The sequence below is a fragment of the Hydrogenophaga luteola genome (genome assembly GCF_042648585.1).
Taxonomy (GTDB): domain Bacteria; phylum Pseudomonadota; class Gammaproteobacteria; order Burkholderiales; family Burkholderiaceae_C; genus Hydrogenophaga; species Hydrogenophaga luteola.
Genome location: NZ_JBHRXX010000005.1, coordinates 276,459 through 330,102, shown reverse-complemented (window position 1 = coordinate 330,102; position 53,644 = coordinate 276,459). Strand labels below are relative to the sequence as shown.

58 protein-coding genes and 2 tRNA genes (2 of these 60 only partly in view) are annotated in these 53,644 nt (G+C 67.4%); 38 read left to right on the top strand and 22 right to left on the bottom strand.

Features of this window, described 5'->3' with window-relative positions; translation table 11 throughout:
- The 6 genes in view from ruvX to ACFOPI_RS11675 are tightly spaced (at most 1 nt apart) and all read left to right on the top strand, a layout consistent with a single transcriptional unit that may run on beyond the window.
- Nucleotides 1-206, top strand: partial view of a Holliday junction resolvase RuvX gene (gene ruvX, locus ACFOPI_RS11700; RefSeq protein WP_382174019.1) — the final stretch only. It extends 214 nt beyond the left edge of the window; only the last 206 of its 420 coding nucleotides appear in the window; its start codon lies off the left edge, out of view; its stop codon occupies nt 204-206.
- Entirely contained in the window at nt 203-718 is a 516-nt protein-coding gene (gene pyrR, locus ACFOPI_RS11695) for a bifunctional pyr operon transcriptional regulator/uracil phosphoribosyltransferase PyrR (RefSeq protein WP_382174017.1), read from the top strand. The genes ruvX and pyrR overlap by 4 nt, the downstream gene beginning before the upstream one ends.
- A 1-nt stretch (nt 719) precedes the next feature.
- Entirely contained in the window at nt 720-1,676 is a 957-nt protein-coding gene (locus tag ACFOPI_RS11690; protein ID WP_382174015.1) for an aspartate carbamoyltransferase catalytic subunit, read from the top strand.
- Nucleotides 1,673-2,803: a histidinol-phosphate transaminase gene (gene hisC / locus ACFOPI_RS11685; RefSeq protein ID WP_382174014.1), complete on the top strand. Its 1,131-nt coding sequence runs from the start codon at nt 1,673-1,675 to the stop codon at nt 2,801-2,803. The genes ACFOPI_RS11690 and hisC overlap by 4 nt, the downstream gene beginning before the upstream one ends.
- On the top strand, nt 2,800-4,137 hold the full coding sequence (locus ACFOPI_RS11680) for a dihydroorotase (RefSeq protein WP_382174012.1): 1,338 nt from the start codon (nt 2,800-2,802) through the stop codon (nt 4,135-4,137). Before hisC ends, ACFOPI_RS11680 begins: the two co-directional genes overlap by 4 nt.
- A complete protein-coding gene (locus ACFOPI_RS11675) occupies nt 4,134-4,886 on the top strand; it encodes a lysophospholipid acyltransferase family protein (protein ID WP_382174010.1) in 753 nt (250 codons plus the stop codon). Before ACFOPI_RS11680 ends, ACFOPI_RS11675 begins: the two co-directional genes overlap by 4 nt.
- A 6-nt stretch (nt 4,887-4,892) precedes the next feature.
- Here the strand turns inward: ACFOPI_RS11675 and ACFOPI_RS11670 are convergent, their stop codons facing one another.
- Nucleotides 4,893-5,540 (bottom strand): glutathione S-transferase family protein, encoded by a 648-nt coding sequence (locus tag ACFOPI_RS11670; protein WP_382174008.1) that lies wholly within the window; start codon nt 5,538-5,540, stop codon nt 4,893-4,895.
- 96 nt (nt 5,541-5,636) lie between these two features.
- Between ACFOPI_RS11670 and ACFOPI_RS11665 the strand changes: the two genes are divergently transcribed.
- The 6 genes from ACFOPI_RS11665 to ACFOPI_RS11640 all read left to right on the top strand — a co-directional run bounded on the left by ACFOPI_RS11665 (nt 5,637) and on the right by ACFOPI_RS11640 (nt 9,827).
- The gene (locus ACFOPI_RS11665; protein WP_382174006.1) at nt 5,637-6,032 is read left to right on the top strand and encodes a DUF2946 domain-containing protein; all 396 of its coding nucleotides are present in this window, start codon (nt 5,637-5,639) and stop codon (nt 6,030-6,032) included.
- A 63-nt stretch (nt 6,033-6,095) separates the two neighbouring features.
- Nucleotides 6,096-6,752 carry an SCO family protein gene (locus tag ACFOPI_RS11660; RefSeq protein WP_382174004.1) on the top strand — a complete coding sequence of 219 codons (657 nt, stop codon included), beginning with the start codon at nt 6,096-6,098 and terminating at the stop codon, nt 6,750-6,752.
- A gap of 42 nt (nt 6,753-6,794) precedes the next feature.
- On the top strand, nt 6,795-7,274 hold the full coding sequence (locus ACFOPI_RS11655) for a copper chaperone PCu(A)C (RefSeq protein WP_382174002.1): 480 nt from the start codon (nt 6,795-6,797) through the stop codon (nt 7,272-7,274).
- Between the two features lie 20 nt (nt 7,275-7,294).
- On the top strand, nt 7,295-7,705 hold the full coding sequence (locus ACFOPI_RS11650; RefSeq protein ID WP_382174000.1) for a DUF2946 family protein: 411 nt from the start codon (nt 7,295-7,297) through the stop codon (nt 7,703-7,705).
- Nucleotides 7,706-7,788: 83 nt separating this feature from the next.
- Nucleotides 7,789-8,424 carry a cyclic nucleotide-binding domain-containing protein gene (locus ACFOPI_RS11645; RefSeq protein WP_382173999.1) on the top strand — a complete coding sequence of 212 codons (636 nt, stop codon included), beginning with the start codon at nt 7,789-7,791 and terminating at the stop codon, nt 8,422-8,424.
- Nucleotides 8,421-9,827: a PepSY-associated TM helix domain-containing protein gene (locus ACFOPI_RS11640; RefSeq protein WP_382173997.1), complete on the top strand. Its 1,407-nt coding sequence runs from the start codon at nt 8,421-8,423 to the stop codon at nt 9,825-9,827. Before ACFOPI_RS11645 ends, ACFOPI_RS11640 begins: the two co-directional genes overlap by 4 nt.
- A gap of 16 nt (nt 9,828-9,843) precedes the next feature.
- On the opposite strand, the gene pcp is transcribed toward ACFOPI_RS11640, so the two are convergent.
- Both pcp and ACFOPI_RS11630 read right to left on the bottom strand, forming a co-directional pair.
- Nucleotides 9,844-10,512 carry a pyroglutamyl-peptidase I gene (pcp, locus tag ACFOPI_RS11635; protein ID WP_382173995.1) on the bottom strand — a complete coding sequence of 223 codons (669 nt, stop codon included), beginning with the start codon at nt 10,510-10,512 and terminating at the stop codon, nt 9,844-9,846.
- A gap of 7 nt (nt 10,513-10,519) precedes the next feature.
- Nucleotides 10,520-11,626, bottom strand: coding sequence for an ABC transporter ATP-binding protein (locus ACFOPI_RS11630; protein ID WP_382173993.1), 1,107 nt, complete (start codon nt 11,624-11,626; stop codon nt 10,520-10,522).
- A 34-nt stretch (nt 11,627-11,660) separates the two neighbouring features.
- Here ACFOPI_RS11630 and ACFOPI_RS11625 point away from each other — a divergent pair, with 34 nt between their 5' ends.
- Entirely contained in the window at nt 11,661-13,271 is a 1,611-nt protein-coding gene (locus ACFOPI_RS11625; RefSeq protein ID WP_382173991.1) for an ABC transporter permease, read from the top strand.
- 229 nt (nt 13,272-13,500) lie between these two features.
- Here ACFOPI_RS11625 and ACFOPI_RS11620 read toward each other — a convergent pair whose 3' ends face one another.
- The 6 genes from ACFOPI_RS11620 to ACFOPI_RS11595 form a co-directional block, all read right to left on the bottom strand.
- A complete protein-coding gene (locus ACFOPI_RS11620) occupies nt 13,501-14,100 on the bottom strand; it encodes a hypothetical protein (protein ID WP_382173989.1) in 600 nt (199 codons plus the stop codon).
- A gap of 207 nt (nt 14,101-14,307) precedes the next feature.
- Nucleotides 14,308-14,382, bottom strand: a tRNA-Arg gene (locus tag ACFOPI_RS11615).
- A gap of 40 nt (nt 14,383-14,422) precedes the next feature.
- Nucleotides 14,423-18,304 (bottom strand): translocation/assembly module TamB domain-containing protein, encoded by a 3,882-nt coding sequence (locus tag ACFOPI_RS11610; protein ID WP_382173987.1) that lies wholly within the window; start codon nt 18,302-18,304, stop codon nt 14,423-14,425.
- Entirely contained in the window at nt 18,304-20,226 is a 1,923-nt protein-coding gene (locus ACFOPI_RS11605) for an autotransporter assembly complex protein TamA (RefSeq protein ID WP_382173984.1), read from the bottom strand. The genes ACFOPI_RS11610 and ACFOPI_RS11605 overlap by 1 nt, the downstream gene beginning before the upstream one ends.
- A 6-nt stretch (nt 20,227-20,232) precedes the next feature.
- Nucleotides 20,233-21,420, bottom strand: a complete 1,188-nt coding sequence (locus ACFOPI_RS11600; protein ID WP_382173982.1) for a vWA domain-containing protein — start codon at nt 21,418-21,420, stop codon at nt 20,233-20,235.
- A gap of 28 nt (nt 21,421-21,448) precedes the next feature.
- The gene (locus ACFOPI_RS11595; protein WP_382173980.1) at nt 21,449-22,303 is read right to left on the bottom strand and encodes an AAA family ATPase; all 855 of its coding nucleotides are present in this window, start codon (nt 22,301-22,303) and stop codon (nt 21,449-21,451) included.
- Between the two features lie 127 nt (nt 22,304-22,430).
- On the opposite strand from ACFOPI_RS11595, the gene ACFOPI_RS11590 reads away from it, so the two are divergent.
- Nucleotides 22,431-23,099 carry a c-type cytochrome gene (locus ACFOPI_RS11590; RefSeq protein ID WP_382173978.1) on the top strand — a complete coding sequence of 223 codons (669 nt, stop codon included), beginning with the start codon at nt 22,431-22,433 and terminating at the stop codon, nt 23,097-23,099.
- Between the two features lie 48 nt (nt 23,100-23,147).
- Here the strand turns inward: ACFOPI_RS11590 and ACFOPI_RS11585 are convergent, their stop codons facing one another.
- Complete coding sequence (locus tag ACFOPI_RS11585; RefSeq protein WP_382173976.1) at nt 23,148-23,585, bottom strand: DUF1841 family protein; 438 nt, start codon at nt 23,583-23,585, stop codon at nt 23,148-23,150.
- Nucleotides 23,586-23,623: 38 nt separating this feature from the next.
- On the opposite strand from ACFOPI_RS11585, the gene pcaF reads away from it, so the two are divergent.
- The 4 genes from pcaF (at nt 23,624) to ACFOPI_RS11565 (ending at nt 26,756) form a co-directional block, all read left to right on the top strand.
- Nucleotides 23,624-24,826, top strand: coding sequence for a 3-oxoadipyl-CoA thiolase (gene pcaF, locus ACFOPI_RS11580; RefSeq protein ID WP_382173974.1), 1,203 nt, complete (start codon nt 23,624-23,626; stop codon nt 24,824-24,826).
- Nucleotides 24,823-25,587 (top strand): sulfite exporter TauE/SafE family protein, encoded by a 765-nt coding sequence (locus tag ACFOPI_RS11575; protein ID WP_382173972.1) that lies wholly within the window; start codon nt 24,823-24,825, stop codon nt 25,585-25,587. Before pcaF ends, ACFOPI_RS11575 begins: the two co-directional genes overlap by 4 nt.
- Before the next feature lie 30 nt (nt 25,588-25,617).
- Complete coding sequence (locus ACFOPI_RS11570) at nt 25,618-26,235, top strand: ParA family protein (protein WP_382173970.1); 618 nt, start codon at nt 25,618-25,620, stop codon at nt 26,233-26,235.
- A 65-nt stretch (nt 26,236-26,300) separates the two neighbouring features.
- A complete protein-coding gene (locus ACFOPI_RS11565; protein WP_382173968.1) occupies nt 26,301-26,756 on the top strand; it encodes a MaoC family dehydratase in 456 nt (151 codons plus the stop codon).
- Between the two features lie 7 nt (nt 26,757-26,763).
- Here ACFOPI_RS11565 and ACFOPI_RS11560 read toward each other — a convergent pair whose 3' ends face one another.
- The 3 genes from ACFOPI_RS11560 to ACFOPI_RS11550 all read right to left on the bottom strand — a co-directional run bounded on the left by ACFOPI_RS11560 (nt 26,764) and on the right by ACFOPI_RS11550 (nt 28,325).
- Complete coding sequence (locus ACFOPI_RS11560) at nt 26,764-27,087, bottom strand: hypothetical protein (RefSeq protein ID WP_382173966.1); 324 nt, start codon at nt 27,085-27,087, stop codon at nt 26,764-26,766.
- 154 nt (nt 27,088-27,241) lie between these two features.
- The gene (gene trmL / locus ACFOPI_RS11555; protein WP_382174933.1) at nt 27,242-27,715 is read right to left on the bottom strand and encodes a tRNA (uridine(34)/cytosine(34)/5-carboxymethylaminomethyluridine(34)-2'-O)-methyltransferase TrmL; all 474 of its coding nucleotides are present in this window, start codon (nt 27,713-27,715) and stop codon (nt 27,242-27,244) included.
- A 94-nt stretch (nt 27,716-27,809) separates the two neighbouring features.
- Nucleotides 27,810-28,325: a ComF family protein gene (locus ACFOPI_RS11550; RefSeq protein WP_382174931.1), complete on the bottom strand. Its 516-nt coding sequence runs from the start codon at nt 28,323-28,325 to the stop codon at nt 27,810-27,812.
- A 287-nt stretch (nt 28,326-28,612) separates the two neighbouring features.
- Here ACFOPI_RS11550 and ACFOPI_RS11545 point away from each other — a divergent pair, with 287 nt between their 5' ends.
- From ACFOPI_RS11545 to ACFOPI_RS11510, 8 genes are all read left to right on the top strand, one after another.
- Entirely contained in the window at nt 28,613-29,518 is a 906-nt protein-coding gene (locus tag ACFOPI_RS11545; RefSeq protein ID WP_382173964.1) for a biotin synthase, read from the top strand.
- Between the two features lie 157 nt (nt 29,519-29,675).
- Entirely contained in the window at nt 29,676-30,140 is a 465-nt protein-coding gene (locus ACFOPI_RS11540) for a DUF2244 domain-containing protein (protein ID WP_382173962.1), read from the top strand.
- Between the two features lie 110 nt (nt 30,141-30,250).
- Complete coding sequence (gene coxB / locus ACFOPI_RS11535; RefSeq protein WP_382173960.1) at nt 30,251-31,438, top strand: cytochrome c oxidase subunit II; 1,188 nt, start codon at nt 30,251-30,253, stop codon at nt 31,436-31,438.
- 40 nt (nt 31,439-31,478) lie between these two features.
- The gene (ctaD, locus tag ACFOPI_RS11530; protein ID WP_382173958.1) at nt 31,479-33,098 is read left to right on the top strand and encodes a cytochrome c oxidase subunit I; all 1,620 of its coding nucleotides are present in this window, start codon (nt 31,479-31,481) and stop codon (nt 33,096-33,098) included.
- An 8-nt stretch (nt 33,099-33,106) separates the two neighbouring features.
- Nucleotides 33,107-33,220, top strand: a complete 114-nt coding sequence (locus ACFOPI_RS11525; protein WP_218008599.1) for a cytochrome oxidase small assembly protein — start codon at nt 33,107-33,109, stop codon at nt 33,218-33,220.
- 21 nt (nt 33,221-33,241) lie between these two features.
- The gene (locus ACFOPI_RS11520) at nt 33,242-33,853 is read left to right on the top strand and encodes a cytochrome c oxidase assembly protein (protein WP_382173956.1); all 612 of its coding nucleotides are present in this window, start codon (nt 33,242-33,244) and stop codon (nt 33,851-33,853) included.
- 35 nt (nt 33,854-33,888) lie between these two features.
- Nucleotides 33,889-34,059: a DUF2970 domain-containing protein gene (locus ACFOPI_RS11515; protein ID WP_382173954.1), complete on the top strand. Its 171-nt coding sequence runs from the start codon at nt 33,889-33,891 to the stop codon at nt 34,057-34,059.
- Nucleotides 34,060-34,120: 61 nt separating this feature from the next.
- A complete protein-coding gene (locus tag ACFOPI_RS11510) occupies nt 34,121-35,002 on the top strand; it encodes a cytochrome c oxidase subunit 3 (RefSeq protein WP_382173952.1) in 882 nt (293 codons plus the stop codon).
- 77 nt (nt 35,003-35,079) lie between these two features.
- Here the strand turns inward: ACFOPI_RS11510 and ACFOPI_RS11505 are convergent, their stop codons facing one another.
- Entirely contained in the window at nt 35,080-35,316 is a 237-nt protein-coding gene (locus tag ACFOPI_RS11505; RefSeq protein WP_382173950.1) for a twin transmembrane helix small protein, read from the bottom strand.
- A gap of 39 nt (nt 35,317-35,355) precedes the next feature.
- Here ACFOPI_RS11505 and ACFOPI_RS11500 point away from each other — a divergent pair, with 39 nt between their 5' ends.
- The 5 genes from ACFOPI_RS11500 to ACFOPI_RS11480 all read left to right on the top strand — a co-directional run bounded on the left by ACFOPI_RS11500 (nt 35,356) and on the right by ACFOPI_RS11480 (nt 39,496).
- Nucleotides 35,356-36,096, top strand: a complete 741-nt coding sequence (locus ACFOPI_RS11500; protein WP_382173948.1) for an SURF1 family protein — start codon at nt 35,356-35,358, stop codon at nt 36,094-36,096.
- Nucleotides 36,077-36,742: an SCO family protein gene (locus ACFOPI_RS11495; RefSeq protein ID WP_382173946.1), complete on the top strand. Its 666-nt coding sequence runs from the start codon at nt 36,077-36,079 to the stop codon at nt 36,740-36,742. The genes ACFOPI_RS11500 and ACFOPI_RS11495 overlap by 20 nt, the downstream gene beginning before the upstream one ends.
- Before the next feature lies 1 nt (nt 36,743).
- The gene (locus tag ACFOPI_RS11490; RefSeq protein ID WP_382173944.1) at nt 36,744-37,889 is read left to right on the top strand and encodes a COX15/CtaA family protein; all 1,146 of its coding nucleotides are present in this window, start codon (nt 36,744-36,746) and stop codon (nt 37,887-37,889) included.
- Entirely contained in the window at nt 37,886-38,788 is a 903-nt protein-coding gene (gene cyoE, locus ACFOPI_RS11485) for a heme o synthase (RefSeq protein ID WP_382173942.1), read from the top strand. The genes ACFOPI_RS11490 and cyoE overlap by 4 nt, the downstream gene beginning before the upstream one ends.
- Before the next feature lie 99 nt (nt 38,789-38,887).
- Nucleotides 38,888-39,496 (top strand): SCO family protein, encoded by a 609-nt coding sequence (locus ACFOPI_RS11480; protein ID WP_382173940.1) that lies wholly within the window; start codon nt 38,888-38,890, stop codon nt 39,494-39,496.
- Here ACFOPI_RS11480 and ACFOPI_RS11475 read toward each other — a convergent pair whose 3' ends face one another.
- Both ACFOPI_RS11475 and ACFOPI_RS11470 read right to left on the bottom strand, forming a co-directional pair.
- On the bottom strand, nt 39,497-40,450 hold the full coding sequence (locus tag ACFOPI_RS11475) for a Bug family tripartite tricarboxylate transporter substrate binding protein (RefSeq protein WP_382174929.1): 954 nt from the start codon (nt 40,448-40,450) through the stop codon (nt 39,497-39,499).
- Between the two features lie 17 nt (nt 40,451-40,467).
- Nucleotides 40,468-41,496 (bottom strand): CDP-6-deoxy-delta-3,4-glucoseen reductase, encoded by a 1,029-nt coding sequence (locus tag ACFOPI_RS11470; protein WP_382173938.1) that lies wholly within the window; start codon nt 41,494-41,496, stop codon nt 40,468-40,470.
- Between the two features lie 88 nt (nt 41,497-41,584).
- On the opposite strand from ACFOPI_RS11470, the gene ACFOPI_RS11465 reads away from it, so the two are divergent.
- Nucleotides 41,585-42,508 carry an SDR family oxidoreductase gene (locus ACFOPI_RS11465; protein ID WP_382173936.1) on the top strand — a complete coding sequence of 308 codons (924 nt, stop codon included), beginning with the start codon at nt 41,585-41,587 and terminating at the stop codon, nt 42,506-42,508.
- Here ACFOPI_RS11465 and ACFOPI_RS11460 read toward each other — a convergent pair whose 3' ends face one another.
- Complete coding sequence (locus ACFOPI_RS11460; RefSeq protein WP_382173934.1) at nt 42,509-43,480, bottom strand: calcium/sodium antiporter; 972 nt, start codon at nt 43,478-43,480, stop codon at nt 42,509-42,511. It lies immediately after the preceding gene.
- Nucleotides 43,481-43,504: 24 nt separating this feature from the next.
- Here ACFOPI_RS11460 and ACFOPI_RS11455 point away from each other — a divergent pair, with 24 nt between their 5' ends.
- Complete coding sequence (locus ACFOPI_RS11455; protein WP_382173932.1) at nt 43,505-44,263, top strand: glycoside hydrolase family 24 protein; 759 nt, start codon at nt 43,505-43,507, stop codon at nt 44,261-44,263.
- A 41-nt stretch (nt 44,264-44,304) separates the two neighbouring features.
- Here the strand turns inward: ACFOPI_RS11455 and ACFOPI_RS11450 are convergent.
- Nucleotides 44,305-44,391 (bottom strand) — tRNA-Leu (locus tag ACFOPI_RS11450).
- 41 nt (nt 44,392-44,432) lie between these two features.
- Here ACFOPI_RS11450 and cysM point away from each other — a divergent pair.
- The 4 genes from cysM (at nt 44,433) to ACFOPI_RS11430 (ending at nt 47,285) form a co-directional block, all read left to right on the top strand.
- Nucleotides 44,433-45,335 carry a cysteine synthase CysM gene (gene cysM / locus ACFOPI_RS11445; RefSeq protein WP_382173930.1) on the top strand — a complete coding sequence of 301 codons (903 nt, stop codon included), beginning with the start codon at nt 44,433-44,435 and terminating at the stop codon, nt 45,333-45,335.
- A 13-nt stretch (nt 45,336-45,348) separates the two neighbouring features.
- Nucleotides 45,349-45,876 (top strand): NUDIX domain-containing protein, encoded by a 528-nt coding sequence (locus tag ACFOPI_RS11440; protein ID WP_382173928.1) that lies wholly within the window; start codon nt 45,349-45,351, stop codon nt 45,874-45,876.
- A gap of 79 nt (nt 45,877-45,955) precedes the next feature.
- Nucleotides 45,956-46,183, top strand: coding sequence for a sulfurtransferase TusA family protein (locus ACFOPI_RS11435; RefSeq protein ID WP_066255748.1), 228 nt, complete (start codon nt 45,956-45,958; stop codon nt 46,181-46,183).
- A gap of 49 nt (nt 46,184-46,232) precedes the next feature.
- Entirely contained in the window at nt 46,233-47,285 is a 1,053-nt protein-coding gene (locus ACFOPI_RS11430; protein ID WP_382173926.1) for an NAD(P)-dependent oxidoreductase, read from the top strand.
- Between the two features lie 18 nt (nt 47,286-47,303).
- Here the strand turns inward: ACFOPI_RS11430 and ACFOPI_RS11425 are convergent, their stop codons facing one another.
- From ACFOPI_RS11425 to ACFOPI_RS11410, 4 genes are all read right to left on the bottom strand, one after another.
- Nucleotides 47,304-50,216, bottom strand: coding sequence for a valine--tRNA ligase (locus ACFOPI_RS11425; RefSeq protein ID WP_382173924.1), 2,913 nt, complete (start codon nt 50,214-50,216; stop codon nt 47,304-47,306).
- 72 nt (nt 50,217-50,288) lie between these two features.
- On the bottom strand, nt 50,289-50,477 hold the full coding sequence (locus tag ACFOPI_RS11420; protein WP_382173922.1) for a DUF2783 domain-containing protein: 189 nt from the start codon (nt 50,475-50,477) through the stop codon (nt 50,289-50,291).
- Nucleotides 50,478-50,495: 18 nt separating this feature from the next.
- Nucleotides 50,496-52,214, bottom strand: a complete 1,719-nt coding sequence (locus ACFOPI_RS11415; protein ID WP_382173920.1) for an FAD-dependent oxidoreductase — start codon at nt 52,212-52,214, stop codon at nt 50,496-50,498.
- Nucleotides 52,215-52,381: 167 nt separating this feature from the next.
- Nucleotides 52,382-52,987: a VOC family protein gene (locus ACFOPI_RS11410; RefSeq protein ID WP_382173918.1), complete on the bottom strand. Its 606-nt coding sequence runs from the start codon at nt 52,985-52,987 to the stop codon at nt 52,382-52,384.
- 290 nt (nt 52,988-53,277) lie between these two features.
- On the opposite strand from ACFOPI_RS11410, the gene ACFOPI_RS11405 reads away from it, so the two are divergent.
- Nucleotides 53,278-53,644, top strand: the 5' portion of a protein-coding gene (locus ACFOPI_RS11405) for a rubrerythrin family protein (RefSeq protein WP_066158576.1). 56 nt of this gene lie beyond the right edge of the window; the window shows 367 of its 423 coding nt (coding positions 1-367); it begins with the start codon at nt 53,278-53,280; its stop codon lies off the right edge, out of view.

Genomic DNA, 53,644 nt, shown 5'->3' with positions numbered 1-53,644 from the left:
TGCCCTTCCACCCCGACGGGGCGCCCCACGAGAACACCTTGCGCGCACAGAAGTTCGCGCGCCGCCTGCGCGGCCGCCACGGCCTCCCGGTGTACGAGGTCGACGAGCGCTACTCGACCACCGAGGCCCACGCACTGGGGGCCAAGGACGCCGATGCGGCCAGCGCCTGCATCATCCTGGAACAGTTTCTGAGGAGCCTGCCGTGACCCAAAACATCCAGCTCGACGCCGAGCTGCTCTATGCCGAGCTGCGCGAAGGCGTCCGGGCGCTGATCGCTGCCACCCCGCAACCTGCGGTGCTGGCCGGCATCACCTCGGGCGGTGCCTGGCTGGCCGAGCGCCTGCAGCGCGACCTGCAACTGCCTGGCGACGCCGGCGTGATCTCCTCGTCCATGCACCGAGACGACTTCGCGCAGCGCGGCCTGTCGATATCGGCCCAGACCGTACTGCCCTATGAGGTGGACGGTGCGAACGTGGTGCTGATCGACGACGTGCTCTACACCGGTCGCACCCTGCGTGCGGTGATCAACGAGCTGTTCGACTATGGCCGCCCCGCAAGTGTGCAGCTGGCGGTGCTGGTCGATCGCGGCGGCCGCGAGCTGCCCATCCAGGCCAATGTCTGTGCCGCCACCATGACCCTGCCCGCCAACCAGTTGCTGGAACTGGCGCGCGACGACGAGGGGCGCTTCCGATTCGTGCTGGAAACCAAGGAAAACTGACGTGCCACGCAACCCCCAGCTGAACAAGAACGGCGAGCTGATCCACCTGCTCTCGACCGAAGGCCTTTCGCGCGACATCCTCACGCACATCCTCGACACCGCGTCCAGCTTCGTGAGCGTGAGCGACCGCGAGGTCAAGAAGGTGCCGCTGCTGCGCGGCAAGAGCGTGTTCAACCTGTTCTTTGAGAACAGCACGCGCACCCGCACCACCTTCGACATCGCGGCCACGCGCCTGTCGGCCGACGTGTACACGCTGGACATCGCGCGCAGCTCCACCGCCAAGGGCGAATCGCTGCTGGACACGATTGCCAACCTGTCCGCCATGGCAGCCGACATCTTCGTGGTGCGGCACAGCGAATCGGGTGCGCCCTACCTGATCTCGCAGCACGTGGCGCCGCATGTCCACGTGGTCAACGCCGGGGACGGCCGCCACGCGCACCCCACGCAGGGTCTGCTGGATATGTACACCATCCGGCACTACAAGAAGGACTTCACCAACCTGTCGGTGGCCATCGTCGGCGACGTGCTGCACTCGCGCGTGGCACGTTCCGACATCCACGCCCTGACCACGCTGGGCTGCCCCGACGTGCGCGTGGTCGGCCCGCGCACCCTGGTGCCCAGCGACCTGTCGCAACTGGGCGTGCGCGTCTGCCACACGCTCGAAGAAGGCATCAAGGACTGCGACGTGGTCATCACCCTGCGCCTGCAGAACGAGCGCATGAGCGGCGCGCTGCTGCCGTCGAGCCAGGAGTATTTCAAAAGCTTCGGCCTGACCACCGAGCGCCTGCGCTGGGCCAAGCCCGACGCCATCGTCATGCACCCGGGACCGATCAACCGCGGCGTCGAGATCGAGTCCGCCGTGGTCGACGGGCCGCAGAGCGTGATCCTGCCGCAGGTCACCTTCGGCATCGCCGTGCGCATGGCCGTGCTGGGCATCGTGGCCGGGAACGAGGCATGAGCTCCAGGAAAGAGGCCGCTGCGCGTGCGCTCTGGAGCCCCGCGGTGCGCGGGCTGCGCGCCTATGTGCCCGGCGAACAGCCCCAGGGCACGGGCTGGATCAAGCTCAACACCAACGAGTGCCCGTACCCGCCTTCGCCGCGCGTGCTCGACGCGGTGCGCGAGGCGGCCGACGAACGGCTGCGCCTCTACCCGGACCCCACTGCGCTGGCCTTGCGCCAGACCATTGCCAAGCGCTTCGGACTCACGCCCGAGCAGGTGTTCGTCGGCAATGGTTCCGACGAAGTGCTGGCCCACGCGTTCTGCGCCCTGCTGCGCCACGGCCGGCCGGTGCTGTTCCCGGACGTCAGCTACTCGTTCTACCCGGTGTACTGCGCGCTCTACGGCATCGAGCCGCAGCCGGTGCCGCTGGACGAGTCGTTTCGCGTGCGCGTGGCCGACTACCGGCGCGGCAACGGCGGCATCGTGCTGCCCAACCCCAATGCGCCGACGGGCATCGCGTTGTCCCTGGCCGAACTGACCCAGCTGCTCGAAGGCAACCCGGGCTCGGTGGTGGTGATCGACGAAGCCTACGTGGATTTCGGCGCGGAGAGCGCTGTGGCACTGATCGGGCGTTTCCCACAGCTGCTGGTGGTGCGCACGCTGTCCAAGTCGGCCGCGCTGGCCGGGCTGCGGGTCGGTTTCGCCATGGGGCACGCCTCGCTGATCGAAGCGCTGCATGTGGTCAAAGACAGCTTCAACTCCTACCCGCTGGACCGCCTCGCCTTGGCCGGCGCGCAGGCGGCCATCGAGGACGACGAGCACCTGCAGGCGCTGTCGGCGCGCATCGCCACCAGCCGCCAGTGGCTGGTGCAGCAGCTTGACGGCATGGGTTTTCATTGCCTGCCGTCGAGCGCCAACTTCCTGTTCGTGCGCCACGCCAGCGCGCGCGCGGCCGAACTGTTCAGCGCCCTGCGCGAGCGGCGCATCCTCGTGCGCCACTTCAAACAGCCCCGCATCGACAACCACCTGCGCATCACCATCGGCACCCAGGCCGAGTGCGAAGCCCTGGTCGATGCGCTGCGGCACATCCTGTCCACGTCCTCTTCCGCCGGGGCACCGATCTCCGCACCGATAGGCACACCATGAAGATCCTGATCCAGAACGGCCGCGTCATGGACCCGGCCACCGGCCGCGACGAGCTGGCCGACATCGCGATTGCGGCGGGCCGCATCATCGCCATCGGCAAGGTCGCGCCCGACTTCCACCCCAACCGCAGCATCGACGCCTCGGGGCTGGTGGTCGCCCCGGGCCTGGTCGATTTGTCGGTGCGCCTGCGCGAACCGGGCCAGGAACATGCGGCCATGCTGGAGAGCGAAATGGCTGCGGCCGTGGCTGGCGGCGTCACGTCGCTGGTCTGCCCGCCCGACACCGAACCGGTGCTGGACGAGCCGGGCCTGGTGGACATGCTCAAGTTCCGCGCCGAGAAGCTGCACCAGTCGCGCGTGTTCCCGCTGGGCGCGCTCACGCGCGGCCTCAAGGGCGAGGTGCTGACCGAGATGGCCGAGCTCACCGAGTCTGGCTGCATCGGCTTCGGCCAGGCCGAGGTGCCCATCGTCAACTCGCAGGTGCTGCAGCGCGCGCTGCAGTACGCCGCCACCTTCGGCTACACCGTGTGGCTGCGCCCGCAGGATTTCTGGCTCGGCAAGGGTGTGGCCGCCAGTGGGCCGCTCGCCACCCGCATGGGCCTGGCCGGGGTGCCGGCCGCGGCCGAAACCATTGCGCTGCACACCCTGTTCGAGCTGCTGCGCGGCGTGCACGGCGCGGCCAAGGCGGCGGGCGAGAAGGGCGTGCACGTGCACCTGTGCCGTATCAGCAGCGCCGCGGGCCTGGATCTGGTGCGTCAGGCCAAGGCCGAGGGCCTGCCGGTGAGCTGCGACGTGAGCGTGCACAACCTGCACCTGACCGACGTGGACATCGGCTTCTACGACAGCCGCATGCGCCTGCAGCCGCCGCTGCGCCAACAGCGAGACCGCGAGGCCCTGCGCGCGGGGCTGGCCGACGGCACCATCGACGCCCTGGTGTCCGACCACAACCCGGTGGACGCCGACGCCAAGGTGCTGCCCTTCGCCGAAGCCGAGCCCGGTGCCACTGCGGTAGAGCTGCTGCTGGGCCTGGCCGCCAAATGGGCGCAGCAGGACGGTCTGGGCCTGATGCAGGCGCTGACCGTGCTCACCAGCGGCCCGCAGGCCGTGCTGGGCGGCGCACTGGGCACGCTGCAGCACAGCGTGGGCCAGATCAGCGTCGGTGGTTCGGCCGACCTCTGCCTGTTCGACCCCAACGCCAGCTGGGCGGTGGACCCGGCGGCCCTGCGCAGCCAGGGCAAGCACACGCCGTTCGAAGGCCACGAGATGCCGGTGCGCGTGCGCGCCACCCTGGTGGCCGGCCAGGTCGCCTACGAGACGGCGCGGGCCGCGGCGTGAGCGGCCGGCGACGTTCGGCCCTGGCCGCGGGGTGGCGCATCGTGCGCGCCCTGGGCCATGTGCTGCACGGCCTGTGGATCATCCGCAGCGAGTTCGGCAAGCTCACGCCCGACGCCACCGACCTGCTGGTGCGCGAGTGGACCCGCCAGATGCTGGGCATCCTGGGCGTCACGCTGCAGGTGCGCGGCACGCCGCCGGCGCACGGCCCGCTGCTGGTGGTGGCCAACCACATCTCCTGGCTCGACATCCTGGTCATGAACGCGGCGCGACCATCGCACTTCGTGTCCAAGGCCGACGTCAAGGCCTGGCCCGTGATCGGTGCGCTGGTCACCGGCGTGGGCACGCTCTACATCGAACGCGAGAGCCGGCGCGATGCCATGCGCGTGGTGCACAAGATGGCAGAGCATCTGCGCGGGGGCGACATCCTCGCGGTGTTTCCCGAAGGCACCACCGGTGATGGCCAGACCCTGCTGCCCTTCCACGCCAACCTGATCCAGGCCGCGATCGCGGCCGAAGCGCCGGTGCTGCCGGTGGGGCTGAGCTATGTCGATCCGGTGCACGGGCAGCGCCACGACGCACCGCTGTTCATCGGCGACACCACACTGCTGCAATCGCTGTGGAACACCCTGCGCGCCACCGATGTGGTGGCGGTGGTGCACTACGGCGAGCCGCAGCGCGCCCAGGGCCGCGACCGCCGCACCTGGGCGCAAGACCTTCGCGAAGCAGTGGTGACGCTGCGCGAAGGTTGACGCAGCTCACTTCGCTTTGGCGCGCGCCAGCATCAGCTCGGTGTTGGTCTTGCGGTCGGCGTTGACCCTCTGCACCGCCGGGCGCTCGCCAATGCGCTTGAGGTAGTCGCGCACCGGCAGGTCCGCCAGCACGTCCTTGCCGTAGATGATCTTGCTGGCGCCGCTGACCAGGGGCAGGTGCACCGCGGCGCCCACGTCGGCCAGCGTGAACTCGGCGCCGCCGATGAAGGACGGGAAGCTCGCCAGCTTGGCGAACGCGGCCACGTTCTTTTCCAGCTGCTGGGCCGTCTTCTCCTTGGCTGCGTCGCTGATCTTGCCGCCGAAGAAGGCCTCGGGGTAGAGGTTGCGCGCCACCAGCTCCAGGTGCAGCTCGATGAAGCGCAGCAGCTCGCGCGCCTTGGCGGCCGCAAACGGGTCGGCCGGCAGCAGCGGGTGCTGCGGGTACTTCGCTTCCAGGTACTCGAGGATCACGGTCGACTCGCACAGCGGACCTTCGTCGGTCTTCAGGTAGGGCACCTTGCCCAGCGGGCTGGCGGACAGATCGGTCTGGCCGACCCAGACCAGTTCCTCCTGGAACGGGACGCCTTTTTCGAGCAAGGCGAGCTTGACCTTGTTGTAGTAGTTGCTGGCCGAAAAGCCGCAGAGGGTGAGCATGGGGTGTCTCCTTCGACGTTGTACGAACACCGGCATCGTAGGGGCCGTGGGTCCGGGGACGCGTCACCCACCGGACCGCGCTGTTAACATCGCGCGATGTCTTTCCTGCGCCTGCGTCGCCGTTTTGCCGCCTGGCTGGCCATTGTGGCCATGCTGCTGGGCGCGCTCGCGCCGACCGTCGCGCAGGCCCGGATGGGGAGCGGTGACCGCGCCGACTGGCTGGAAATCTGCACCACGACCGGCATGGTCTGGGTCCAGGCCGACACCGGCGAGCTGGCGCAGAAGATCGATGGCCAGCCCGCTGGCGCCGATGTCAGCCCGCACTGCCCCTGGTGCACCCTGCACGGCGGTGTCAGCGGCCTGCCACCGGTGGAGGCCATCGCCGTGTTGCCGGCTCCGCTGGCCGAACAGCCTCCGGCGTTCTACCGCGCGCCCCTGACCGACACGGTCTGGGTGACCGCCCGTTCCCGGGCGCCTCCCCTGAGCCTCTGAAAAACCGCGCCGTGGCGTGTTCCCGCTGGAATGCGCCTGTGTTGTCCGTTTTCAGGGGGCTCCATGCCTCACGCACCTTCTTCATCGCGTTCCCTTGTGCCCCTGCCGGGGCGTCGCCAGAGCCTGTTGTGGCTCGCGGCCAGTGCCGCCGGGCTGCTGTCGGGCTGTGACCGACTGTCTCCCTTCGGTCAGCCGGCGGCGCCTGCCTTCAAGGGCATCGACATCACTGGGGCCGACTACGCCCATGGCTTCTCGCTGACCGACTTCAACGGGCAGGCGCGAACCCTGGCCGACTTCAAGGGCCGGGTGGTGATGCTGTACTTTGGCTTCGTGCAGTGTCCCGACGTCTGCCCGACGGCGCTGACGCGCGCCGCCACGGTGATGGAGCGGCTGGGCCCCCGGGCCGGCGATCTGCAGGTGATTTTCGTGACCGTGGACCCGGAGCGCGACACGCCCGAGCTGCTGCGCGACTACATGGCCGCCTTTCACCCCAGTTTCCTGGCACTGACCGGCAGCGCGGAGCAGATCGCACAGACCGCGCAGGACTTCCGCGTCTTCTACAAGAAGGTGCCCACCGGCAGCAGCTACACCATGGACCACACGGCGCTGAGCTACCTGATCGACCGCCAGGGCCGCATTCGCGTGGCGCTGCGGCACGAACAGACCGCCGACGACTACACCGCCGACGTGCGCGCGCTGCTCGATGCGCCCGCGTCCTGATTTCATTGTTCAACCCCGAGTTTTCAACCCCAAGGAGTCCCCATGAAACACCTCTTCAGCACCGCCCTCATCGCCGCGTCGGCCAGCGCCTTCGCCCAGTCCTCGGTCGAGATCAAGGACCCCTGGGTCCGCGCCACCGTGGCCCAGCAGAAGGCCACCGGCGCCTTCATGCAGCTGACCGCCAAGGCCGACAGCAAACTGGTCGAAGCCAAGTCGCCGGTGGCCGGCGTGGTCGAGATCCATGAGATGGCCATGGACAACAACGTGATGAAGATGCGCCAGATCCCCGGTCTGGTGCTGCCGGCCGGCAAGGCGGTGGAGCTCAAGCCCGGCGGTTATCACGTGATGCTGCTGGACCTGAAGGCCCAGGTGAAGGAGGGCGATGTGGTGCCGGTCACGCTGGTGTTCGAGGGCAAGGACGGCAAGCGCGAAACCGTCGAGATCAAGGCCCCAGCCAAGCCGCTGGCGGCCATGCCCGCCATGGCCAGCAAGCCCGCGCCGGCCGCCGAGCACAAGCACTGATGTCCTGAGTCGCGCGCCCGATGACCCTCCTGTCCTGGCATCACCTGGCCCGACGACTGTCGGGCTGGCTGCTGGCCGCCCTGCTGCTGGCCACGCTGGCGCCTGCGATCTCGCGCGCGCTGGCGGCCGAGCCGCCGCAGGACGGACAGGACTGGGTCGAGCTCTGCACCGCGCAGGGCATGCAGTGGGTGCTGGCGAGTGAACCGAACGGCGACCCGGCGGCCGGCCCGGACAGCAACGGACGCCCGGGCGCGCTCGATCTTTGCGGCCATTGCACGCTCGCCGCCGAGCGCTTTGCGCCCCTGCTGCCGAGCTGGCCCGTGCTGGCCGCGGTGGTGGCGAGCTGGCCCACCCCTTTCTTTTTCTCCACCGACCTCCGGTCCGCCGAGGCGCCCCGCGCCGCCGCGCGCGGTCCCCCGCTTCGGGGCTGATTCAACGGCGGGCCATGGCCCGCCTTCGTGGGCCCGTGTGCGTCGATGCACCAGGCCGCTTGACGTCTGTCCCTGGAGTCAATATGTCGAACCCCGTTGAACAACCGGTGCACCTGTGCGCCGGTCAAGTCCCCCTTTTCAAGGCCGGTGACACCGGTGCCCTGTGGCGCGTGCTCGAAGGCACGGTGCGCCTGGACCGCGAGAGCGGTCCGTCCCGTCAGCCGGTGCTGATCGCCCTGCCGGGCGACCTGGTGGGCATCGAGTCGCTGTGCGACCAGCCCTACCAGTTCACCGCCATCGCCTTCACCGACTGCAGGTTGGCGCCGGTGCCGGTGACCAACGAGACCGAGCGTAAGGCCCTGCTGCGCGAGGCCTTGTTCCAGCAGCAGATGCGCACCCAGGACATGGCCACGCTGCGCACCGGCAACGTGCTGTCGCGGCTGGCCTGCCTGCTCCAACTGCTCGGCCTGTCCTGGCAAGGCGCGCAGGCGGCGGACGGATCCAGCGCGGACGCGCTGCGCTCGGCCCTGCCAGCCCTGCGCGAGCTGGCCCAGATGGTCGACGCCAAGGCCGAAACCGTCTGCCGCGGTCTGGCCCAGCTGCTGCCGCCGCGCCGCCGCAAGAGCGGCCCGGCCCGCGTCCACCCGCTGTCCCCGGTCGCACCGACCGGCTTCGCGCCCTGGGTGTCGCCGCCCATGGCGACCGGCACCCAGTCATGAACCTTCAGGAGACTCCCATTAAACCCACCACCGCCCCGACCCTGGGCAAGTTCCACATGCTGGCCTGGCGCTGGCATTTCTACGCCGGCCTTTACGTCGTGCCCTTCCTCACCATGCTGGCCATCACCGGCCTGGTGATGGTGTTCTTCACCGGCTTCCAGCACCGCCTGGGCATGAACATCGACCTGCAGCCGCAGGCGAGCACCGCCCCTGTCGGCGCGATGGCGCAGGCGGTACTGGCCCAGCGGCCCGGCGCACAGCTCAGGGAATACGTCGCGCCGAAATCCGACACGCGACCGGCCTGGTTCGTGGTGAAGGCGGAGGGGCGCGACGAGGCAGTGGCCGTCAACCCGTACACCGCCGAGCTGCTGCGCACGGTGGACAAGGAGCACACCGTGTTCGCCTGGGCCGAAAAGATCCACGGCACGCTGCTGATCGGCGACCTGGGCGACCGGCTGATCGAGATTGCGGCCGGCCTGGGCATCGTGCTCATCGTCACCGGCATCTACATGGCCTGGCCGCGTGGCGGGCAAAGCTGGGCCCGGGTGCTGGTGCCAGACCTGTCGGTCAAAGGGCGCAATGCCTGGAAGTTGCTGCACGTGAGCGTGGCCTTCTGGATCGGTCTGGTGCTGGCTTTCTTCCTGCTGACCGGGCTGGCCTGGGCGGGCATCTGGGGCAGCAAATTCGTGCAGCCCTGGGGCAGTTTCCCCGCCGCGAAGTGGGACGACGTGCCGAAGTCGGAAATGACCCATGCCGCTCTCGCCACCCCGGGCCTGAAGGAAGTGCCCTGGGGGCTGGAGCAGACGCCGATGCCGGTTTCGGGCTCGACCGCCGGCAAGCCCGGTGTTCCGGCGGGCCAGCCGGTCAACCTCGACACCGTCGACGCCTACGCGCGTTCCATCGGTTTCAGCGGCCAGTTCCACATCGCCGTGCCGCAGGACGAGACCGGCGTCTACAGCATCAGCGCCGACAGCATGAGCGGCGACCTGAGCAACCCGACTGGCGACCGCTTCGTGCACCTCGATCAGTACACCGGCCGCGTGCTGGCCGAGGCCTCGTTCGCCGACTATTCGCCCATGGCCAAGCTGATGGCGGTCGGCATCGCGCTGCACCAGGGCGACCTGGGGCTGTGGAGCGCCTGGGCCAACGTGGTGTTCTGTCTGGCCGTGGTGTTCCTGTGCGTCAGCGGTATCGTGATGTGGTGGAAGCGCCGGCCCGCGAACGCAGGGCGCCTCGTCGCACCGCGCGCACCCGCCGACGCCGCGCTCTGGAAGACCGGCGCGGTGGTGATGCTGGCGGTGGCGCTGGCGTTTCCGCTCTCGGGCGCGGTGCTGGTGGCGGTGCTGCTGCTGGACAGCCTGCTGATTTCGCGCATCCCGGCGCTCAGGCAGCGCCTGAACTGAGCGGGTCCAGGCCGGTTCAGTCCAGCGCGCCGCCCACGCGCTGCAGATCGCCCCGGCCGCGCCACTGCAGCGCTGTGGCCAGCAGGCTGCGCACGGCGTGCACCTGGGTGTCGAGCGGGAGCGCGAAGGCTTCTGGGCGCTCCGCGACCTGCTCGGGCAGCCAGGGCAGGTGCACGAAACCGGCCTGCACGCTGCGCCGCAGCCGCAGCGCGTGCATCAGGCCAAAGAACAGGTGGTTGCAGACGAAGCTGCCGGCGCTCAGCGACTCGGCCGCGGGCACGCCGTCGGCCTGCAGCGCCGCCACCAGGGCCTTGACCGGCAGCCGGCTGAAATAGGCCGCCGGTGCACCGGGCACCACTGGGCGGTCCATGGGCTGCGCGCCCGCATTGTCCGGGATGCGCGCGTCGTCGCGGTTGACGGCGATGCGCTCCACGGTCACGCCTGGGCGCCCGCCCGCCTGGCCCAGGCTGAGCACCAGGGCCGGTCGCTCGGCCGCCAGCGACTGCTCCAGCATGTCGATGGCCTGGCCGAACACGCAGGGCAGCACCAGGCCGGTCACCGCCCAGCCGCCGATGTGCTGGCCGTGCAGGGATTGCGCCACGAGTGCGCTGGGGTTGAGGTGTTCGCCGCCGAACGGCTCGAAGCCGGTGAGCAGGATGGACGGTGGGGTCCGGGCACCCGCCACCGGAGCCTCAGCGCAGGTGCACGCCCGGCGCCGGCGGCGTGGTCGCCGTGGCGCCACGCTCGAAGGTGACGACGTGGTCGACCTCGGCGCGGATGCCGATCCACTCGCCCACCGCGTGGTTGTGGTGCGAGGGCACGTGCGTCATCAGCGTCTCACCGCTGGACAGGCGCAGCGTGTAGAGGAACTCCGAGCCGCGGAACGCCTTGCGCACGATCTGTGCCTTCACCGGTGCGGCGTCGTCGTGCACGATGTCGTCGGCGCGCAGCAGCACGTCGCACAGCCCGGCCTCGTAGGCCGTGGGCAGCGGGCATTCTTCGACGTCCAGCAGCGCACCCATGGGTGTCTGCACGACCACCTCGCCCGCCACCTGCTGGATCTGCGCCGGCGCGAACACGCCGTGGCCGATGAACTCGGCCACGAAGCGCGTGGCCGGCCGGTGGTAGAGCGCGTAGGCGTCGTCCCACTGGTGCAGGTGACCCTGGTGCATGACGCCGATCAGGTCGCCGATGGCGAAGGCTTCGAGCTGGTCGTGGGTGACGAAGAGGGCGGTGGCGCCAGCGGCTTTCAGAATGCCGCGCACCTCGTGCGCCAGCCGCTCGCGCAGATCGACGTCGAGGTTGGAGAAGGGCTCGTCCAGCAGCAGCAGCCGGGGCCGCGGCGCCAGGGCGCGGGCCAGCGCCACGCGCTGCTGCTGGCCGCCGGAGAGCTCGTGCGGATAGCGCGCCTGCATGCCGTCCAGGCCCACCAGCGCCAGCACCTCGGCCACGCGCTGCTCGCGTTCGGCGCGCGGCAGCTTGGCGATGCCGAAGGCCACGTTGCGGCCGACATCGAGGTGGGGGAACAGCGCGTAGTCCTGGAACACCATGCCGATGCGCCGCCGCTCGGCGGGCACATGCAGCGAACCGTCGCTGACGGTTTCGCGCTCCAGCGTGATGCTGCCGGCGTGGGCCCGCTCAAGGCCGGCCACCGCGCGCAGCAGGGTGGTCTTGCCGCAGCCCGAGGGGCCGATCAGCACGCCGATGTCACCGGCCCGCAGGCCCAGGGACACGCCGTCCACCGCAGGGTGGGACGAGCCGGGGTAGCGGACGCTGAGCTGGCTGACCTGAAGGAACATGGTGGCTCATTGTAGATAACTACAATTCTCATTTGTGTTGTCCCGCATATCCTCCACCGTTGGTCTGTTGCTGCTCGCCCTGGCGCTGACCCTGCCGGTGCTGGCGCTGCTGGCGTCCTGGTCCCAGTTCGACGCAGCGGCGCGCGAGGTGCTCGCGGAAATGTCGCGCACCGTGCTGCCGGACTACACCTTCACTTCGCTGGTGCTGTGCCTGAGCGTGGCGCTCGGTGTCGCGGTGGTGGGCATGGCCACCGCCAGCGCGGTCACCCTGTTCGACTTCCCCGGGCGGCGCGTGTTCGAGTGGGCGCTGTTGCTGCCGCTGGCCATGCCGGCCTATGTGGTGGCCTACGCCTACACCGACTTCCTGCAGTTCAGCGGTCCGCTCCAGGTCTGGATGCGCGAGAGCTTCGGCCTGCGCGGGCGGGTGTTTCCCGAAATCCGCAACACGCCGGGCGCGGTCTGGGTCTTCACTTTCTCGCTCTACCCCTATGTCTATCTGCTGGCGCGCACCGCGCTGACCGAGCGTGCGGCGCAGCTGATGGAGGCGGCCCGCCTGCTGGGCGCGCCGCTGTCGCGCCGCATCCGCGAGGTGGCGCTGCCGCTGGCGCGCCCGGCGGTGGCGGCCGGCGTGGCATTGGCGCTGATGGAAACGCTGGCGGACTACGGTGTGGCCAGCTACTTCGGCATCCAGACCTTCACCGCCGGCATCTACAAGGCCTGGCTGGCCATGGACATGCCGCTGGCGGCGGCGCAGCTGGCCACCATGCTGCTGGCGCTGGTGGCACTGCTGCTGTGGCTGGAGCGCCGGGCCCAGCAGCGCATGCGCTTTGCTTCGCTGCGCGGGCAGCGCGCCGGCAGTGCCGATGCCCAGCCGGTGCGGCTGTCGGCCGGGCGCTCGGTGCTGGCCTGGCTGGCCTGCGCGCTGCCCATCCTGTTCGGCTTCGTGCTGCCGGTGCTGTTCATGCTGCGCCCGCTGATCGGCGGCTGGGAAGAACTGCCCTGGACCTCGTTCGTGCAGTGGGCGGGCAACAGCGTGCGCCTGGCCACCATCAGCGCGGCGGCGGCCACGGCGCTGGCCCTGGTGCTGGCTTTCGCCGTGCGCACCCGGCCCGGTGCGCTCACCCGGGGGGTGGTGCAACTGGCGGGGCTGGGGTATGCCGTGCCCGGCGCGGTGATCGTGGTCGGCCTGCTGCTGCCGGTGGGCTGGGCGCAGAAGGCCTTTCCCGACGGCAGCATCGGTTATTGGGTGACCGCGACCGTGCTGGGCATTGTCTGGGCCTACCTGGTGCGTTTCACCGCGGTGGCGCTGCAGTCGGTGCAGAGTGGCTACGCACGCGTGCCGGCCAGCCTGGACGACTCGGCCCGCATGCTGGGCACCACCGGCGCTGCGCTGGCGCTGCGGGTGCACTGGCCGCTGCTGCGTCGCACGACCGCCGCTGCCGCGCTGCTGGTGTTTGTGGACGTGATGAAGGAGCTGCCGGCCACCCTGGTGCTGCGGCCTTTCAACAGCGACACCCTGGCGGTGGTGGCCTACCAGCTGGCACGCGACGAGCGTCTGGGTGAGGCCGCGCTGCCGGCCCTGACGCTGGTGCTGGTGGGTCTGGTGCCGGTGATCATGCTGTCGCGCACGCTGCGCCAGCGGTGACTGGTACACCTGCTGGACATGGGGCACACCCCCCCTGTGTTGGGTCCTTCCATGCCTGTTCGTCTGCGGGTCATTCGCGGCGCGTAGCCGGACTGTTTCATGTCCGCGCCAGGGGGTAGGCGAAGAGCCACTGCCGCGGGTGGCGGCTGAAAAGCCCACGGTCGCTAGTTGGAATCCGACCGGGTAGCGAGATTTTTGGATGCGCGAGTGGGAGAGGAGTACCCAACACTCATGGCTTGTATCGGTCGATGGCTATCAAGGCCGATTTGCAAAAGCTGTAAATGGAGACGCTCGCCTTCCAAGGCTTGCCGTGTTCCTTGCCCCTGAGATGGCAGCTCGGGTCCAAGTAGCCATAGAAATGGCCCAATGGGGTTCTAAAGAGCTCAACACTCGTTGCATGTACGACCTTGTTGCACGCCTCGCGCAACGTCAGCTCGCTGAAGCACTCGTTTCCCCCCACGTCGCGAACCAGAGTGCCACATGCATTGAGGTTCTCCCCGTCCCACTCGGCTTTTGGTACGAGGTCGCTGAGCATGCGAAGTCCGATTGCAACTGCGGCAATCCGTCGCCTTATGGAGGCGGTTTCAGCCTCGTCCAGGCCAACGGCTTCAATCACTCCGGGAGCTTCTCCGGCGACTTTTCGGGCAGTGGTTTCGCTGGCCATGAACGTTGCCAGCAGGATATGGATGTCTTCCCGCAAGGCTGCCTGGGTAGGGGTGAGGGCGTGTTTCATAGTCGTTCCAGCAGGGGAGATATTGCGGGTCGAACTGAAACGATAGCTGCTTTCCGTTTGGGTTCCTGTGATGCATGCACCAGAGTTGAATGGCATCACCTGTCCAAAAAAGAAAGCCTGGACTGTCCGGACTGAATGAACATCCCTGGACGTATCATTTGCCTCAAAAACACGTGCCCCCAGAAGGCCAATCTATGCCCCCAAAAATGCCACTGTTGGTTGCTGGTCTCACTACCTCAAGGGCTACGCCAGAGAGAAAAACAAAAAAAGCCGGAAGGCTTTGAACCGTTCCGGCTTTCGGTGTGGTACCACCAACAGGAATCGAACCTGTATCTAGCGCTTAGGAGGCGCTCGTTCTATCCATTGAACTATGGCGGCTTGAGAGAGCCCGCATTGTATGTGCGGCGCCCGTGCGCGATCAGTCGTAGCGGTGGGTGAAGATCAGGTCGATCGCGTTCTCGGTGCCGGCGCGGGCGCGCAGGGTCAGTCGGCGCGAGAGGTCGTACAAGATGGAGACCGTGCTCATGGCACCGGCCAGGCTTTGTTCGTAGCTCAGGTAGAGGTCGCTGGACAGGCGCTTGCCCAGCGTGAGGGCCGCCCCGGTGGTGGTGCCGTCGGCGCTGGTGCCCGAGCCCGAGAAGCCGATTTCGTCGATGCCCAGCGTGCGCGCCAGCGCGCCATCCAGCGGCTCGCCGCCGCTTGAGAGCAGGCGCCTCGCGGCCTGCTGCAGCACGAAGGCCTGGGCACCCGCGGCCGAGGCCGGACGGCCGAGCACCAGCCAGGCCAGCTTGTCGCCGTCGGGCAGGTCCGGGTCGGCGAACAGGGCCACGCGCGGGGCCTGGGCATTGCCGCTGAGCTGCACGCCCACGCGCTGGTTGGTGTTCTCCGGCAGCACGCGCACGGCGCGGATGTCCAGCGCCGGGTCGTCGTAGGGGCCGGTGAAGCGCAACACACCGGACTCGATGCGCAGCTTCTGGTCGTAGGCGCGGTAGGTGCCGTTGACGGTGCGCACCTCACCCAGCACGCGCGGCGTCGGCAGTGCGGGCGTGGCGCGCAGGCTGAGCTGCCCCTCCAGCCGCGCCTCCAGGCCCTGGCCGCGCACCTCGAACTGCGGCCCCAGATCGAGCGTGACGGATACATCCGGCTGCACGCGCTGGCCGGTGCCAGCGGGCACGGGCAGGTCGCGCGTGCTGCGCACCACCACGTCGTCGCCCAGGCTGGGCGTGCTCTCGTCGGGCAGGATGAACAGGGCCGAGTCGGCCTTGAGCTGGCCGCGCAGCTGCAGCAGGCGGCCATCCAGGGTGGCACTGGCATCGCCCGAGAGCGTCAGGCGCCGGTCGGGCCGGTTGGAGATGCGCAGGCGCTGCGCCTTGGCCTGCAGCTCGATGTAGGGCTGGCGCAGCAGGCTACCCGGCACGCTGCGCCACTCGGCCTGGCCGCTGGCTTCCAGTGTGCCGCCGGTGGTCGCGCCGCCCGGGCCCTGCAGGCTGAAGCGGTCGACGCGGATGCGCTCGCCGTCGAGGGTGGCGCGCAACTGCCCGTTGGTGAAGGCGATGCCGTCGACGATGGAGCGCAGCGCCAGCTCGTCGGCCTGCAGGTTGCCGCTCCATGCCGGCGATCCGCGCGTGCCGCTCAGGCGGGCGTCCGCGCTGAGCGTGCCCTGCATGCGCCAGCCGGGTGGCGCCAGCAGCGACCACACACCGACCTGCGGCAACCGCACCTGGGCCGACCCGCTGAGCGGCGCGCTGGCGGGCCACCAGCGTTCGAGCGGGTCGGTGCCGTCGCCGGTGCCGCTGCCGAGCATGCTGGCCAGATCGGCGCTGGCCTGGCCCAGGCGTTCGGTGTCCCAGCGCAGCAGCGCCTGCAGCTTGCGGTCCTGCACGCTCAGGCTCAGGCGCGCGTCCCGCACACCGGCCGACAGAGAGCCTTCCGGGCCGCCGTTCCAGCGCAGGTCGCCGCTGCGCCGCTGCAGGCTGGCGGTCAGGGTGAACGGGTCGGTGACGTTCGCTGGCAGGCGCAGGTCCCACTCGCCATCGAGCACCAGGTCGCCACCGAGGCCGTTCGATGCCAGCGGGGATGGCGCCTGCTGCCCGAAAGCCGCGAGCGCCTCCAGCCAGGGCAGCGACAGGCCCTGCAGCCGGCCCCGGGTGTCCAGCGTCTGCGCCTGCCAGACCAGGCGCTGCCAGTCCAGAGTGAGCGGGGTGTCGGGCGCGGCCGTGGTGCCCGGCAGGGGGCTCAGCGCCAGTGATCCGGTGCCCGCGTCCAAGGACAGTCCTGTGGTCGGGTCGCTGGTCCATCCCAGCCGCAGGGGGGTGGTGCTGGCCAGCCGCCACCCGGGTGCCCGGGCCGACGCCGCCTCAGGGCTCAGGCGCAGTTGCAGGCGGGACAGGTCGAGCCGGCCGCTGGCGGTGGTGATGCCCAGCTGGCCGCCAGCGTCCAGGCCCAGCCGCCAGCCGGAGGTGGTGGCGTTGCCAGCTGCGCTGAGCGCCAGGGCGTCCAGCGGGCCGGTGGCGCTCAGCGCCACGTCGTCGATGCGCAGCGGTGCGGCACCGTCGCCGCCCTGCCAGCCGAGGCTGGGCAGGTTCAGCGTGGCCTGCAGCCGGGGTGGAGCCACCGTGGCAGGCGCTGACGCCGATGCGGACACCGTTGCCGGTGCCGGCCAGCCCAGCGCGGCCAGCCCACCGGTCCACTGCACCCTGGCGTTGGCGCCGTTGTCGACGCGCAGCTGGTCCAGCGAGGCCAGCGCGTCGCGCGCCGACGCGCTCCACACCGGCAGGTTGCGCAGACCGCGCACCCAGTCGAGCAGGCGGGGCGTGTTGTCCAGCTGCGCGCGCAGCTCGCCCTGTCCGCTGCCGTGGGCGGCCTGGCCATCCCATTCCAGCCGCGCGCCGGGCAGGTCCAGACCCCAGCGGCCCTGCAGGCTGCGCTGCGCCGGCTCCAGCCGGCCCTGGCCCTGCAGCCGCGCGCCCACCGCGCCCAGCTGCGCCTGCAGGTCGATGGCGCCGGCCGGTGCGGGGGATGGTGCGGTGCGTGCGCTGGCCGTGCCGTCGAGCACGCCGGGCGGCAGCGTGCTCCAGAGCCGCGTGGCCTGCACGCCTTGGACCTGGAGTGCGCCTTGCCAGTCGGTGATGGCCGATGCGCCCTGGCCGCTGCCAAGCGTGAACGAGGCCTGTCCCTGCAGCGTGCCGCCGCCCAGCCGCGCCTGCAGTCCACGAACGGTCCAGCGCTCGCCGCGCTGCAGCACCTCGGCCTGCAATTGCTGCAGCGGCAGGCCGCGCTGGTCGGCGGGCTGCTCGCGCGCGTTGTCCAGCTGCACCCGGGCGCGCCAGCCGTCGCCTTCGGGCTGCGCCTGCAACTGCCCGCTCAGCGCCGTGACCGGCGCGTTCGGCCAGAGCATCGCGAGGTTGAGCGCACGCGCGGTCATGTCGGCGCTGTACAGGGGCTGGTCGGCCCAGGGCAGCACACGGGCGGTGAGCGACAGGTTGGTGGCGTCCGGGCCAGCGGCGCCGTCGGCGGGCCGTGCCTGGGCGCTGATGTCGAGCGCGGCGCCGGCACCGGCCAGCGTGCCGTTCACCCGGGCCTGGGCCTGCAGCGGCAGGGCGGCGCCTTCGGGCACGCGGCCCTGCACCTCGCCCTGCAGCGCCAGTTCGAGGGGCAGCGGCGCCTGTGCGCCCAGGTTGAGTTGTCCGCGGTAGCGCCCGTCGGCCCATTGCAGCGAATCGAGGCGCAGGCGGTGCGCGGCGCTCACACCTGCAACCTCGGGCAGAGCGGGTTCATCCGTGGGCGTGGACAGCGCGGCGTAGCGGTAGTGACCGGCGATGTCCGTGGCACTCAGCGTCTGCCGGCCCGTGAGATCAATACGTTCCAGCGAAAAGCTCAGGCTCAGCGGCAGGGGCAGGCTCAGGTCCGCCAGCGGCTCGCTCGGCGTGGAGGGGCGTTGGTCGTCCACCCGCAGGCTGCGGATGGCCAGCGAAGGAATGTGCAGACCCCGGCCGCGCAGCGCGCCGGTCCAGAGCGCGTCGTCCCACTGCAGCACCACGCCATCCGCCAGCACCGTGAGGCCGTCCTGCGACCAGCGCAGCGTGCCGATGCGCCCGCCGCCGCGCAGGCTGCCGTCGACGTTTTCGGTGTGCAGGCGGCCTGGTGATGCACTTGCCTGCTGGGTCCAGCGTTCGGCCCAGCCCAGGGCCTGGGCGAGCGAACCGGGCGTGCCGGCCCAGAGCCAGAGCGAGACCAGCGCTGCCAGCAGCACGCCCAGTGCGCCGCCCGCCAGCCACAGCCCGGTTCGAAGCGCGCGCATCAGAAGCTGAACCCCACGTTGAGGTGGACGCGCAGGCGCTTGGGCGTCACGCCATAGGCCAGGTCCAGCTGCAGCGGCCCCACCGGGCTGTTGTAGCGCAGCCCGGCGCCCACGCCGATCCTGGGGCTGGTGTGCGAGGGCTGGTTGGTCACGATGCCCGCGTCGGCAAACAGCACGCTTTCCCAGTCGGTGCGCACGCCGCCGCGCCAGATCGGGCGCTGCCACTCAAAGCTCGCCACCGCCATGTAGCGCCCCGGCGCGACGCTGCCATCGGCCTGCGGCACACCGATGTCGCGCAGCCCGTAGCCGCGCACCGTGTTGTCGCCGCCGGTGAGGAACAGCTGCGTGTCGGGGATGCGGGCCGTGGTGTCGGCCAGCAGCGCGCCACCTTGCAGCCGCAGCGCCAACCGCCCGTTGCGGCTGGGTTGCGGGCCGCTGGCGGGCTCGCGCGGTTCTTCTGTACCGAGGCTGGGCAGGCGGTCCAGCGGCCAATACGCCAGCCAGCGCGTCTGCGTGCTCAGAAACGGCTTGCGTTCGCTGCCCAGCGTGGTGCCGGCGCCCAGCGTCAGACCCAGGCCGTAGCCGCTCTGAGGGAACGGCAGTTGGTCGAAGCGGCGCCAGGTCCAGCCGTAGTTGACCGAGACAGCGGCCTCGTTGCCGTCCGACGAGAGGCTGGCCAGCGCGGTGTTCACCGTCCGCGCACGGTCGTACTGCACGAAGTAGCGCCGGTCCATGCGCTGGCTGTTCTGCGCCTTGCCCAGGCTCAGCCGCAGGCTGGAGACGGTGCTGTCGCCGTCGATCTGCCGCGCCAGGCGCCCGCCCGTGAGCCAGTGCCAGCCATCGTCCTCCACGGGCGCGCTCCAGTCCGTGGACAGCAGCTGGTCGTTGCGTTCCAGCTGCAGCTTGCTGCGCGCCTGCCAGCCCAGAAGGGGCATGCGCAGGTGCTGGTGTTCGGCCGAGAGGCGCGGGCCGTTGTTGGTGCTGCCGCCGACGCCGAGCACCACCTTCTTCAGCGGCGCTTCTCGCACCTGAACCACCACGGGCGCCGGGGTGCTGGCTTCGCTGGAAGCGTCCAGGTCCACATAGGCGAACACCGAGCTGTAGTAGCCGGTGTCGGCGATGTGCTGTTGCGCGTCCTGCAGCCGCGACAGGCTGTAGTCGGCGCCCGGTCGCAGACCGGCCAGCCGCACCAGGCGCTCGACCGTGCGCGGGTCGTAACGCTCGGCGCCCTCCACCCGCACCTCGCCGATCTGCACCGGCGCGCCGGAGTCGAGTTCGATGTGCCAGTGCGCGGCGTGGCCGGTGGCGTCGATGTCGCTGAGGCTGTTGGCGATGCGCGCGCGGGGGTATCGCTCGGCGGTAAGCAGGCGCAGGGCGTCGGACTTGGTGCGGTCCCAGGCCGCCTGCGAGAAGGGCAGTCCCACCGCCTGCTGGCTTCGGCGGCGCACGGTCTCGCGCTGGTCCTCTGCTGCGGCGTGGCGGGCAATGTCGCCGCTGAAGTAGACCGCCGAGGACGCCACCTGGGTGGCCGGGCCGGGCTCGATGCGGATCAGCACCTCGCCCAGCGCCGGGCTGCCCGGCTGGCGGGTGACTTCCACATCCGGCGAAAAGAAACCCTGCGTGCCCAGCAGCTGCCGCAGGTTGTCGGGCGCCGCGAGCAGCAGCCGGTCGAGTTCACCGCTGTCCAGGTCCGGCAGGTGGCGGTAGCGCTGCAGCTCGATGTGGCGCGACAGGAAGGCCTGCAGGTCTGGCGGCGCCTGCAGCGTGATCGCAAAACGTTCGGGTGCGGTGCTGCTGGCGCTGGCCTCCGCCGGGTCGCCGGGCTCAGGCTCCGCCGCCTGCAGCGGCAGGCCCAGGAGCAGCAGCGACAACAGACAAAAAAGCCGTGTGGAAGCCACACGGCGCCGGGAGGTGAGGGTCATGCAGGCTTATTTCGAGAGCATTCTCATCGTGTCTTCCAGCCCCTTGAGGGTCAGCGGGAACATGCGCTGGCCCACGAGTTGCTGGACGATGCTGATGCTCTGTCGATACTGCCACACGCCCTGAGGTTCCGGGTTGATCCAGGCAAATTTCGGGAACGCGTGTGTGAGCCGTTGTAACCACTCCGCACCCGCTTCCTCGTTGTTGTATTCCACGCTGCCGCCGGGCTGCAGGATCTCGTAGGGACTCATGGTGGCGTCGCCCACGAAGATCAGTTTGTAGTCCTTGTTGTACTTGCGGATGATGTCCCAGGTCGGGAACTTCTCGGCGTAGCGGCGCTTGTTGTTCTTCCACATGTAGTCGTAGACGCAGTTGTGGAAGTAATAGAACTCGAGGTGCTTGAACTCGGCCTTGACGGCGGAAAACAGCTCCTCGACACGCTGGATGTGTTCGTCCATGGTGCCGCCCACGTCCATCAGTAGCAGCACCTTCACGTTGTTGTGCCGCTCCGGGATCATCTTGATGTCCAGCCAGCCGGCGTTCGCGGCGGTGGCGCGGATGGTGTCGGGCAGGTCCAGCTCCAGGTCGTGACCCTCGCGCGCGAACTTGCGCAGGCGCCGCAGCGCGACCTTGATGTTGCGCGTGCCCAGTTCCTGCGTGTCGTCGTAGTCGCGGTAGGCGCGCTGGTCCCAGACCTTCACCGCCGACTTGTTGCCGCCCTTCCCGCCGATGCGGATGCCCTGCGGGTTGTGGCCACCGTGGCCGAATGGCGAGGTGCCGCCGGTGCCGATCCACTTGCTGCCGCCCTCGTGGCGCTCCTTCTGTTCTTCCAGACGCTTCTTCAGCGTCTCCATCAGCTCGTCCCAGTCCATCTTGGGCGCGTTGGCTTTCTGCTCGTCGGAGAGGATGCGCTCCATCTCCTGGCGCAGCCAGTCGGCGGGTATCGGCTTGGTGAAGTCCGCGATCATCTCCACACCCTTGAAGTAGGCGGCGAAGGCGCGGTCGAACTTGTCGAAGTGCTTCTCGTCCTTGACCAGCGCGGTGCGGGCCAGGAAATAGAAGTCGTCCATCGTGCAGGCGTCCGGGTTGGTCGGCCCGACCACGTCCGCCTTCAGCGCCTCGAGCAGCGTCAGGTACTCCTTGACTGAGACCGGCAGCTTGGCCGAACGAAGGGTGTAGAAGAAGTCGATCAGCATGACGGACCTCCGTCGATGAGCAGGGGGCTCACCGGTTCCTCTGGTTCATGAACACCAGTTTTTCGAACAGCGTGGTGTCCTGCTCGTTCTTGAGCAAGGCGCCCACCAGTGGCGGGATCGACACCTTGTTGTCGGCGCTCTGCAGCGCTTCGAGCGGAATGTCCTCGGCCATCAGCAGCTTGAGCCAGTCGAGCAGCTCGCTGGTGGACGGCTTCTTCTTCAGGCCGGGCAGGTTGCGCACGTCGTAGAAGGTCTTCATCGCTGCGGTCAGCAGCTCGTCTTTGAGCTTGGGGAAGTGCACGTCCACGATCTTCTTCATCGTGTCGGCATCCGGGAACTTGATGTAGTGGAAGAAGCAGCGGCGCAGGAAGGCGTCGGGCAGCTCTTTCTCGTTGTTGGAGGTGATGAACACCAGCGGCCGGTGCTTGGCCTTGATGAGTTCGCGCGTCTCGTAGCAGTAGAACTCCATGCGGTCGAGTTCGCGCAGCAGGTCGTTCGGGAACTCGATGTCGGCCTTGTCGATTTCATCGATCAGCAGGGCGACCGGCCGGTCGGCGGTGAAGGCCTGCCAGAGCACGCCCTGCACGATGTAGTTGCGGATGTCTTTTACGCGCTCGGCGCTGTCGGCGGTGTTGAGCTGGCTGTCGCGCAGGCGATTTACCGCGTCGTACTCGTACAGGCCCTGCTGCGCCTTGGTGGTGCTTTTGATGTGCCACTGCAGCAGCGGCATGCCCAGCGCCTGAGCCACTTCCTCGGCCAGCATGGTCTTGCCGGTGCCCGGCTCGCCTTTGACAAGCAGTGGGCGCTTGAGTGTGATGGCGGCGTTGACGGCCAGCATCAGATCTTGCGTGGCGACGTAGTTTTCAGAGCCTTGGAACTTCATGGCGGGGTGCGAAAAGGGCGGTGGACGGGCCTGTGGGTCAGGGTTATCAATAAGCGGTTATTGATGATCGAGTCTATATAATCGTCTGTTGATTTTTATCAATCGTTCACTTCATTGTGCTTGCAAAATGACCCATCCGCTGCTTACGTTCGCCCGTACCGTTGTCGCCGCTGCGACCCTGATTGCAGCGTCTTCGGCTGCCCAGGCACAGGGCGTGACCGGCTCGGCCGAGGCCGGCCAGAAGAAAGCTGAAATGTGCATCGGCTGCCATGGCATCGCCGGATACCAGAACAGCTTCCCCGAGATCCACAAGGTGCCCAAGATCTCGGGCCAGTCCGACAAATACATCGTCTCCGCGCTGACCGCCTACAAGAAGGGCGACCGCAAGCACCCGTCCATGCGCGGCATCGCCGGTTCGCTGTCTGAACAGGACATGGCCGATCTGGCCGCGTTCTACTCGGCGCAAGCCGGTGCCGCGCCCGCGGAAACCCCCAAGGCTGCGAGCGCTTCGGCCGCCGCTTTGATCCAGAAAGGTGCATGTGCTTCCTGCCACGGCGCCAACTTCGCCAAGCCCATTGATCCGAGCTACCCCAAGATCGCTGGCCAACACTCGGACTACCTCTACGTTGCGCTCAAGTCCTACACGGTCGAAGGCAACAACGTGGTCGGCCGCTCCAACGGCGTGATGGCCGGCATCGCCAAGCAGTTCAAGCCCGCCGAGATGCGCGAAATCGCCAAGTACCTGGGCTCGCTGGACGGCGACCTGCAGACGGTGCCGCAGTCGCGCTTCCGCTGATCGAAAGGCCACCCACGAAAAAGCCGCTCAGTGAGCGGCTTTTTTGTTTCAGTCCTGTGTGGAGCGGCGCCGCACCTGGTCGATGTAGGCTTGGCCGTCGGGTGGGCGGCCCGAGCGCTGGCTTTCCCAGATCATGCGACCCAGGCACTCCATCACCTCGTGGTGCGCGGCGTGCAGATCGCCGCGGCGCGCGGTCAGCAGCTCCACCGCCTGGCGGATGCCGGGGGGCTGGTCGATGCTGCACTGTTCGCTGATCGACAGGTGCATGGAGAGGTGCAGAAAAGGGTTCTCCTGCCCGCCATCGCCGGGGGTGCCCATCTGCGCCAGTGCCGCATCGACGTCTGACAGGGTGGCGTGGTACTCCGGGTGCTCGGCGATCCACTGGCCGGCCAACATCTCGATGGCCTCCATGGCCTCGCCGGACTGTTGCTTGGTGTGCACGGCACAGAAGAAGCGCCGGACATCGGCTTGGGACGGGCTGAACATGGATGCATTATCCTGCATGTTTTTCCAGGAGACACACCATGCCACAGGCATTCATCTGCGACGCGATTCGCACCCCCTTCGGCCGCTACGGTGGCGCCCTGTCGTCCGTGCGCACCGATGACCTTGGCGCCGTTCCGCTCAGAGCGCTGATGGCGCGAAATCCTTCAGTGGACTGGGCTGCCGTCACCGACGTGCTGTTCGGATGCGCCAACCAGGCCGGGGAAGACAACCGCAATGTCGCCCACATGAGCAGCCTGCTGGCCGGCCTGCCGCTGGAAGTACCCGGTGCCACCATCAACCGCCTGTGCGGCTCTGGCTTGGATGCGGTGGGCACGGCCGCTCGCGCCATCAGGGCCGGTGAAGCGGGTCTGATGATTGCAGGCGGTGTCGAGAGCATGAGCCGCGCGCCGTTTGTCATGCCCAAGGCCGAGAGCGCCTTCAGCCGCAGCAACGCTGTCTACGACACCACCATCGGCTGGCGCTTCGTCAACAAGCTGATGAAGGAGAAGTACGGCGTGGACTCCATGCCCGAGACGGCCGAAAACGTAGCGACCGATTTCAAGATCGAGCGCGAGGCACAAGACCGCATGGCCCTGGCCAGCCAGATGCGCGCGGTGGCGGCGATCAAGGCCGGCCACCTGGCGCGCGAGATTTGCCCGGTGAGCATCCCGCAGAAGAAGGGCGACCCGGTGGTGGTCGATACCGACGAACACCCGCGCGAGACCAGCCTGGAAGCGCTGGCCAAACTCAAGGGCGTGGTGCGGCCTGATGGCACGGTGACCGCTGGCAACGCCAGCGGCGTGAACGACGGTGCCTGCGCGCTGCTGCTGGCCAACGAAGCCATCGCCGCGAAGAACGGCCTGACACCCAGGGCCCGCATCGTCGGCATGGCCACGGCCGGCGTGGCTCCGCGCATCATGGGCATCGGCCCGGCGCCAGCGACGCAGAAGTTGCTGGCCCAGACCGGGCTGACGCTGGAGCAGATCGACGTGATCGAACTCAACGAGGCCTTTGCGGCACAGGGCCTGGCCGTGCTGCGCATGCTGGGCCTCAAGGACGACGACGAGCGCGTGAACGCCTGGGGCGGCGCGATAGCGCTGGGTCATCCGCTGGGTGCCAGCGGCGCTCGGCTGGCCACCACGGCGGTCAACCGCCTGCATGCCACCGGAGGCCGCTACGCTCTGTGCACCATGTGCATCGGTGTAGGGCAGGGCATTGCGCTGATCGTTGAGCGCGTGTGAGCGCGCTGCCGCTGATCACCGACCCGTTCTTCTACGCGGTCTCGATCCCGGCGGTGCTGCTGCTGGGCGTGAGCAAGAGCGGCTTCGGCGCGGGCTTCGGTTCGTTGGCCGTGCCCATGATGGCGCTGGCGGTCACGGTGCCGCAGGCCGCCGCGATCCTGATGCCGGTGTTGCTGGTGATGGACCTGCTGGGCATGGCAGCCTTCCGCAAAGACGTGGACCGGGCGCTGCTGAAGTTCCTCCTGCCGTTCGGTCTGGCTGGCATCGCACTGGGCACCTTGCTGTTCCGCGTCCTGGACGCACGGGTGGTCGCGGGCGTGGTGGGACTCGTGACGCTGCTGTTCCTTGCGCAGCGCCTGCTGTTTCCGCCACGCGCCGACAGCCCGCCACCGCCGAAGTGGCTGGGCGCCCTCCTCACGGCCACTTCGGGTTTCACCAGCTTCATTGCGCACGCCGGCGGGCCACCGATCAACGCCTACGTGATTCCGCTGAAGCTCCGGCCGGTGTTGTTCACGGGCACCATGGCCTTCTTCTTTTTCTTCATCAACCTGTCCAAGTGGGTGCCCTATGCCTGGTTGGGCCTGCTGGACTGGCGCAACATGGCCACCTCGCTGGCGCTGCTGCCGTTCGCGCCGGTGGGCGTGTGGGTGGGGGTGCGCATTGCGCATCGCATCAACCAGGTCCTGTTCTACCGGATGGTCTATGCGGGCATGTTCCTGACTGCTGTGAAGCTGCTTTGGGATGCGCGCCCGTTAACATAGCCGGCGTTCCATGCGCCCGAGGAGGTCCGTATGCCGGTGGTGGTGATCGCAAATCCGAAGGGGGGGGTGGGCAAGTCCACCCTGTCGACCAACGTGGCCGGCTACCTGGCCAGCCGAGGTCACGCCGTGATGCTGGGCGACGCCGATCGGCAGCAGTCCTCGGCGCTCTGGCTGGGCCTGCGGCCCGCCGCCGCCCGCCCGATCCGCAGCTGGGACGTCTCGGGCGACCACGTGGGCAAGCCTCCCAAGGGGACGACCCACGTGGTGCTGGACACGCCCGCCGGCCTGCACGGCTCGCTCGCCAAGGACGCGCTGCGGCACGCCGACAAGGTGCTGGTGCCGCTGCAGCCGAGCATCTTCGATATCTATGCCACGCGCGCGTTTCTTGACGAACTGGCTCAGTCCAAGCACGCAGGGCATCTACAGGTGGGCATCGTCGGCATGCGGGTCGATGCCCGCACCATTGCAGCCGACAAGCTGCACGAGTTCGTCGACGGGCTGGGCCTGCCGGTGCTGGGCTACCTGCGCGACACGCAGAACTACATCCACTTGGCCGCGCGTGGACTCACGCTGTTCGACGTGGCGCCCGGCCGCGTGGAGAAAGACCTGGAACAGTGGCGCGGTATCTGCGAGTGGCTGGACCGCTGAACCTGATCCTGCGCTGTCGCGGTGCCGACAGTGCCTTGTAGGGCTGTGGCCCTAGAGTCGGTCGCATGAGAAGCTTTGACACCCTCGACGAACTTGCGGCCTGTGTGGGTCAGGAAGTGGCCATCAGCGACTGGGTCACCGTGACCCAGGAGCAGGTCAACCGCTTCGCCGACGCGACTGGTGACCACCAGTGGATCCATGTGGACGTGGAGCGTGCCCGCGCGGGGCCCTTCGGTGCACCGATCGCGCACGGCTTCCTCACCCTGTCGTTGCTGCCCGTGTTTTTCGACTCGGCGTTCGAAATCAAGCAGGGCGGCATGGGGGTGAATTACGGCCTGAACAAGGTGCGCTTCACCTCGCCCGTGCCGGTGGGCAGTCGCCTGCGGGCGCGCATGACACTTCTGTCGGCTGCGCCAATCGAAGGCAATGGCCTGCAGATGGCCTGGTCGGTGGCCATCGAGCGCGAAGGTGCCGAGAAGCCGGTGTGTGTGGCTGAGGCCCTGGTGCGGCGCTATCCCTGAGCTTCGTTCAGCGGATGCGCCCCAGCTGACGGGCATCGACCCAGCCCTCGAACACCGCCAGCAGGGCGTTGATCCGCTCGGCCGCTATCGTCTGGCTGGTGGCCTGAGAAATGAGCTGGTAGGCATCGTTGCGCAGCAGCCAGAGATCCTGCACGGTCTGCGTTTGCTCAATCTTGTGCCGCAAGCGGTGCACGGAGATGCCGTCGCAGTCGGCCACGGTCTGCAGCAGGGCAGACCGGATGACCTGAAGATCTTTCAGGCTCGGCACGGCCTTGGCCCCTTTGCCGGGTGCGGCCTTGCCTTTGAAGAGCCTGGTCAGCGTCGCGATCAAAAAAACCTCCGGGCTGCCCGCAAGGGCAGGACGTCTACACAAAACAGGAAGGTGGTTCGAGCCGCATGATGCAGGGCTTGAACCGATCCGCGTATTGTGGGTGCCCGCAACTCCCAAATGTGGGGTGCGTCCCTCAGCGAAGAAGTGATATACGTCACGGTTTTGTCGCTCCGAAACCCTGTTGGCGCCACGCTTCGTAAACAAGTACCGCCACGGCGTTGGAAAGATTGAGGCTGCGTTGGCCTTCCAGCATTGGAAGCCGCAACTGACGTTCTGCGGCGAACTGCTCGCGCACGCTGACCGACAGCCCCTCGGTCTCGCAGCCGAAGACCAGCCAGTCGCCAGGCATGAAGCGCTGGGCGTAGGCCTGTCCTTGACCTCGGGTGGTGAGGGCGAACATGCGCTCGCGGACAGGTTGGGCGGTGTCGAGGAACTGCGTCCAGCCGGGGTGGCGCTGGACATTGGCGTATTCGTGATAGTCCAGTCCGGCTCGGCGCATCTGCTTGTCGTCCATCGAGAAACCCAGGGGCTCGATCAGGTGCAGATGGCATCCCGTGTTGGCGCACAGGCGGATCACATTCCCCGTGTTGGGCGGGATCTGCGGTGTGACCAGAACGACGTGGAACATGGGGCGAGCCGCTGCCTTCAACACTGTGGCCGGTGGGCCGGCCTTGTCTTCCACCCCTTTGGTGGGCGCGATCATAAGCGCATATGGAGCGGTGTCATCGACCGGCGCCCCCGTCTTGTGTTTCCTGTGGCGTACGCGCCAAGACAAGGGCCCGAACCTCGGTGGCGCCGGCCTGGCAAAGCGCCAGCCCTGCGTGATGCAAGGTCGCGCCGGTGGTGCGCACGTCGTCAACAAGGACCACGCGTCTGCCTGCCAGCCTCGACACCACAAGAGGGTGGGCCACAAATGCGCCCCGCAAATTGATCAGTCTCTGCGCGCGCGTGAGGCGGTGCTGGTCCGGCGTATCACCCAGGCGCACCAAGGACTCCGCCATGGTTTGGAGACCGGTTTTCCGGCCAATGGCTCGGCACAGCTCCCAGGCCTGGTTGTAACCCCGCTCGGCCAGTCGCGTCGGCGTCACGGGTACCGGCACCAGCCACATGTCGGGCTCGAGGAAGCTCTGCCTGGAGGCGGCTTGCACCATCAGGTCCCCAAGCGGGCCGGCCCAGCCCGGTTCATTGCGAAACTTGAATCGGCCAATCAACCCGTCCCACGGGAACAGGTAGTCCACGGCGGCCAAGCACTTCTGCACGGGTGATGAGTCCGTCGCCGTCAGGCATTCGCCGCACAGCCCCGCATCTTCAGGCATCGGCCGAGCGCAGCGCTGGCAGCGACCGAGGGGCGGCGCATGGCGCTGTCGACACGCTGGACAGACGGGCGCGGCCGGCCAGCTGCCACAGACCTGGCAGATGGAAGGCAGCCCGGTCATCCGGTGCAGCAAAGCGGTCAAAGCTCCCATGCGGCCAATATACTGGCGCGCCCCCGCCAGCCCGCCATCACCCCTGTCAACCGACCTCCGTGACCAACCCGACCGAAGAATTGCCTGTGCCCGGGCTTGATCCCGTCGCAGCGCGGCGCTGGCTGCTGCGCTCGCATGCGGCCAGCCCCTGGCTGCACGAGGAGGTGGCTCGGCGCATGATCGACCGCCTTCAGTGGTTCCGGGAGCAGCCGGCCAGCTGGTTGCACTGGGAGCCATTGGTGGGGGGGCTGGAGGCACATCGCGAGCTTGCGGCGCGACTGCCGGGCGCCCGATGCCTGGTGTCCGCAGAGGACCCGCGCGTGCTCAGGCGCTTGGAGGGCGACGCAGGTCGGTCGCTGCGGTCGATCCTGGGCTGGGGCAAGTCCAGCACGCCCGGTGTCGCCACAGCAGACACCCGGGTGGCGATGTTGTGGGCCAATATGGTGCTGCACCAGGAATCCCGGCCCCAGGCTCTGCTGCGTCGCTGGCACGGGCACATCGATGTCGGCGGATTTCTGATGTTTTCCTGCCTGGGGCCCGACAGCCTGAGTGAGCTGCGGGGCGTTTACCAGAGGCAGGGCTGGCCATCACCCGCCCACAGCTTCACCGATATGCACGACTGGGGCGACATGCTGGTGCAAGCTGGCTTTGCCGAGCCCGTGATGGACATGGAGCGCATCACGCTGACCTACAGCAGCGCGGCGGCCATGCTGGACGAACTGCGCAGCTTTGGTCGCAACCTGGGCGCGGCCCGGTTTCCGGCGTTGCGGGGGCGTGGTTGGCGCGCGCGCATCGAGTCCGCCATCGAGCAGCACGGGCCGCGCGACGGGCAGGGGCGCCTGACCTTGGGGTTCGAAATCAACTACGGGCACGCGTTCAAGTCGGCACCCAGGCCCAGGGCTGGTGAGAGCCAGTCGGTCTCGGTGGACGAGATGCGCGCCATGCTGCGAAAACGGCGCAACTGATCGGCTGCGAAGGGGCGTCCCGGAAGCCTTGCAGCGGGCGGCAGGCTGTTTCTGGTCGCTACAATTGACATAAATCAAACTCTGCACGCCGATTTTTCGGCAGGCGTGATCCCCTGTCGGACGCTCCCGGCGAATCCGGTTGTGTCGGAGACACAACATGTATTGCCTTGCAAGCGTCACCTCGGATGGGACTCACTGGGTGCTGAGGCGCAACTGTTCGGTCACGCCAAGGCAACTGGGGGCGATGTACGCGCTGTTGAGCGCACTGTCCCTGGTGGTGGCTGGGTTCTTCTGGACCCATGGCGCATGGATGGTGTTGCCGTTCTCCGTGGTGGAGTTGGTGGCGGTCGGCGCGGCGTTTCTGGTCTACGCCCGGCATGCGACCGACGGTGAGCACATCTGTGTGTGCCGTGGTCGGCTGGTGGTGGAGCTGGAGGACGCCGGCCGGTTGTCGCGCATCGAGTTTGCGGGCCATGCCATTCGCGTGGAAGCCCCGTCCGGTCAGCGTTCGCTGGTGTCGGTGTGGGGCGGAGGGCGTTCGGCAGAGGTCGGACGGTATGTGAGGGCCGATTTGCGGCCGGTGCTGGCCCAGGAAATCAGGCGGGCGCTGAGGGAGCCATGAGGCTGGTGTGGGTATTCCCTGAGAGGGCGTTCAGGGTGTTTTTGGTCTAATTGGATTGATATAAATCAATACTTATATTTGAGGCGTTCAACGTGAGTACGACAAGACAGATGGGTGATTTCCTGCGCCAGCGTTCCGCTGGCCTGCGTGCGACGACTTCTGCCTGGATTCTGGGCTCCTCGGTCTGGCTGGCCGAAGCGGCCCATGCGGTGAACGACCTGCCCGGTGGTCCGGCGGTCAACCAGCTCAACTTTGCTCCTCCCGCCACCAAAATCGCGGAAGAGCAGCACTGGCTGCACTGGTTCATGATGGCCATCTGCTCGGTCATCTTTGTGGTGGTGTTCGGGGTGATGTTCTATTCCATCCTCAAGCACCGCAAGTCGGTCGGCCACAAGGCACAGGAACTGCCCGAGCCCATCTGGGTGGAGTTGGGCTGGACCATCGTGCCGCTGCTGATCGTGATCGGCATGGCACTGCCGGCGACCAAGGTGCTGGTGGCCCAGAAGGACACCACCAACAGCGACCTGACCATCAAGGTCACGGGCATGCAGTGGAAATGGGGCTACGACTACATCAAGGGTGAAGGCGAGGGCATTGGATTCCTGTCTACCCTGGACAACAGCCACCGCGAGATGTCCAACAGCGGCAAGCCGCCCGCTACGGATGACTATCTGTTGAAGGTGGACAACCCGCTCGTGGTGCCGGTGGGCAAGAAGGTCCGCATCATCACCACGGCCAACGACGTGATCCACGCCTTCATGGTGCCGGCCTTCGGCATCAAGCAGGACGCCATCCCGGGCTTCGTGCGCGACACCTGGTTCCGCGCCGAAAAAACCGGCGACTTCTATGGCCAGTGCGCCGAACTGTGCGGCAAGGAGCACGCCTACATGCCGATCCACGTCAAAGTGGTGACCGCCGAGGAATACACGAAGTGGGTCGAGGGCGAGAAGAAGAAGATGGCCGCTGCCGCGGACGATCCGTCCAAGGTCTGGAACCTGGCCGACCTGGTCAAGCGCGGCGAGTCGGTCTATGCAGCCAACTGCGCGGCCTGCCACCAGGCCAATGGCAAGGGCGCCGGTCCGATCAAGGCGCTGGACGCCTCCCCCATCGTGCTGGACGCCGACAAGTCCAAGCAGATCGCTGTCCTGCTCAACGGTGCCAACAACGGTGCCATGCCGGCCTGGAAGCAGCTGTCCGACACCGAGATCGCTGCCGTGATCACCTACACCAAGAACAGCTGGTCCAACAAGACCGAGCAGATCGTGCAGCCCGCCGACATCGTCGCGGCCCGCAAGTGACGCGGACCCAGAACAGATTGAAATTCTCAAGGACTAGAACATGAGTGCAGTACTGGATCCCCACGACGCTCACGCGCACGACCACGATCACCACGCGCCCGCCGGCTGGCGCCGCTGGGTCTACGCGACCAACCACAAGGACATCGGCACCCTGTACCTGCTGTTTGCCTTCACCATGCTGATGGTGGGGGGCGTGCTGGCCCTGCTGATCCGCGCCGAACTGTTCCAGCCCGGCCTGCAGCTGGTCAATCCCGAGCTGTTCAACCAGCTCACCACCATGCATGGCCTGATCATGGTGTTCGGCGCCATCATGCCGGCCTTCGTGGGCTTCGCGAACTGGATGATCCCGCTGCAGATCGGCGCGTCAGACATGGCGTTCGCGCGCATGAACAACTTCAGCTTCTGGCTGATGATCCCGGCCGCCATCATGCTGGTGGCCTCGTTCTTCATGCCCGGTGGTGCACCTGCGGCCGGCTGGACGCTTTACGCGCCGCTCACCCTGCAAATGGGTCCTTCGATGGACGCCGGCATCTTCGCCATGCACATCCTGGGCGCCTCGTCCATCATGGGCTCGATCAACATCATCGTGACCATCCTCAACATGCGCGCCCCTGGCATGACGCTGATGAAGATGCCGATGTTCTGCTGGACCTGGCTGATCACCGCCTACCTGCTGATCGCCGTGATGCCCGTGCTGGCCGGCGCCATCACCATGACGCTGACCGACCGCCACTTCGGCACCAGCTTCTTCAACCCTGCCGGCGGTGGTGACCCGGTGATGTACCAACACATCTTCTGGTTCTTCGGCCACCCCGAGGTTTACATCATGATCCTGCCGGCCTTCGGCATCGTGAGCCAGGTCGTGCCTGCCTTCGCGCGCAAGAAGCTGTTCGGCTACGCCTCCATGGTCTACGCCACCGGCTCCATCGCCATCCTGTCCTTCGTCGTGTGGGCGCACCACATGTTCACCACCGGCATGCCGGTGACGGGCCAGCTGTTCTTCATGTACAGCACCATGCTGATTGCCGTGCCCACGGGCGTGAAGATCTTCAACTGGATCGCGACCATGTGGAAGGGCTCGATGACCTTCGAGACGCCCATGCTGTGGGCTGTGGGCTTCATCTTTGTGTTCACCATCGGTGGCTTCACCGGTCTGATCCTGTCCATGGCGCCGATCGACATCAACTTCCAGGACACCTATTACGTGGTGGCCCACTTCCACTATGTGCTGGTGGCCGGCTCGCTGTTCGCTATGTTCTCCGGCATTTATTACTGGCTGCCCAAGTGGACCGGTGTGATGTACAGCGAAGGCCGCGGCAAGCTGCACTTCTGGTGGTCGATGATCTCCTTCAACATCACCTTCTTCCCGATGCACTTCCTGGGTCTGGCCGGTATGCCGCGTCGCTACGCCGATTACCCCATGCAGTTCGCCGACTTCAACGCCATCGCCTCTGTGGGTGCCTTCGCCTTCGGTCTGGCGCAGGTGTACTTCTTCCTGTTCGTGATCGTCCCCGCGATGCGTGGCGTTGGCCCCAAGGCGGTTCAGAAACCCTGGGATGGCGCCGAAGGCCTTGAGTGGGAAGTGCCGTCCCCGGCGCCTTTCCACACCTTTGAAAATCCGCCGAAGCTGGACGCCACCGCCACCAAGGTGATTGGCTGAGCCTGTCCATGACCTCGAACGAACAGAAAAAACAGAACCAGCGCCTGGGCCTCATCCTGGCCTCGGTGGCGCTGGTGTTCTTCCTGGGCTTCGTCGGCAAGATCGTGCTGCTGGGCGGCTGAGCTGTTCCGGGAGAGCATTCGATGGGTCTGAAGCAAGAAAACCTGAAGATGGTGGGCAAGCTCGGCGTGATCACGCTGGGCATGTTCGCCTTCGGGTATGCGCTGGTGCCGCTGTACAAGGCCATCTGTGAAGCTACGGGGATCAACGTCCTCGCCTTGACGGAGCGGACGGTGCCCGGTGCCCAGCCCAAGGTGCTCAATACCCAGGTCGACCGGTCGCGCACCATCACGGTGGAATTTGATGTCAACGCGCGCGGGCCCTGGCACTTCAAGCCGGCCGTCCGGACATTGCAGGTACATCCGGGTGAGCTGACCACGGTGCTCTACGAGTTCCAGAACATCCAGAACCGCACGATGGCGGCGCAGGCGATTCCCAGTTATGCGCCGACGCAGGCGGCCTCCCATTTCAACAAGCTCGAGTGTTTCTGCTTCACGCAGTACACCCTCGCGCCCGGTGAAAAGAAAGAATGGCCGGTGGCCTTCGTGATCGATCCAAAGCTGCCCAAGGACGTCACGACGATCACCTTGTCCTACACGTTCTTCGAGGTGGGCGGCAAGGTGCCCGCGGCGCCGCAAGGCATGGTCGGTCGAGGGCCGGCGCCCGCCGCAGTGACCAGCCAGGGGGCTGTGTGAACGCACCACCGGTCCACCAACGCAAAGGTTCGATCATGGGCACCGTCAAGGCGGTGCTCTGGGGGTTCCTCGGTGTCCGCCGCCAGGCCGACTACCAGCGCGACATCGACCGCCTCAACCCGATCCACCTGATGGTGGTGGGGGTGGTGATGGCCCTGGCGTTTGTCGGCCTCCTGATCCTGATCGTGAACTGGGTGGCTGGCTGAATCAGTCATCCGAATCAAACAGTTTTATTCATTCATACCGCGAAAGCATTGAGGAGCGAGCATGTCAGCAGCAACCCACGGCACGACGCCTTATTACTTCGTCCCAGGACCCTCCCGTCACCCGGTGATGGCGGCTGTTGGCCTGTTCTTCGTGATCCTCGGTGCAGGTCAGTGGATCAACGGAGCCGCCTGGGGCATGTATTCGCTGGCTTTTGGTCTGGCCTTCTGGCTGGTGGTGCTGTTCCAGTGGTTCCGTGATGCGGTAACCGAGAGCGAAGGTGGCCTGTACGGCCGGAAGATCGACCTCTCCTACCGCTGGAGCATGAGCTGGTTCATCTTCTCGGAAGTGATGTTCTTCGGTGCGTTCTTCACCGCGCTGTGGTGGGCCCGCACCCACTCGGTGCCGGCGCTGGGCAACATCGAGAACGCCCTGCTGTGGCCCGATTTCACCTCGGTCTGGCCCAGCCGCCAGGTCGGTGCCACCGCCTCGCCGGCCGACATCGTCGAGCCGTTCCAGACCATGGGACCGTTCTGGCTGCCTACGATCAACACCGCGCTGCTGCTGACCTCTGGCGTGACGCTGACCATCGCCCACCACGCGTTGCAGGCCGGCAACCGCGGCAAGACCATCGCCTTCATGTGGATGACGGTGATTCTGGGCCTGGTGTTCCTGTTTGTTCAGGGTTACGAGTACGCCCACGCCTATGGCGACCTGAACCTCAAGCTGTCGTCGGGCATCTTCGGTTCGACCTTTTTCATGCTGACCGGCTTCCACGGCTTTCACGTCTTCGTGGGCATGCTGATGCTGTTGTTCATCACCCTGCGCCTGCAGAAGGGCCATTTCACCGCCCAGAAGCACTTTGGTTTCGAGGGTGCGGCCTGGTACTGGCACTTCGTGGACGTGGTCTGGCTGGGTCTCTACATCCTCGTGTACTGGATGTGATTCGTTGGCGGTAGTGCCGCCTGCCCCAAAAAACGGCGCCAGATGGCGCCGTTTTTTTGAACCCGGTGCACCGGTCTTCAGCCTCGAAGCGGCAGGCCGGTGGGTTGGATCCATCCCATCCAGTAGCTGAGCAACACCACGACAAACAGCAGGATGGAAAAGCCGACGCGGAAGGCCAGGGCTTTGGCCATGGGGTTTTTGCGGTGGTTTCCGGCGTCGTCGTCCTGGGCGCCTCCGCCGCGCATCATGAACACCAGCGCCGCCGCCAGGCTGCCGAGGATGGCCACAAACGCCACAATCACGAGATAGGTCATGCGGGGATTATCCGCCGCTACCAGTTTTCATCGCCTTCCATGACACCTCGTACCCGCTTCTGGACCGTGACCATTGCCGCCGCTGGCACGGTTGGGCTGACTGCGTCGCTGGGTGTCTGGCAACTCTCTCGTGCAGCCCAGAAGCAGGCTCTGGAGACGGGCATCGCCGAGCGGGGCGCGATGGCGGCGCTGGACGGTGCCGCGGTGCTCTCAGCCAACGGGGTTGTCGAGCCGCTGCTGCACCGCATGGTCCGCCTAAAGGGGCAATGGGTGCCGGAGGCCAGCGTGTTTCTGGACAACCGGCCCATGGCCGGGCGCAGCGGCTTCATCCTGGTCACGCCGCTCAGACTCTCGGGCGACGGGCGCGCGCTGCTGGTGCAGCGCGGCTGGGTGCCCCGCAACTTCCAGGACCGGTCTCAGGTGCCCGATGTCCCCACCCCTTCCGACGAGGTGGAGGTCACCGGACGCCTGGCCCCACCACCCAGCCGGCTGTTCGAGCTGGGCGCAGCGGAGCAGGGGCGCATCCGGCAAAATCTCGACACCGAGTCGCTGGCCAGGGACACCGGGCTGGCGCTGCTGCCGATGTCGGTGTTGCAGACCGGCGCCTCGCCCGAAGGCCTGCTCAGGGAGTGGCCGCGTTTCGAATCTGCTGCTCACAAGCACCACGCCTACGCCGCCCAGTGGTTCGCCATGAGTGCGGTCGCCGCCGGGCTGTACGCCTGGTTCCAACTGATTTCTCCCCGTCGCCGACGCACGCTTCATGGCCAAGACCCCCGATGAACCCCTGACCCTGACGGTGCACAGCCTGCCCAAGGCCGATGCGCCGGACACCAGCGCCTCCACCCGGGCCGGGCGCTGGAAAATGCTGCTGCTCCTGCTGGTGTGCGCCTCGCCGGTGATCGCGTCGTACTTCACCTACTACGTGATCCGGCCCGAAGGTCGTCGCAACTACGGCGAACTGATCGACCCGCAGCGCCCGCTGCCCGATCTGGTGGGCACCGACGCCAGCGGCCGGCCTGTGCCGCTGCCTCAGCTGAAGAACCAGTGGCTGTTCATCAGCGTCGCCGATTCCGCCTGCGACGACGCCTGCCAGAAACACCTGTTCCTGCAGCGGCAGTTGCGCGAGACCCTGGGCAAGGACAAGGACCGGCTCGACTGGGTGTGGCTGCGCACCGGCTCGCCCGAACTGTCCGAACCTCTGAAGCAGGCGACGGCAGCGGCGACTGTGCTGCACGTGGACGCGGCCGCGCTGGCGACCTGGCTGCAGCCCGCAGCGGGCCAGCGCCTGGAAGACCACCTGTATGTGGTCGATCCCATCGGCAACTGGATGATGCGCTTCCCGGCGCAGGCCGATCCGAAGCAGGTCAAGCGCGACCTCGACCGCCTGCTGCGGGCTTCGGCGTTCTGGGACAAGGCAGGACGCTGACATGGGCGAGCTGTACGACCTATCGCCCGCGCTGCGGCTGATGCTCTTGGGGATAGTGATCGCCCTGGGGCCGCTGGCCTGGGTGTGGCTGCGCCACCGCGGTGCCAGCAGCGCCCAGCGCCTGCGCGCGCTGACGCTGCTCACCCTGTTCCTGACCTTTGACCTGGTACTGTTCGGCGCCTTCACGCGGCTGACCGACTCTGGCCTGGGCTGCCCCGACTGGCCGGGCTGTTACGGCAGCGCCAGTCCGGTGGGGGCGCATGCCTCGATCTCGGCGGCGCAGCAGGCCATGCCCACCGGGCCGGTCACGCACAGCAAGGCCTGGGTGGAAATGATCCACCGCTACCTCGCCACCGCGGTCGGGGTGCTGATCCTGGTGCTCGCGGTGACCAGCTGGATCGAGCGCCGGCGCCTGAGCATTTCCCCGGCCTGGGCCTGGCTGACCCTGTTCTGGGTCTGTCTGCAAGGCGCCTTCGGCGCGCTGACCGTCACCATGAAGCTGTTTCCGGCCATCGTCACCCTGCACCTGCTCGGTGGCATGGTGCTGCTGGCCCTGCTGAGGGCCCAGTCGGTGGCCTACGACCTGGGCGTGCAGGGGCATGCGCCGCTGGTGCTGGGCCGGTCGGCACGCTGGGCCCTGCTGCTGGTGTATGCGCTGCTGTGGCTGCAGATCGCGCTGGGCGGCTGGGTCAGCACCAACTACGCGGTGCTGGCCTGCGACACCTTCCCCACCTGCCAGGGCGGCTGGTGGCCACCGATGAACCTGAGCGAAGGCTTCACGGTCTGGCGCGAACTGGGCATGAACGCGGATGGCCAGCCCATCACCTTCGCAGCGCTGACCGGCATCCACTACGTGCACCGCCTGTGCGCCTACCTCGTGCTTGCTGCCCTTGTGGGGCTGGCCTGGCAACTCTGGTCCCGGCCAGGCGCGCGCTCGTCGGCGCGCTGGCTGCTCGCGCTGGCGGGTCTGCAGCTGGCGACTGGTCTGAGCAATGTGGTGCTGGACTGGCCGCTGCTGGCGGCCGTCGGCCACACCGGTGGCGCGGCCGCACTGGTGGTCGTGATGACCGGGCTGCTGGCCGGCACCCGCACCGCACCTTCTTCCGTGGGCGCCCCCGCGCTCACCGTTCCCCGCACCTCCCCATGAGCACCGCGCCCACTTCCCTGGCCCCGACCATGCCCTCGGTCTGGCGCCAATACCACGCGCTGACCAAGCCGCGCGTCATCCAGCTGATCGTCTTCTGCGCCCTCATCGGCATGGTGCTCGCCGTGCCCGGGCTGCCCAGCTGGGCCCAGGTGCAGACGGCCGCGCTGGCCTGCCTGGGCATCTGGCTGGTGGCCGGCGCCGCCGCGGCCTTCAACTGCGTGGTCGAACAGCAGATCGACGCCAAGATGCGCCGCACCGCCTGGCGACCCACCGCCAAGGGGGAGCTGGGCAATGTGCAGACGCTGACGTTCTCGGCCGTGCTGTGTGCGCTCGGTTCGGCCATCCTGTACCTGTGGGTCAACCCGCTGACCATGTGGCTGACCTTCGCCACGTTTGTGGGCTACGCGGTGATCTACACCGTCATCCTCAAGCCGCTGACGCCACAGAACATCGTGATCGGCGGTGGATCGGGGGCAATGCCGCCGGTGCTGGGCTGGGCAGCGATGACCGGTGTGGTCGCACCCGAGGCGCTGATCCTGTTCCTGATCATCTTCCTCTGGACCCCGCCGCACTTCTGGGCGCTGGCGCTCTACCGGGTGGAGGACTACCGCAAGTCCGGCCTTCCCATGCTGCCGGTGACGCACGGATCGGAGTTCACACGGCTGCAGATCCTGCTCTACACCTTCGTGCTGTTCGCCGCCTGCCTGATGCCTTTCATCATGCGCATGAGTGGCTGGTTCTATCTCGCGGTGGCGGTGGCGCTGAGCATCGGCTTCTGCGGCTATGCCTGGGCGCTGTGGCGCAACTATTCGGACGCGCTGGCCCGCAAGACCTTCCGCTTCTCGCTCTGGCACCTGTCGCTGCTCTTCGCCGCGATGCTGATCGACCATTACGTTTAGAACACCCCTGCCGCGCTTAGCGCGACCCCCTCAAGGGGGTGGCATCTGCGGCCCGGCGAGGCCGGTTCCGCGATGCCTTTGAACTCTGGAGCCCTTCTCATGAACCGTCGCTATCTGGTCTCCCTGGTCTTATGCAGCGCCTTGCTGGCCGCCTGTTCCGACAAGCCTGCGGATGCCACCGCTACCGGCTTCTCGGGCATCGACATCACGGGTGCGGACTACGCCACTGGCTTCTCGCTGACCGACCACAACGGCCAGGCGCGCACGCTGGCGGACTTCAAGGGCAAGGTGGTGGTGATCTTCTTTGGCTACACCCAGTGCCCGGACGTGTGCCCGACCTCCATGAGCGAAATGGCACAGGCCAAGCAGCTGCTGGGGGCGGACGGGGACAAACTGCAGGGTCTGTTCGTCAGCGTCGACCCGGAACGGGACACGCCGACGGTGATGAAGGAGTACATGGCCAGCTTCGACCCTACGTTCCTCGCGCTCTACGCGCAGGCGGACAAGCTGCCCGAGGTCGCCAAGAGCTTCCGCATCTATTACAAGAAGGTCGACGGCAAGACGCCCACCAGCTACACCATGGACCACTCGGCGGGCAGCTATGTCTACGACACCCAGGGTCGCCTGCGGCTGTACCACCGCTATGGCAGCGGCGCGCCGGCGCTTGCCGGCGACCTGAAGAAGCTGCTGGCTGAGGCCGGGGTCTGATCAGTCGACCTGGGCGCCGCTGAGCCTGACCATGCGCTCGTACTTGCTGCGCTCTTTCTGCAGGAAGGCTTCGAACGCCTGAGGCGTGCTGGGCGCCGGTTCGGCCAGCAGGCGCGCGAACTGGCCTTTGACTTCGGGTGTGCCGAGCGCGGCGGTGAACGCGCTGTTGAGCTTGCGCACGGTCTCGGCCGGCGTGCCCGCCGGCGTGATCAGGCCCCACCAGGTGTCTACTTCAAAGCCGGGCAGGGTCTCGGCCATCGGCGGCACCTCCGGCAGCATGGCGCTGCGCTGTGCCGTGGTCACCGCCAGCGCTCGCAGCTTGCCGGCGCGGATGTTGGCGGCGGCGGTGGCGAGGTTGTCGATGTTGAAATCCACCTGTCCCGACAGCAGTGCCAGCTGCGCCGGGTTGCCCCCGTTGTAGGGAATATGGACCACGAAGATGCCGGCCTGGTTCTTCAGCAGCTCGCCCGCCAGGTGACCGGCGCTGCCGTTGCCACCGGACCCGTAGTTGAGCTTGCCGGGGTTGGCCTTGGCGTAGCGGATGAGGTCGGACAGGGTGCGGATGTTCAGCCGCTGCGCCGTGTCAGCATTCATCACCAGCACATTGGGCACGCGCAGCATCTGCGTGACCGGGGCGAAGTCCTTGGCTGGGTCGTAGGGCAGCTTGCTGAACAGCCAGGGGTTGATGCCGTGCGAGGCGGTGGTGGCGATGCCCAGGGTGTGGCCGTCCGGCGCGGCCCGGGCCACGGCGCTGACGCCGATGTTGCCGCCGGCACCGGGCCGGTTCTCCACGATCACCGTGCCCAGCGAATCCTTGACTGCCTCCGCCAGGATTCGCGCGGTCACGTCGATCGGGCCGCCGGCGCCGAACGGCACGATGATGCGGGTGGGCTTGTCGGCCTGCGCCATCGACAGCGCAGGGAACGCGAGGGCCGCGGTGGCGGCGAGTGCCATGACGTGGCGGCGGGTGCTCACAGCTTGTCCTTGGCGCTGGTGAACGAGTCGGCATAGAACGCTTCTTCGGGCAGGCCGGCGGCCAGGTAGTCGCGCTTGGCCGACTCCACCACGATCGGCGCGCCGCAGGCGTACACCTCGTGGCCCGAGAGGTCGGGCGTGTCCTCCAGCACCGCGCGGTGCACGAAGCCGGTGCGCCCGGTCCAGTCGTCCTCGGGCAGCGCATCGGAGATCACCGGCACGTAGTGCAGGTTCGGCATGGAGGCCAGCTGCTCCTCGATCCAGGCCGACTGGTAGAGGTCGGCCGGACGACGGCCACCCCAGTAGAGCGTGGCCGGCCGTGTGATGCCCTTGTGGCGCATGTGTTCGATGATGGCCTTGATGGGCGCGAAGCCAGTGCCCGAGGCCAGCAGCACCATAGGTTTGTCGCTGTCCTCACGCAGATAGAAGCCGCCGTAGGGCCCTTCGACGCGCAGGATGTCCTTTTCCTTCATGGTACCGAACACATGGTCGGTGAACTTGCCGCCGGGCATGTGGCGAATGTGCAGCTCCACCTGCGGACCGGCGGCCTGGGTGTGCGGCGCATTGGCCATCGAGTAGCTGCGGCGATCGCCGTCGCGCAGCAGGAACTCGACGTACTGGCCCGCGTGGTACTGAAAGGTGTCGGCCGCCGGCAGCTGCAGCTTCATCACGATCACGTCGTGCGAGGCACGCTCCAGGCTGATGACGCGCACCGGCATCTTCTTGATCGGGAACGCACCGGCCTCGGTGACCTGGCGCGACTCGAGCACCACGTCGCTTTGCGCCACGCCGCAGCAGGTGAGGATGTAGCCCGAAGCTTCTTCTTCCGCGCTCAGGGCCTTGGCCTGGTGCGCGCCGTGGGTCACGCTGCCGCTGACGAGCTTGCACTTGCAGGAGCCGCAGGCGCCGTCCTTGCAGCCATAGGGCAGGCCGATGCCCTGGCGGATGCCGGCCGCAAGAATGGCTTCGCCGGACTCGGCGCTGAACTGTCGGCCGCTGGGCTGGACGGTGATGCTGAAGGTCATGGTGAACAGGCTACAGTGGTTGGGATGAACGGGCGCTGAACCGCGGGCGCCCCCGCAGGCAACCCGGCATTTTCCCAAATTCGAATCCATGACATTTCTTGGTGCCCTTCCAGCCCGCTTCCGCCGCGAACGGGTGCTCATCATCGGCTGCGGCGACGTGGGCCAGCGCGCTGCGCGCGAGCTCGGTGGCGGGCGGCGCGTCCGTCTGCTGGCGCTGACCTCGAACCCCGACAATGCCGCCGCCTTGCGAGGCCAGGGCATCACGCCGCTGATCGGCAACCTGGACAGGCCGGCCGACCTGCAGCGGCTGGCCGGCTTGGCCACCCGCGTGCTCCACCTGGCGCCACCGCCGTCCGAAGGACAGGCCGACGCGAGAACCCGGTCCCTGGTGCGGACACTGGCGCGGCGGTCTCCGCCGAGCGCCGTGGTCTATGGCTCTACGACCGGGGTGTATGGCAACTGCGAGGGGCGCTGGGTGGACGAGTCGGCGCCCATCCAGCCGCTGACCCCGCGCGCCTGGCGCCGGGTCGACGCGGAGGCCTCGGTGCACTGGCTGGCGCGCGCCCTGGGCGTGCGCACCAGCGTCCTGCGCATTCCGGGCATCTACGCGCCCGACCGGGCGGGCGGCACGCCGCAGGAGCGCCTGCGCCGCGGCACACCGGTGCTGCGGCCCGAGGACGACGTCTACACCAACCACATCCACGCCGACGACCTGGCGCGCGCCTGCGTGCTGGCGCTCTGGCGCGGCAAACCCCGGCGCACCATCAACGTGGTGGACGATACCGAGTTGAAGATGGGCGACTACTTCGACTTCGCGGCCGACCTATACGGCCTGCCCCGGCCGCCGCGCGTCGCGCGCGATACCGCGGGCGACCAGTTGCCGATGGTGCTGCTGAGTTTCATGAGCGAGTCGCGCCGCCTGCACAACCGGCGCATGAAGACCGAGCTGGGTCTGCGGCTGCGCTACCCCACGGTGGCGCAGGGCCTGCGCATCAGAGCCCTGCCGGGGTGATCAGCGCGGGCCCATGGTCCAGAGCAGCCACAGGGTGTAGACGACGTAGACCGTCAGCAGGCCGCCGGCTTCCCACCGGTTGATGCGGCCGGGTCGTCGCCAGCCACGGCCCATTTGCCACAGCAGCACCGTGAGCCCGGCCATCACCGGCAGGTCGCGCGTGAGCGCGGCCGATTCCACGTCCATGGGCGCGATGGTGCCGGCCAGACCCACCACCGCCAGCGTGTTGAACAGGCCCGAGCCCAGGACGTTGCCCAGGGCGATGTCGTCTTCTCCCTTGCGCGCGGCGGCCACGCAGGACGCCAGTTCGGGCAGCGAGGTGCCGATGGCCACCACGGTCAGGCCGATCACCAGGTCGCTGATGCCCAGGTCCTGGGCGATCTCCACCGCCCCCCAGACCAGCAGGCGCGAACTGCCCACCAGCACCACCAGGCCCAGCACCAGCCACAGCAGGGCGCGCGGCAGGGGCTGGGCACCCGCCTTCAGTTCGGTGGCGGTTTCCTGGCCCAGTGCGTCATCGCCGTGGTTCAGGGCTTCGCGGATGGACCATGCCATCAGCAACGTGAATGCCGCCAGGAGCACCAGCGCATCGACGCGCGAGAGGGTCAGGTCCCAGACCAGCAGGGCCGAGAGCGCGGTCACCGCCATCAGCAGGGGAAGTTCCTTGCGCACCACCACCGACCTCACCTGGATCGGCGCGATCAGTGCGGTCACGCCCAGGATCAGCCCCATGTTGACGATGTTCGATCCCCAGGCGTTGCCCAGTGCCAGCGCCGGGTTGCCCTGCGTGGCTGCAATGGCCGACACCACCAGTTCCGGTGCCGAGGTGCCGAAACCCACGATGACCATGCCCACCAGCAGGGGGGGCACCGCGAAGTGCTGCGCGGTGGCGGAAGCGCCCTCGACGAAGCGGTCGGCGCTCCAGATCAGCAAGAGCAGGCCGGCGATCACGGCGGCAACGGGCAGCAGCATGGGCATGGTGTGGGGTGTTGGACAATGCCCATTGTCTCAGCGCCTTCCGCACCCACCGACCCGATGTCGCACGACCTGAACCCACGGCCTTCTCACCAGCGCGACTTCTGGGGTTCGCCCTGGCGCGCCCGTCTGGGGCTGACCGCGCTGGCGGTGGCGTTCATGCTGCTGATGCTCTGGCTGTGGCGCCCCTGGCTGCTGCTGCCCGGCACCCAGCCGCTGGTGATGACGGGGGGCGACCCGTATCTGCGGGCGCTGATGCGCACAATCTCTGCCAGCGAGTCCAATGTCATGCGTCCCTACAACGTGCTGTACGGCGGCGACTACGTGGGCTCCCTGGAGCGGCATCCCAACCGCTGCGAGTCGATCGGCCAGGGGCCGAATCGGGGCAACTGCTCCACCGCGGCGGGCCGCTACCAGCTGCTCTACAGCACCTGGCTGGAGCTGGCCGCGCGTTACCACCCGGAGCGCACCGACGATGCGCTGGATGCCACCGGTCTGAGCTTTGCACCCGTGTACCAGGACGTGGTCGTGCACGCCTGGCTGCAAGAAGGGCGCTGGGGCAATGTCTCGGCCCAGCTGCGCCAGGGGCGTATCCAGCCGGTGCTGCGCCGCCTTTCGGGCACCTGGACCAGCCTGGGCTACGGCATAGAGAACAACAGCATGTCCCGCGAACTGCCGCGGGTGTACCGGCAGATGCTGGAGGACGAGCTGGCCAACGCCGAGGAGCCGGCAGAAAGCACCAAAACAAAAAGCCGCCCGGCAAGTGCGGGGCGGCCCTGAAACAGTCGGCCGCCCAGCACGTGCTGCGCGGCCCTGAAAGCTGGTGCCCGGGGTCGGACTCGAACCGACACACCATCTCTGGCGGGGGATTTTGAATCCCCTGCGTCTACCGATTTCGCCACCCGGGCGGGTGCCATGGAAAGCCTGAAATTATGGCACAGTGGGGTGCATGAACTACCCGACCATTGAAGACGCCATCGGCCGCACGCCGCTGGTCGCGCTGCAGCGCATCGGCTCGGAGGTGCTCCGGGCACGGGGCAACGTGATCCTGGGCAAGCTCGAAGGCAACAACCCGGCCGGCTCGGTGAAGGACCGGCCTGCGCTGTCGATGATCAAGCGCGCCGAGGAACGAGGCGACATCCGGCCCGGCGACACGCTGATCGAGGCCACCTCGGGCAACACCGGCATCGCGCTGGCCATGGCGGCGGCCATCAAGGGCTACCGCATGGTGCTGATCATGCCGGAGGACCTGTCCATTGAACGCGCCCAGACCATGAAGGCGTTCGGGGCCGAACTCATCCTCACGCCCAAGAGCGGGGGCATGGAATACGCGCGCGACCTTGCCGACAAGATGGAGAAGGAGGGCAAGGGCCGTGTGCTCGACCAGTTCGCCAACGCCGACAACCCGCGCATCCACTACGAGACCACGGGCCCCGAGCTGTGGGAGCAGACCGGCGGGCGCATCACCCACTTCGTCAGCGCCATGGGCACCACCGGCACCATCACCGGTGTCTCGCGCTTCATGAAGGAAAAAAATCCGGCCATCCGCATCATCGGCGCCCAGCCCAGCGAGGGCTCGCGCATTCCCGGCATTCGCAAGTGGCCGCAGGAGTACCTTCCCAAGATCTACGACCCGTCGGGCGTGGACGAGCTGGTCCTGGTGGGGCAGTCGGACGCCGAGGAGATGTGCCGCCGCCTGGCGCGTGAAGAGGGCATCTTTGCGGGCATCTCGGCTGCCGGTGCCTGCTGGGTGGCGCAGCAGATCGCAGCCCAGGTGGAGAACGCCACCATCGCTTTCATCGTCTGCGACCGTGGCGACCGCTACCTCTCGACCGGCGTGTTCCCGGCCTGAGGCCCTGTCCGACATGACCGCCGACTACCGGTTCTGTCCCTGCTGTGCCGCGCCGCTGGCACTGACTGCGGCGCAGGAAGACGGCGGGCTGAAGGAGCGCCTGCGCTGTACGGCCTGCGACTTCACCCACTGGAACAACCCGACGCCTGTGCTGGCTGCCATCGTGCAGGTGGGCGACAAGGTGCTGCTGGCCCGCAACGCCGCCTGGCAGCACCGCATGTTCGCGCTGATCACCGGCTTCATGGAGGCGGGCGAAACGCCGGAAGAGGGCATCCGGCGCGAGATAGCCGAAGAAACGGGGCTGACCGTGACAGCCTTGAAGCTGATCGGCGTGCACGATTTCCAGCGCATGAATCAAGTGATCATCACTTACCACGCGCTCGCTGAAGGGCAGATCGTGCTGTCCCCGGAGCTGGCCGAGTACAAGCTGCTCGCGCCTGAACAGGTCCGTTGCTGGCCGGCTGGCACGGGCTTCGCCCTGGCCGACTGGCTGCGCTCGATCGGCATCGAACCCCAGTTCATGGAGGTTCCGGCAGCGTGACTTATTTTCGTACAAATTGATACATTTTTTGATCTCTGTCACCCTTCCTGTTTAAAATTCGCTCTCCGAGGATCCCTTCATGAACGCCACCAAAGAACTCGACGCCCGCGGCCTGAACTGCCCGCTGCCCATCCTGAAGGCCAAGAAGGCCCTGGCGGACATGACCAGTGGCCAGACACTCAAGGTGATCGCCACCGACGCCGGATCGGTCCGCGACTTCCAGGCCTTTGCAAAGCAGACGGGCAACGAGCTCGTGGAACAGCAGACGGAAGGCTCCGACTTCATCACGGTGCTCAAACGCCGCTGATCTGGGCCCACCATGGTTGCGGCATGCCGCAATCGCCGGCCCGACGACCATGGAAATCCTGCTCCTCGACCCCCTTGTTCCTGAAGCCCTGTCCTGGCTGCAGGAGCGCCACGCCGTGACGCTGGCCCCGGAGCTGGCAGACGACCCCACGGCGCTGCGCAAGCAGGTCTACAAGACCAAGGCACTGGTGTTGCCTTCTCATGTGGTCGTCTCACGGGAGTTTCTCGATTTCGCACCCCTCATGAAGGTGGTGGCGCGCATGCAGATCTCCAGCGAAAACACCGACCTGGAGGCCTGCGCGCAGCGCAACATCCGGGTGATCCAGGCGCGCAGCGCCACGGTGCGCTCGAACGCGGAGTACCTGCTCTATGGCCTGCTCATGCTCTACCGGCGTGGCATGGTCAGTGCCCTCCTGGGGCGCAAGCTGGCGCAGGTGCGCATGGGCCGGGAGCTCTATGGCAGCACCGTGGGTCTGCTGGGCCTGGCCCCTGTGGCCCACACCCTGGCACCCATGCTCAAGGGACTGGGCGTGCGCCTGCTCGGCTACGACCCGGCGGTGCACCAGGCCGCACCGATCTGGAACAAGCTGGGCATCGAATACATCCCGGTCAACGAGCTGCTGGCGCGCAGCGACGCCGTGTCGCTGCAGATGGTCTACGCCTCCCGGTTCAAGGGCTGGATCAACGAACGCCTGCTCAACCACTGCAAGCCTGGTCAGCTGTGGGTGGGGCTGAGCCGCAGTTCGCTGTTCGAACCCGAGGCGCTGGCGCTGGCGCTGACGGACGGCCGGATCGACGCCTGCCTGCTGGACGGGGCGCACCCCCAGTTCGCCGGGCCCGGCACCCCGCTGCACAACATCCCCAACCTGCACCTCACGCCCCGGCTGGGGTCGCACACCCGCGAAGCCAAGCTGCGCGCCAGCTGGTACGTGGCCCACCGCATCCACGAAACCCTGTCGCCAGCGGTGGGGCGGGGCCAGGCCCAGGTCAGCGACTTCTCCGTGCTTGACAGCCTCGACAGCTCGCAGGACCCGGAGTGGCCGCCGGTCGACTCGGGCTCCCAGTGGGCCGAGATCTCCCGGGGCGAGGAGAGACCGGGCTGAAACCCGGTCGCCGGAGCGTCAGAGCCGCGCCAGCTGCTCGCGCACCTTGGTCAGCGTGGCGCCGAAGTCGGCCACGCGCTTCTTCTCCTGCTCGATCACGGCCGGCGGCGCCTTGGCCACGAAGGCTTCGTTGGACAGCTTGGCGTTCGCCTTGGCGATTTCACCCTCCAGTCGTGCGGCCTCCTTGGTCAGGCGGGCCTTTTCGGCGGCCACGTCGATTTCCATGAACAGGCACAGGCGGGCTTCACCGACCACGGCCACCGGCGCGGCCTGGGCGGCGGCGGCCCAGCTGGCCTCGTCATCGAACACCTTGACCTCGGCCAGTTTGGCCAGACCCTGCAGAACCGCCGCGTTGGCGCGCATGAAGTCCGCATCGCCGACCACGAACATCGGCAGGCGGGTGGCCGGCGAGACGTTGAGCTCGCCGCGCAGCGTGCGGCAGGCGTCGACCACGCTCTTGAGCTTGGCGACCTGGGCTTCGGCGGCTTCGTCGATGCGCTCGGGCTGGCTGACCGGGTAGGCGGCCACGCTCACCGATTCACCAGCACGGCCCGCCACAGGCGCGACCTTCTGCCACAACTCTTCGGTGATGAAGGGAATCACCGGGTGGGCCAGGCGCAGGATGGTTTCCAGTGTGCGGATCAGCGTACGGCGGGTGGCGCGCTGCTGCGCCTCGTTGCCGGTGTTGATCTGCACCTTGGCGATTTCCAGGTACCAGTCGCAGAACTCGTTCCAGACGAAGTCGTAGATGGCGTTGGCGACGTTGTCCAGCCGGTATTCGGCAAAGCCCTGGGCCACTTCGGCTTCGACGCGCTGCAGGCGCGAGACGATCCAGCGGTCGGCTTGCGAGAAGCTCATGTAGCCGTGCGCCTTGCCGCCGACTTCGCAGTCGGCCTTGGTGTGTTCCATCAGGCCGCAGTCCTGGCCTTCGCAGTTCATCAGCGTGAAGCGGGTGGCGTTCCAAAGCTTGTTGCAGAAGTTGCGGTAGCCCTCGCAGCGCTTGGAGTCGAAGTTGATGCTGCGGCCCAGAGAGGCCAGCGCGGCAAAGGTGAAGCGCAGGGCGTCGGCGCCATAGGCCGGAATGCCGTCCGGGAACTCCTTTTCGGTCTGCTTGCGCACCTTGGGTGCGGTCTCAGGCTTGCGCAGGCCGGTGGTGCGCTTCTCCAGCAGGGGCGTGAGCGAGATGCCGTCGATCAGGTCCACCGGGTCGAGCACGTTGCCTTCCGACTTGCTCATCTTCTGGCCCTGGGCGTCGCGCACCAGACCGTGGATGTAGACGTCCTTGAAGGGCACGCGGCCGGTGAAGTGCGTGGTCATCATGATCATCCGGGCGACCCAGAAGAAGATGATGTCGTAACCGGTTACCAGCACGCTGCTGGGCAAATACAGGCTGTAGTCGTCGGTGGCAGCGTCGGTCTGGTTCGGCCAGCCCATGGTGCTGAACGGCACAAGGGCCGAGGAGTACCAGGTGTCCAGCACATCGGGGTCGCGCGTGAGCGTCTTGCCGGCGCCGGCCAGGGCCTGTGCCTCGGCTTCGTTGCGCGCCACATAGACCTGACCCTGCTCGTCGTACCAGGCGGGGATCTGATGGCCCCACCAGAGCTGGCGCGAGATGCACCAGTCCTGGATGTTGTTCATCCACTGGTTGTAGGTGTTGACCCAGTTCTCGGGCACGAACCTGACCTGACCGCTGGCCACAGCGTCGATGGCCTTCTGGGCGATGCTCTTGCCGGTCGTGTCCTGGTCGCTGACCTTGCTCATGGCCACGAACCACTGGTCGGTCAGCATGGGCTCGACCACCTGGCCGGTGCGCGCGCAGCGCGGCACCATCAGCTTGTGCTTCTTCACCTCGACCAGAAGCCCTTCGGCCTCCAGTTGCGCGACGATCTGCTTGCGCGCGACGAATCGGTCCAGGCCCACGTAGGTCGCAGGAATGTCCGCCGCTTCGTCGGCCGACACCTTGGCTTCCAGGCTGAAGATGGTGAGCATCGGCAGGCCGTGGCGCTGGCCGACCTGGTAGTCGTTCGGATCGTGGGCCGGGGTGACCTTGACCACGCCGGTGCCGAAGGCCTTGTCCACGTAGGCGTCGGCGATCACCGGCACCAGGCGGCCGGTGATGGGCAGCTTGACCTGCTTGCCGATCAGGTGGGTGTAGCGCTCGTCTTCCGGGTGCACCATCACAGCGGTGTCGCCCAGCATGGTTTCGGGCCGGGTGGTGGCCACCACCAGCGATTCGTCGGAGCCGTCAATGGGGTAGCGGATGTGCCAGAGCGAACCGTCTTCCTCTTCGCTCTCCACCTCCAGGTCGGACACGGCCGACATCAGCACGGGGTCCCAGTTCACCAGCCGCTTGCCGCGGTAGATCAGGCCCTGCTCGTACAGCTTCACGAAGGTGTCAGTCACCACGGTCGAGAGCTTCTCGTCCATGGTGAAGTACTCGCGGCTCCAGTCCACGGAATCGCCCATGCGGCGCATCTGCGTGGTGATGGTGTTGCCCGACTGCTCCTTCCACTCCCAGACCTTGGCGACGAAGTTCTTGCGGCCCATGTCGTGGCGGCTGATGCCCTTTTCCTGCAACTGGCGCTCCACCACGATCTGCGTGGCGATGCCGGCGTGGTCGGTGCCGGGAATCCAGGCGGTGTTGAAGCCGCTCATTCGGTGGTAGCGCGTGAGCGAGTCCATGATGGTCTGGTTGAACGCGTGACCCATGTGCAGCGTGCCGGTCACGTTGGGCGGCGGCAGCTGAATGGCGAAGTTCCTGCCCGCTGCGGCGGCCTCGGCGCTGGGAGCCGAGGTGCCGCGGAAGCCGGCGACGCCGTAGCCACGCTTTTCCCACTCGGGGCCCCAGTGGGCTTCGAGCGCGGCCGGCTCGAAAGACTTGGACAGGCTGTTCAGACCGGGTTGCTGCAGGGTGTCGGGAGCGTCGGACATGGGGTGGGGCGCAGAAAGTGCAACGGCGCCCCGCAGGGCGCCGTCGGGTGGGTGTTCGGGAAGCCCCCGATTTTATTCGAGGGTGTCCTGCGCGGCGGCGACGCAGTCGGCCAGCACCTGCGCGCTGCCGATCTGGTTGGCCAGCAGCAGGACCAGGCGGGCGTTGAGCAGTTCCGACTGCTCGCGCGAGAGGCCCTGGTGGGCGTCGAGCAGGCGCTCGTAGAAGCCGTCGGCGTCCTGGAAGTTCGGGGCGGTGTTCATGTGGTTCTCCAAGGGGTGTCAGCGCAGGCCGAGCGAACGTTCAAGGGCGGCGACCAGGCGGCCGTCGATGTGGTCGCCGGTGGCAGCGAGGTAGCCGTCGGGCCGCACCAGGGCCCAGCCCGGCCCCGCCAACTGGCAGGCCGACCTCAGGTGACCCTCGGGGTCGTGCAGGTGTTCGGTCGCCTGGGCGCGATCGCGGCCGGCCGGCACCTGCACGGCGCGCAGCGGGGCACCGGCGGTCAGTGTTTTCAGGCGCTGCAGGTCGGCGCGGCCCAGCGGGCCGAAGGCCAGCAGCAGCAGATCGCCGCCGGCCCAGTTCAGCAGGTCGTTGACGCAGCCTGCCGAGCCGTTGGCCCAGCGCAGCGCCACGTTCTGCACCGACTGTCCGGCCGCCGAGCCCTCGGCGTAGCTGCAGGCGCGCGAGCGGCTGTAGGGGTTGGCGACCGCCATGCGGCCGGTGTTCATGAGCGTGCGCGCGAACGGGTGTTTTTTCGCCAGGCCGATGGCGGCGTGGCGGAACAGCCGCTCCACGCCGTCGGCCGGACGAAGGAAGCGCGCGGTGCGGTTGGTCACCAGCACGTTCTGCTGCGCCGCCTCCAGGCGTTCGTCGCCGTAGCTCTCCAGCAGCGCGGGGTGGGCGCGGCCGCGCCACACCGCGGCGAGCTTCCAGGCCAGGTTGTCGGCATCGGCCACGCCGGTGTTGCCGCCGCGCGCGCCAAAGGGGCTGACGACCTTGGCCGAGTCGCCCATGAAAAACACGCGGCCTTCGCGCATGCGGTGCACGCACTCGCTGCGGTAGGCGTACGGGCCGACCCAGACGATCTCCACTTCGGTGTCGGGCCCGAACTGGCGCGCCAGGCGCTCGCGCACCACGTCTTCGCGGCTCACGTAAGCCGGGTCGCTGTCGGGTGCCATCTGGTAGTCGATGCGCCACACGTCGTCGGCCATCAGGTGCTGCCAGACCGCGCGGTTCTCATTGAACGGTGCCTCGACCCAGGTGTGGCGTTCAATGGGCGGGCGCTTCGTGAAGCGCACGTCGGCGATGCACCAGCGGTCATCGCCGCGCTTGCTGGTGAACGGCACCTGCAGCCACTGGCGCAGCGGACTGTGCGAACCGGTGGCGTCGATGACGTGATCGGCTTCGATGGTGTACGGGCCGGCGGGCGTTTCGACGGTTAGGGTGGCGAAGTCGGCGTTCTGTTCGAAGTCGGTCAGGCGGTTCTGCCAGCGCAACTCGACATGGCCAAGTTCGGCGATGCGCTCGACCAGGAAGCCCTCGATGTAGAACTGCTGGATGTTGATGAAGGGCGGCTGTTGAGAGAGGTTGTAGCCGCCCTGCTGGCGCAGGTCGAAGCTGTAGACCTCGTCCTCGCCGGCGAAGGTGCGGCCGACGCTCCACTGGATGCCCTTGGCGGCGATGCGGTCATAGATGCCGAGGCGCTGGAAGATTTCGAGCGATTTCTGGGTGTAGCAGATGCCGCGGGAGGAGGCGCCCTTGACACCGACGGTGTTGTCTTCGTCGAGCAGGATGGCGGGGGTGCCGAGCTTGGCGAGCGAGCAGGCGAGGGTGAGGCCGGTGATGCCACCGCCGACGATGACGATGGGGTGGCGTCTGGGTGTGGTTTCGCCGAGTTCGGGTGGGGGGACGAACGGGTATTCTGGCAGCTGGTAGCCGCTGCCCTGGGTGAATTCGTAGTTGTTGGTGTGGGCGGTTTGTTTGTAGCTGTTGTCGTTCATCGGCTGTCTCCGTGTGCTCTGACGGTTGTTCTCATCTACCTCGCGGGCTCGGAAGCGACGGGTGCACTGTTCCGCTCATGTCCCCCGGCCCGGCGCAGCCGCTGGCGGGGGACATGAGCGGAGCCGGTCACCCCAACCGTCACCACACGGACCCACGCAAAAAGCAATCAAGAGGCGGGAGGCACAAACTCCGGCCGGTCATTCGTCTGCGGCTTCAACGGCGCCGCAGCCTGACCCGAAGCCCGCTCCTTGCGCCACTGCTCCTTGCGCACATTCCACTCCGCCAGCCGCGCATGCGCCGTCTTGCTCTCCTGCAGCATCTCGAACTCGTCCGCCAGCTGCGCCGTCAGCTCCAGCCGGATGCCGTTCGGATCGAAGAAATAGATGCTCTTGAAAATATGGTGATCGGTGACACCCAGCACCTCGATCCCGTGCGCCTGCAAGCGGGCCTTGGTGTTCTCCAGCTCCTGCACCGTGTTCACCCGGAAGCTGATGTGGTTCACCCACTTCGGCGTGTTCGGCGAAGGTTCGGCCGCCACGTCGTCGCCCAAGTCGAAGAAGGCGATGAACGAGCCGTCCTGCAGACGGAAGAAGAAGTGCGTGTACGGGCAGTACTCGCCCGTGCTGGGCACGTAGTCGCTCTGGATGATGTGGTACAGCGGCAGGCCCAGGATGTCCTCATAGAAGTGGCGCGTCTCTTCGGCGTCGCGCGCCCGGTAGGCGTAGTGGTGCAGCTGCTGGACTGCGGCGGGCGGGGGCAGATTGGCGTTCATGCGGTCTCCTGATGTGTGATGTTGTTTCGCAATGTTGAATGCATTTAACAAAACGAAATCTTATCGGGCATTCGACACCGGGTCAGTGTGAGGGTTTTCCTGAGGGGTGTCGATCCAGTTGAGAGTGGTTATCAACGGCTCCCTCTGAATAGCTTTGAACAATTCGTCACATAGCCTGCGGCAATTTGACGGACGGAGGGGGGCGGCGTACGGTCTGCCTGTCACAGACCTCCCCGCCAGCTGGCGGGCAGGCTGGGCGCTTCCTCAACCCACGAGACAAGGAGATACCCATGGCCGCATTGAAAGGCTCGAAAACCGAGCAGTGCCTGAAGGACGCCTTCGCCGGCGAATCCCAGGCCAACCGCCGCTACCTGTACTTCGCAAACAAGGCCGACGTGGAAGGCCAGAACGATGTGGCGGCCCTGTTCCGCTCCACCGCCGAAGGCGAGACCGGCCACGCCCACGGCCACCTGGAGTTCCTGGAGCAGTCGGGTGACCCGGCCACCGGCCTGCCGATCGGCAGCACCCGCCAGAACCTGGCCTCCGCCGTCGCGGGCGAAACCCACGAGTACACCGACATGTACCCGGGCATGGCCAAGACCGCGCGCGAAGAAGGCTTCGACGAGATCGCCGACTGGTTCGAAACCCTGGCCAAGG

What these genes read in the sequence shown, in the direction of transcription:
- hisC (WP_382174014.1), top strand. Translation starts at nt 1,673, where the DNA reads ATGAGCTCCAGGAAAGAGGCCGCTGCGCGTGCGCTCTGGAGCCCCGCG.
- ACFOPI_RS11680 (WP_382174012.1), top strand. Translation starts at nt 2,800, where the DNA reads ATGAAGATCCTGATCCAGAACGGCCGCGTCATGGACCCGGCCACCGGC.
- ACFOPI_RS11670 (WP_382174008.1), bottom strand. Translation starts at nt 5,540, where the DNA reads ATGCTCACCCTCTGCGGCTTTTCGGCCAGCAACTACTACAACAAGGTC.
- ACFOPI_RS11665 (WP_382174006.1), top strand. Translation starts at nt 5,637, where the DNA reads ATGTCTTTCCTGCGCCTGCGTCGCCGTTTTGCCGCCTGGCTGGCCATT.
- ACFOPI_RS11660 (WP_382174004.1), top strand. Translation starts at nt 6,096, where the DNA reads ATGCCTCACGCACCTTCTTCATCGCGTTCCCTTGTGCCCCTGCCGGGG.
- ACFOPI_RS11655 (WP_382174002.1), top strand. Translation starts at nt 6,795, where the DNA reads ATGAAACACCTCTTCAGCACCGCCCTCATCGCCGCGTCGGCCAGCGCC.
- ACFOPI_RS11650 (WP_382174000.1), top strand. Translation starts at nt 7,295, where the DNA reads ATGACCCTCCTGTCCTGGCATCACCTGGCCCGACGACTGTCGGGCTGG.
- ACFOPI_RS11645 (WP_382173999.1), top strand. Translation starts at nt 7,789, where the DNA reads ATGTCGAACCCCGTTGAACAACCGGTGCACCTGTGCGCCGGTCAAGTC.
- ACFOPI_RS11640 (WP_382173997.1), top strand. Translation starts at nt 8,421, where the DNA reads ATGAACCTTCAGGAGACTCCCATTAAACCCACCACCGCCCCGACCCTG.
- ACFOPI_RS11630 (WP_382173993.1), bottom strand. Translation starts at nt 11,626, where the DNA reads ATGTTCCTTCAGGTCAGCCAGCTCAGCGTCCGCTACCCCGGCTCGTCC.
- ACFOPI_RS11620 (WP_382173989.1), bottom strand. Translation starts at nt 14,100, where the DNA reads ATGCCATTCAACTCTGGTGCATGCATCACAGGAACCCAAACGGAAAGC.
- ACFOPI_RS11610 (WP_382173987.1), bottom strand. Translation starts at nt 18,304, where the DNA reads ATGCGCGCGCTTCGAACCGGGCTGTGGCTGGCGGGCGGCGCACTGGGC.
- ACFOPI_RS11605 (WP_382173984.1), bottom strand. Translation starts at nt 20,226, where the DNA reads ATGACCCTCACCTCCCGGCGCCGTGTGGCTTCCACACGGCTTTTTTGT.
- ACFOPI_RS11600 (WP_382173982.1), bottom strand. Translation starts at nt 21,420, where the DNA reads ATGCTGATCGACTTCTTCTACACCCTTCGTTCGGCCAAGCTGCCGGTC.
- ACFOPI_RS11595 (WP_382173980.1), bottom strand. Translation starts at nt 22,303, where the DNA reads ATGAAGTTCCAAGGCTCTGAAAACTACGTCGCCACGCAAGATCTGATG.
- ACFOPI_RS11590 (WP_382173978.1), top strand. Translation starts at nt 22,431, where the DNA reads ATGACCCATCCGCTGCTTACGTTCGCCCGTACCGTTGTCGCCGCTGCG.
- ACFOPI_RS11585 (WP_382173976.1), bottom strand. Translation starts at nt 23,585, where the DNA reads ATGTTCAGCCCGTCCCAAGCCGATGTCCGGCGCTTCTTCTGTGCCGTG.
- pcaF (WP_382173974.1), top strand. Translation starts at nt 23,624, where the DNA reads ATGCCACAGGCATTCATCTGCGACGCGATTCGCACCCCCTTCGGCCGC.
- ACFOPI_RS11570 (WP_382173970.1), top strand. Translation starts at nt 25,618, where the DNA reads ATGCCGGTGGTGGTGATCGCAAATCCGAAGGGGGGGGTGGGCAAGTCC.
- ACFOPI_RS11565 (WP_382173968.1), top strand. Translation starts at nt 26,301, where the DNA reads ATGAGAAGCTTTGACACCCTCGACGAACTTGCGGCCTGTGTGGGTCAG.
- trmL (WP_382174933.1), bottom strand. Translation starts at nt 27,715, where the DNA reads ATGTTCCACGTCGTTCTGGTCACACCGCAGATCCCGCCCAACACGGGG.
- ACFOPI_RS11540 (WP_382173962.1), top strand. Translation starts at nt 29,676, where the DNA reads ATGTATTGCCTTGCAAGCGTCACCTCGGATGGGACTCACTGGGTGCTG.
- coxB (WP_382173960.1), top strand. Translation starts at nt 30,251, where the DNA reads ATGGGTGATTTCCTGCGCCAGCGTTCCGCTGGCCTGCGTGCGACGACT.
- ctaD (WP_382173958.1), top strand. Translation starts at nt 31,479, where the DNA reads ATGAGTGCAGTACTGGATCCCCACGACGCTCACGCGCACGACCACGAT.
- ACFOPI_RS11525 (WP_218008599.1), top strand. Translation starts at nt 33,107, where the DNA reads ATGACCTCGAACGAACAGAAAAAACAGAACCAGCGCCTGGGCCTCATC.
- ACFOPI_RS11520 (WP_382173956.1), top strand. Translation starts at nt 33,242, where the DNA reads ATGGGTCTGAAGCAAGAAAACCTGAAGATGGTGGGCAAGCTCGGCGTG.
- ACFOPI_RS11515 (WP_382173954.1), top strand. Translation starts at nt 33,889, where the DNA reads ATGGGCACCGTCAAGGCGGTGCTCTGGGGGTTCCTCGGTGTCCGCCGC.
- ACFOPI_RS11510 (WP_382173952.1), top strand. Translation starts at nt 34,121, where the DNA reads ATGTCAGCAGCAACCCACGGCACGACGCCTTATTACTTCGTCCCAGGA.
- ACFOPI_RS11505 (WP_382173950.1), bottom strand. Translation starts at nt 35,316, where the DNA reads ATGACCTATCTCGTGATTGTGGCGTTTGTGGCCATCCTCGGCAGCCTG.
- ACFOPI_RS11500 (WP_382173948.1), top strand. Translation starts at nt 35,356, where the DNA reads ATGACACCTCGTACCCGCTTCTGGACCGTGACCATTGCCGCCGCTGGC.
- ACFOPI_RS11495 (WP_382173946.1), top strand. Translation starts at nt 36,077, where the DNA reads ATGGCCAAGACCCCCGATGAACCCCTGACCCTGACGGTGCACAGCCTG.
- ACFOPI_RS11490 (WP_382173944.1), top strand. Translation starts at nt 36,744, where the DNA reads ATGGGCGAGCTGTACGACCTATCGCCCGCGCTGCGGCTGATGCTCTTG.
- cyoE (WP_382173942.1), top strand. Translation starts at nt 37,886, where the DNA reads ATGAGCACCGCGCCCACTTCCCTGGCCCCGACCATGCCCTCGGTCTGG.
- ACFOPI_RS11480 (WP_382173940.1), top strand. Translation starts at nt 38,888, where the DNA reads ATGAACCGTCGCTATCTGGTCTCCCTGGTCTTATGCAGCGCCTTGCTG.
- ACFOPI_RS11475 (WP_382174929.1), bottom strand. Translation starts at nt 40,450, where the DNA reads ATGGCACTCGCCGCCACCGCGGCCCTCGCGTTCCCTGCGCTGTCGATG.
- ACFOPI_RS11470 (WP_382173938.1), bottom strand. Translation starts at nt 41,496, where the DNA reads ATGACCTTCAGCATCACCGTCCAGCCCAGCGGCCGACAGTTCAGCGCC.
- ACFOPI_RS11465 (WP_382173936.1), top strand. Translation starts at nt 41,585, where the DNA reads ATGACATTTCTTGGTGCCCTTCCAGCCCGCTTCCGCCGCGAACGGGTG.
- ACFOPI_RS11460 (WP_382173934.1), bottom strand. Translation starts at nt 43,480, where the DNA reads ATGCTGCTGCCCGTTGCCGCCGTGATCGCCGGCCTGCTCTTGCTGATC.
- ACFOPI_RS11455 (WP_382173932.1), top strand. Translation starts at nt 43,505, where the DNA reads ATGCCCATTGTCTCAGCGCCTTCCGCACCCACCGACCCGATGTCGCAC.
- cysM (WP_382173930.1), top strand. Translation starts at nt 44,433, where the DNA reads ATGAACTACCCGACCATTGAAGACGCCATCGGCCGCACGCCGCTGGTC.
- ACFOPI_RS11440 (WP_382173928.1), top strand. Translation starts at nt 45,349, where the DNA reads ATGACCGCCGACTACCGGTTCTGTCCCTGCTGTGCCGCGCCGCTGGCA.
- ACFOPI_RS11435 (WP_066255748.1), top strand. Translation starts at nt 45,956, where the DNA reads ATGAACGCCACCAAAGAACTCGACGCCCGCGGCCTGAACTGCCCGCTG.
- ACFOPI_RS11430 (WP_382173926.1), top strand. Translation starts at nt 46,233, where the DNA reads ATGGAAATCCTGCTCCTCGACCCCCTTGTTCCTGAAGCCCTGTCCTGG.
- ACFOPI_RS11425 (WP_382173924.1), bottom strand. Translation starts at nt 50,216, where the DNA reads ATGTCCGACGCTCCCGACACCCTGCAGCAACCCGGTCTGAACAGCCTG.
- ACFOPI_RS11420 (WP_382173922.1), bottom strand. Translation starts at nt 50,477, where the DNA reads ATGAACACCGCCCCGAACTTCCAGGACGCCGACGGCTTCTACGAGCGC.
- ACFOPI_RS11415 (WP_382173920.1), bottom strand. Translation starts at nt 52,214, where the DNA reads ATGAACGACAACAGCTACAAACAAACCGCCCACACCAACAACTACGAA.
- ACFOPI_RS11410 (WP_382173918.1), bottom strand. Translation starts at nt 52,987, where the DNA reads ATGAACGCCAATCTGCCCCCGCCCGCCGCAGTCCAGCAGCTGCACCAC.